54 protein-coding genes and 1 pseudogene (2 of these 55 only partly in view) are annotated in these 55,934 nt (G+C 73.5%); 32 read left to right on the forward strand and 23 right to left on the reverse strand.

Going from position 1 to position 55,934, the window contains the following annotated elements:
* The 4 genes from ACFC8N_RS13000 to ACFC8N_RS13015 form a co-directional block, all read right to left on the reverse strand.
* Positions 1-1,364: the 5' portion of an AAA family ATPase gene (locus ACFC8N_RS13000; RefSeq protein WP_376288131.1), read on the reverse strand. It extends 718 nt beyond the left edge of the window; the window shows 1,364 of its 2,082 coding nt (coding positions 1-1,364); it begins with the start codon at positions 1,362-1,364; its stop codon lies beyond the left edge, outside the window.
* The gene (locus tag ACFC8N_RS13005) at positions 1,361-2,068 is read right to left on the reverse strand and encodes a DUF4255 domain-containing protein (protein WP_362822873.1); all 708 of its coding nucleotides are present in this window, start codon (positions 2,066-2,068) and stop codon (positions 1,361-1,363) included. Before ACFC8N_RS13005 ends, ACFC8N_RS13000 begins: the two co-directional genes overlap by 4 nt.
* Positions 2,065-5,226 (reverse strand): TolB family protein, encoded by a 3,162-nt coding sequence (locus tag ACFC8N_RS13010; protein ID WP_376288132.1) that lies wholly within the window; start codon positions 5,224-5,226, stop codon positions 2,065-2,067. Before ACFC8N_RS13010 ends, ACFC8N_RS13005 begins: the two co-directional genes overlap by 4 nt.
* Positions 5,227-5,477: 251 nt before the next feature.
* Positions 5,478-6,170 (reverse strand): LuxR C-terminal-related transcriptional regulator, encoded by a 693-nt coding sequence (locus tag ACFC8N_RS13015; protein ID WP_362822875.1) that lies wholly within the window; start codon positions 6,168-6,170, stop codon positions 5,478-5,480.
* A gap of 269 nt (positions 6,171-6,439) precedes the next feature.
* Between ACFC8N_RS13015 and ACFC8N_RS13020 the strand changes: the two genes are divergently transcribed.
* Positions 6,440-7,765 (forward strand): hydrolytic protein, encoded by a 1,326-nt coding sequence (locus ACFC8N_RS13020; RefSeq protein ID WP_376288133.1) that lies wholly within the window; start codon positions 6,440-6,442, stop codon positions 7,763-7,765.
* A 194-nt stretch (positions 7,766-7,959) separates the two neighbouring features.
* Here ACFC8N_RS13020 and ACFC8N_RS13025 read toward each other — a convergent pair whose 3' ends face one another.
* Both ACFC8N_RS13025 and ACFC8N_RS13030 read right to left on the reverse strand, forming a co-directional pair.
* Positions 7,960-8,658, reverse strand: coding sequence for a TetR family transcriptional regulator (locus tag ACFC8N_RS13025; RefSeq protein ID WP_376288134.1), 699 nt, complete (start codon positions 8,656-8,658; stop codon positions 7,960-7,962).
* 142 nt (positions 8,659-8,800) lie between these two features.
* Positions 8,801-9,481: a hypothetical protein gene (locus ACFC8N_RS13030; protein ID WP_376288135.1), complete on the reverse strand. Its 681-nt coding sequence runs from the start codon at positions 9,479-9,481 to the stop codon at positions 8,801-8,803.
* A 173-nt stretch (positions 9,482-9,654) separates the two neighbouring features.
* On the opposite strand from ACFC8N_RS13030, the gene ACFC8N_RS13035 reads away from it, so the two are divergent.
* The 3 genes from ACFC8N_RS13035 (at position 9,655) to ACFC8N_RS13045 (ending at position 13,140) form a co-directional block, all read left to right on the forward strand.
* Positions 9,655-10,017 (forward strand): 5-carboxymethyl-2-hydroxymuconate delta isomerase, encoded by a 363-nt coding sequence (locus ACFC8N_RS13035; protein ID WP_356024095.1) that lies wholly within the window; start codon positions 9,655-9,657, stop codon positions 10,015-10,017.
* Between the two features lie 119 nt (positions 10,018-10,136).
* On the forward strand, positions 10,137-10,793 hold the full coding sequence (locus ACFC8N_RS13040) for a maleylpyruvate isomerase N-terminal domain-containing protein (protein WP_356024097.1): 657 nt from the start codon (positions 10,137-10,139) through the stop codon (positions 10,791-10,793).
* A gap of 166 nt (positions 10,794-10,959) precedes the next feature.
* Positions 10,960-13,140 (forward strand): MMPL family transporter, encoded by a 2,181-nt coding sequence (locus ACFC8N_RS13045; protein ID WP_362822879.1) that lies wholly within the window; start codon positions 10,960-10,962, stop codon positions 13,138-13,140.
* Between the two features lie 69 nt (positions 13,141-13,209).
* Here ACFC8N_RS13045 and ACFC8N_RS13050 read toward each other — a convergent pair whose 3' ends face one another.
* Positions 13,210-14,097: an MBL fold metallo-hydrolase gene (locus tag ACFC8N_RS13050; protein WP_376288136.1), complete on the reverse strand. Its 888-nt coding sequence runs from the start codon at positions 14,095-14,097 to the stop codon at positions 13,210-13,212.
* A 364-nt stretch (positions 14,098-14,461) separates the two neighbouring features.
* On the opposite strand from ACFC8N_RS13050, the gene ACFC8N_RS13055 reads away from it, so the two are divergent.
* Genes ACFC8N_RS13055 through ACFC8N_RS13070 form a run of 4 tightly spaced genes read left to right on the forward strand, consistent with a single transcriptional unit; the run spans position 14,462 to position 18,238 of the window.
* Positions 14,462-15,409 carry an ABC transporter ATP-binding protein gene (locus ACFC8N_RS13055; RefSeq protein ID WP_356024104.1) on the forward strand — a complete coding sequence of 316 codons (948 nt, stop codon included), beginning with the start codon at positions 14,462-14,464 and terminating at the stop codon, positions 15,407-15,409.
* Positions 15,406-16,251, forward strand: coding sequence for an ABC transporter permease (locus ACFC8N_RS13060; protein ID WP_356024106.1), 846 nt, complete (start codon positions 15,406-15,408; stop codon positions 16,249-16,251). Before ACFC8N_RS13055 ends, ACFC8N_RS13060 begins: the two co-directional genes overlap by 4 nt.
* 59 nt (positions 16,252-16,310) lie before the next feature.
* Complete coding sequence (locus tag ACFC8N_RS13065; RefSeq protein WP_356024283.1) at positions 16,311-17,573, forward strand: histidine kinase; 1,263 nt, start codon at positions 16,311-16,313, stop codon at positions 17,571-17,573.
* Positions 17,570-18,238 carry a response regulator transcription factor gene (locus ACFC8N_RS13070; RefSeq protein WP_356024109.1) on the forward strand — a complete coding sequence of 223 codons (669 nt, stop codon included), beginning with the start codon at positions 17,570-17,572 and terminating at the stop codon, positions 18,236-18,238. Before ACFC8N_RS13065 ends, ACFC8N_RS13070 begins: the two co-directional genes overlap by 4 nt.
* Positions 18,239-18,344: 106 nt before the next feature.
* Here ACFC8N_RS13070 and ACFC8N_RS13075 read toward each other — a convergent pair whose 3' ends face one another.
* A complete protein-coding gene (locus ACFC8N_RS13075) occupies positions 18,345-18,674 on the reverse strand; it encodes a hypothetical protein (protein ID WP_376288137.1) in 330 nt (109 codons plus the stop codon).
* Positions 18,675-18,757: 83 nt separating this feature from the next.
* Here ACFC8N_RS13075 and ACFC8N_RS13080 point away from each other — a divergent pair, with 83 nt between their 5' ends.
* On the forward strand, positions 18,758-18,964 hold the full coding sequence (locus ACFC8N_RS13080; protein WP_376288138.1) for a hypothetical protein: 207 nt from the start codon (positions 18,758-18,760) through the stop codon (positions 18,962-18,964).
* Positions 18,961-19,749, forward strand: a pseudogene (locus tag ACFC8N_RS13085) (LysR family transcriptional regulator); the annotation flags it as partial. The gene ACFC8N_RS13080 and the pseudogene ACFC8N_RS13085, both read left to right, overlap by 4 nt.
* Positions 19,750-19,871: 122 nt before the next feature.
* Here the strand turns inward: ACFC8N_RS13085 and ACFC8N_RS13090 are convergent.
* The gene (locus ACFC8N_RS13090) at positions 19,872-20,615 is read right to left on the reverse strand and encodes a TetR/AcrR family transcriptional regulator (protein ID WP_376288139.1); all 744 of its coding nucleotides are present in this window, start codon (positions 20,613-20,615) and stop codon (positions 19,872-19,874) included.
* A gap of 92 nt (positions 20,616-20,707) precedes the next feature.
* Between ACFC8N_RS13090 and ACFC8N_RS13095 the strand changes: the two genes are divergently transcribed.
* The 5 genes from ACFC8N_RS13095 (at position 20,708) to ACFC8N_RS13115 (ending at position 24,853) form a co-directional block, all read left to right on the forward strand.
* On the forward strand, positions 20,708-21,577 hold the full coding sequence (locus tag ACFC8N_RS13095; RefSeq protein ID WP_376288140.1) for an NAD(P)H-binding protein: 870 nt from the start codon (positions 20,708-20,710) through the stop codon (positions 21,575-21,577).
* An 80-nt stretch (positions 21,578-21,657) separates the two neighbouring features.
* Entirely contained in the window at positions 21,658-22,350 is a 693-nt protein-coding gene (locus tag ACFC8N_RS13100) for a lytic transglycosylase domain-containing protein (RefSeq protein WP_376288141.1), read from the forward strand.
* Positions 22,351-22,444: 94 nt separating this feature from the next.
* Positions 22,445-22,738, forward strand: coding sequence for a Sec-independent protein translocase subunit TatA (gene tatA / locus ACFC8N_RS13105; RefSeq protein ID WP_356024123.1), 294 nt, complete (start codon positions 22,445-22,447; stop codon positions 22,736-22,738).
* 135 nt (positions 22,739-22,873) lie between these two features.
* On the forward strand, positions 22,874-23,449 hold the full coding sequence (locus tag ACFC8N_RS13110; protein WP_071371142.1) for a TerD family protein: 576 nt from the start codon (positions 22,874-22,876) through the stop codon (positions 23,447-23,449).
* Between the two features lie 135 nt (positions 23,450-23,584).
* Complete coding sequence (locus ACFC8N_RS13115) at positions 23,585-24,853, forward strand: P-loop NTPase fold protein (RefSeq protein WP_376288142.1); 1,269 nt, start codon at positions 23,585-23,587, stop codon at positions 24,851-24,853.
* 48 nt (positions 24,854-24,901) lie between these two features.
* On the opposite strand, the gene ACFC8N_RS13120 is transcribed toward ACFC8N_RS13115, so the two are convergent.
* The 4 genes from ACFC8N_RS13120 to ACFC8N_RS13135 all read right to left on the reverse strand — a co-directional run bounded on the left by ACFC8N_RS13120 (position 24,902) and on the right by ACFC8N_RS13135 (position 28,749).
* Complete coding sequence (locus ACFC8N_RS13120; RefSeq protein ID WP_376288143.1) at positions 24,902-25,633, reverse strand: polysaccharide deacetylase family protein; 732 nt, start codon at positions 25,631-25,633, stop codon at positions 24,902-24,904.
* A 172-nt stretch (positions 25,634-25,805) separates the two neighbouring features.
* The gene (locus ACFC8N_RS13125; RefSeq protein ID WP_376288144.1) at positions 25,806-26,471 is read right to left on the reverse strand and encodes a DedA family protein; all 666 of its coding nucleotides are present in this window, start codon (positions 26,469-26,471) and stop codon (positions 25,806-25,808) included.
* Between the two features lie 101 nt (positions 26,472-26,572).
* Positions 26,573-27,370, reverse strand: coding sequence for a polysaccharide deacetylase family protein (locus tag ACFC8N_RS13130; RefSeq protein ID WP_376288145.1), 798 nt, complete (start codon positions 27,368-27,370; stop codon positions 26,573-26,575).
* Positions 27,367-28,749, reverse strand: coding sequence for a glycosyltransferase (locus ACFC8N_RS13135; protein ID WP_376288146.1), 1,383 nt, complete (start codon positions 28,747-28,749; stop codon positions 27,367-27,369). The genes ACFC8N_RS13130 and ACFC8N_RS13135 overlap by 4 nt, the downstream gene beginning before the upstream one ends.
* Positions 28,750-28,892: 143 nt before the next feature.
* On the opposite strand from ACFC8N_RS13135, the gene ACFC8N_RS13140 reads away from it, so the two are divergent.
* Both ACFC8N_RS13140 and ACFC8N_RS13145 read left to right on the forward strand, forming a co-directional pair.
* Positions 28,893-29,303 carry a BlaI/MecI/CopY family transcriptional regulator gene (locus ACFC8N_RS13140; protein ID WP_362820103.1) on the forward strand — a complete coding sequence of 137 codons (411 nt, stop codon included), beginning with the start codon at positions 28,893-28,895 and terminating at the stop codon, positions 29,301-29,303.
* Between the two features lie 20 nt (positions 29,304-29,323).
* On the forward strand, positions 29,324-30,331 hold the full coding sequence (locus tag ACFC8N_RS13145; RefSeq protein WP_362820102.1) for a M48 family metalloprotease: 1,008 nt from the start codon (positions 29,324-29,326) through the stop codon (positions 30,329-30,331).
* Positions 30,332-30,356: 25 nt separating this feature from the next.
* Here ACFC8N_RS13145 and ACFC8N_RS13150 read toward each other — a convergent pair whose 3' ends face one another.
* Positions 30,357-31,643, reverse strand: coding sequence for an FAD-dependent oxidoreductase (locus ACFC8N_RS13150; RefSeq protein ID WP_376288147.1), 1,287 nt, complete (start codon positions 31,641-31,643; stop codon positions 30,357-30,359).
* A 196-nt stretch (positions 31,644-31,839) separates the two neighbouring features.
* Positions 31,840-32,427 (reverse strand): rhodanese-like domain-containing protein, encoded by a 588-nt coding sequence (locus ACFC8N_RS13155; protein ID WP_376288148.1) that lies wholly within the window; start codon positions 32,425-32,427, stop codon positions 31,840-31,842.
* 96 nt (positions 32,428-32,523) lie between these two features.
* On the opposite strand from ACFC8N_RS13155, the gene ACFC8N_RS13160 reads away from it, so the two are divergent.
* Positions 32,524-32,811 carry a metal-sensitive transcriptional regulator gene (locus ACFC8N_RS13160; RefSeq protein WP_356024145.1) on the forward strand — a complete coding sequence of 96 codons (288 nt, stop codon included), beginning with the start codon at positions 32,524-32,526 and terminating at the stop codon, positions 32,809-32,811.
* A 39-nt stretch (positions 32,812-32,850) separates the two neighbouring features.
* Here ACFC8N_RS13160 and ACFC8N_RS13165 read toward each other — a convergent pair whose 3' ends face one another.
* Complete coding sequence (locus ACFC8N_RS13165) at positions 32,851-33,600, reverse strand: sulfite exporter TauE/SafE family protein (RefSeq protein WP_376288149.1); 750 nt, start codon at positions 33,598-33,600, stop codon at positions 32,851-32,853.
* A gap of 112 nt (positions 33,601-33,712) precedes the next feature.
* Entirely contained in the window at positions 33,713-35,086 is a 1,374-nt protein-coding gene (locus ACFC8N_RS13170; protein WP_356024150.1) for an MBL fold metallo-hydrolase, read from the reverse strand.
* Between the two features lie 222 nt (positions 35,087-35,308).
* On the opposite strand from ACFC8N_RS13170, the gene ACFC8N_RS13175 reads away from it, so the two are divergent.
* The 6 genes from ACFC8N_RS13175 to ACFC8N_RS13200 all read left to right on the forward strand — a co-directional run bounded on the left by ACFC8N_RS13175 (position 35,309) and on the right by ACFC8N_RS13200 (position 41,002).
* Entirely contained in the window at positions 35,309-36,502 is a 1,194-nt protein-coding gene (locus ACFC8N_RS13175) for an acyl-CoA dehydrogenase family protein (RefSeq protein WP_356024152.1), read from the forward strand.
* A gap of 93 nt (positions 36,503-36,595) precedes the next feature.
* Complete coding sequence (locus tag ACFC8N_RS13180) at positions 36,596-37,375, forward strand: GntR family transcriptional regulator (protein WP_376288150.1); 780 nt, start codon at positions 36,596-36,598, stop codon at positions 37,373-37,375.
* A 6-nt stretch (positions 37,376-37,381) separates the two neighbouring features.
* The gene (locus ACFC8N_RS13185; protein ID WP_356024157.1) at positions 37,382-38,614 is read left to right on the forward strand and encodes an MFS transporter; all 1,233 of its coding nucleotides are present in this window, start codon (positions 37,382-37,384) and stop codon (positions 38,612-38,614) included.
* 4 nt (positions 38,615-38,618) lie between these two features.
* The gene (locus ACFC8N_RS13190; protein ID WP_376288151.1) at positions 38,619-39,602 is read left to right on the forward strand and encodes an NADPH:quinone reductase; all 984 of its coding nucleotides are present in this window, start codon (positions 38,619-38,621) and stop codon (positions 39,600-39,602) included.
* Between the two features lie 166 nt (positions 39,603-39,768).
* On the forward strand, positions 39,769-40,389 hold the full coding sequence (locus ACFC8N_RS13195; RefSeq protein WP_356024161.1) for a phosphatase PAP2 family protein: 621 nt from the start codon (positions 39,769-39,771) through the stop codon (positions 40,387-40,389).
* A gap of 103 nt (positions 40,390-40,492) precedes the next feature.
* A complete protein-coding gene (locus tag ACFC8N_RS13200; RefSeq protein ID WP_376288152.1) occupies positions 40,493-41,002 on the forward strand; it encodes a GNAT family N-acetyltransferase in 510 nt (169 codons plus the stop codon).
* A gap of 453 nt (positions 41,003-41,455) precedes the next feature.
* On the opposite strand, the gene pcp is transcribed toward ACFC8N_RS13200, so the two are convergent.
* The 3 genes from pcp to ACFC8N_RS13215 form a co-directional block, all read right to left on the reverse strand.
* A complete protein-coding gene (gene pcp, locus ACFC8N_RS13205; RefSeq protein ID WP_376288153.1) occupies positions 41,456-42,106 on the reverse strand; it encodes a pyroglutamyl-peptidase I in 651 nt (216 codons plus the stop codon).
* Positions 42,107-42,187: 81 nt separating this feature from the next.
* The gene (locus tag ACFC8N_RS13210; RefSeq protein ID WP_376288154.1) at positions 42,188-43,162 is read right to left on the reverse strand and encodes a DUF979 domain-containing protein; all 975 of its coding nucleotides are present in this window, start codon (positions 43,160-43,162) and stop codon (positions 42,188-42,190) included.
* Positions 43,159-43,878 (reverse strand): DUF969 domain-containing protein, encoded by a 720-nt coding sequence (locus tag ACFC8N_RS13215; protein WP_356024173.1) that lies wholly within the window; start codon positions 43,876-43,878, stop codon positions 43,159-43,161. Before ACFC8N_RS13215 ends, ACFC8N_RS13210 begins: the two co-directional genes overlap by 4 nt.
* 177 nt (positions 43,879-44,055) lie before the next feature.
* Between ACFC8N_RS13215 and ACFC8N_RS13220 the strand changes: the two genes are divergently transcribed.
* The 5 genes from ACFC8N_RS13220 to ACFC8N_RS13240 all read left to right on the forward strand — a co-directional run bounded on the left by ACFC8N_RS13220 (position 44,056) and on the right by ACFC8N_RS13240 (position 49,163).
* Positions 44,056-44,808 carry a 5-oxoprolinase subunit PxpA gene (locus tag ACFC8N_RS13220; protein ID WP_356024176.1) on the forward strand — a complete coding sequence of 251 codons (753 nt, stop codon included), beginning with the start codon at positions 44,056-44,058 and terminating at the stop codon, positions 44,806-44,808.
* Complete coding sequence (locus tag ACFC8N_RS13225; protein ID WP_376288155.1) at positions 44,805-45,455, forward strand: allophanate hydrolase subunit 1; 651 nt, start codon at positions 44,805-44,807, stop codon at positions 45,453-45,455. The genes ACFC8N_RS13220 and ACFC8N_RS13225 overlap by 4 nt, the downstream gene beginning before the upstream one ends.
* Positions 45,452-46,309 (forward strand): biotin-dependent carboxyltransferase family protein, encoded by an 858-nt coding sequence (locus ACFC8N_RS13230; RefSeq protein ID WP_356024180.1) that lies wholly within the window; start codon positions 45,452-45,454, stop codon positions 46,307-46,309. Before ACFC8N_RS13225 ends, ACFC8N_RS13230 begins: the two co-directional genes overlap by 4 nt.
* 139 nt (positions 46,310-46,448) lie before the next feature.
* On the forward strand, positions 46,449-48,521 hold the full coding sequence (locus ACFC8N_RS13235; RefSeq protein WP_376288156.1) for an FUSC family protein: 2,073 nt from the start codon (positions 46,449-46,451) through the stop codon (positions 48,519-48,521).
* A gap of 126 nt (positions 48,522-48,647) precedes the next feature.
* Complete coding sequence (locus ACFC8N_RS13240) at positions 48,648-49,163, forward strand: hypothetical protein (protein WP_362820087.1); 516 nt, start codon at positions 48,648-48,650, stop codon at positions 49,161-49,163.
* Between the two features lie 54 nt (positions 49,164-49,217).
* Here ACFC8N_RS13240 and ACFC8N_RS13245 read toward each other — a convergent pair whose 3' ends face one another.
* Positions 49,218-50,126, reverse strand: coding sequence for a hypothetical protein (locus ACFC8N_RS13245; RefSeq protein ID WP_356024186.1), 909 nt, complete (start codon positions 50,124-50,126; stop codon positions 49,218-49,220).
* A 122-nt stretch (positions 50,127-50,248) separates the two neighbouring features.
* Between ACFC8N_RS13245 and ACFC8N_RS13250 the strand changes: the two genes are divergently transcribed.
* From ACFC8N_RS13250 to ACFC8N_RS13260, 3 genes are all read left to right on the forward strand, one after another.
* Complete coding sequence (locus ACFC8N_RS13250; RefSeq protein ID WP_376288157.1) at positions 50,249-51,274, forward strand: alpha/beta hydrolase; 1,026 nt, start codon at positions 50,249-50,251, stop codon at positions 51,272-51,274.
* A 4-nt stretch (positions 51,275-51,278) separates the two neighbouring features.
* Positions 51,279-52,109: a M55 family metallopeptidase gene (locus ACFC8N_RS13255; protein WP_376288158.1), complete on the forward strand. Its 831-nt coding sequence runs from the start codon at positions 51,279-51,281 to the stop codon at positions 52,107-52,109.
* A gap of 67 nt (positions 52,110-52,176) precedes the next feature.
* The gene (locus ACFC8N_RS13260; RefSeq protein ID WP_376288159.1) at positions 52,177-53,892 is read left to right on the forward strand and encodes a DUF885 domain-containing protein; all 1,716 of its coding nucleotides are present in this window, start codon (positions 52,177-52,179) and stop codon (positions 53,890-53,892) included.
* Between the two features lie 68 nt (positions 53,893-53,960).
* On the opposite strand, the gene ACFC8N_RS13265 is transcribed toward ACFC8N_RS13260, so the two are convergent.
* A complete protein-coding gene (locus ACFC8N_RS13265) occupies positions 53,961-54,440 on the reverse strand; it encodes a diadenosine tetraphosphate hydrolase (protein ID WP_356024197.1) in 480 nt (159 codons plus the stop codon).
* A 43-nt stretch (positions 54,441-54,483) separates the two neighbouring features.
* Positions 54,484-55,934 carry the 3' portion of a tryptophan 7-halogenase gene (locus tag ACFC8N_RS13270; RefSeq protein ID WP_376288160.1) on the reverse strand. Its footprint extends 1 nt past the window's final position, so only the last 1,451 of its 1,452 coding nucleotides appear in the window; only part of the start codon is in view: it crosses the right edge, with 2 bases visible at positions 55,933-55,934; its stop codon occupies positions 54,484-54,486.

The following is a 55,934-nucleotide window of genomic DNA, read 5'->3' on the forward strand; positions in this document are numbered from 1 at the left end:
TGCTCGCGATGCCGGGCGCGTACGGCCAGTTCGCGCAGTCTGCGCAGGGTCGGCGGGGGCAGTACCAGGTCGTCCCAGCCGACAGCGGGCTGGACCCTGCGGGCCAGCCGGGCGAGCCCCGCGCCGTTCTGCGCCCGTACGGCCGCCCGCAGATCGTCGGGGGAGACCGGGCGGTCCGCGAGGCCCGCGGCCCGCACGGCGGCGTGCGCGGCGCGGCGCAGTTGTCCGCCGTCGAGGCGGTGTGCGGCGACGGCCCGGGCGAGCGTGTCGGCGTCGCCGTCCACGGACGCGTCGGCGCCGGCCAGGGCGAGGGCGTGCCGCCAGCGTGAGGCCTGCCGTGCGGGGGAAGGCGCCGTCACCGGCAGGACGACCGGGGTGTCGGCCGCCCAGGCCGGGTCCCAGCCGTCCGCGCCATGGGCGAACACGGGAACGCCGCGCAGCGCCGCGCACAACTCGGCAGTGCTGCGGGCCCGTTCGGCGGGTGCCGGGGGCAGCTCCTCCAGCGGGCCGAGGACGACGCCCGAGCCGGTGAGGCGGGCCTCCAGCGCCGCGATCCGGGCGAGCGCGGGCAGGTCGGCGGAGCGCCGGGCGAGGGCCGCCGCGTCGACCACCAGGGTGCCCAGCCCGGCGGCGCTCAGGGCCGCGGCGGCAAGGCCCGGCGCGTCACCGCCCCGGGCGTGCAGATGCACGAGACCGGACCCGGACCGCGCCGCGCGGGCCGCCCGCTGGACCTCCTGCGTTGGTGCCGTCGGATCCTCCGCGACCGTGCCGAGGACACCGGCGAGCCGGCCGTCGGGGGCCGTGTCGCCCAGCAGGAACGCGGTGACCCGGTCCGGCACCGCCAACACCCGTGACAGGGGCGGGCGTTCGGGCTCGGTGATCTCCAGCAGTCCGCCCGCGACCAGGGGCGAGGACGCGGAGAGCCGGAACCGGGCGGGCGACGCCTGCGCGAGCCCGCACAGCTCCAGGGCCAGCCCGACCGTGGGCCGGCGGCGGGTCAGGTCGTCGTTGAGATAGCCGTAGAGCCGCTCGAAACGGGCGTCCAGATCGGGTGCCAGCGCGATCAGCAGCAGATCGGTGTCGAGCGGCGACAGGGCGAAGCGCGCGGCGAGCGTGCCGAGCACGGAGTCGGGCGGCGGGGGCTGCGGGTCGTACACCGGTACGTCGAGCCCGCCCGGCTCGTCCAGGACCCGCCGCACGGCCTCCGGGGTGAGGTACTGCCCCCGGTAGGGGTCGTCGGGGTCGGGATCGACGGCGCGGCGGGCCGCCACCGCGTACCGGATCCGCTCTTCGACCAGCCGCAGCCGGTCCCACAGGGGGTCCGCGCCGAGGCCCGTGACCGTCTCCTCCTCCACGTACGTCACGGTTGGCGACCTCCCCGGCGGCGGCGCGCGGGAGCCGGACGCCGCTCGCGCGGGCCGGCGAAGCCCTCGTCCGGCCCCGGTTCGCTCACCCCGTCGTAGCGCAGCCGACGGCCCGGCTGCGGATCCTCGTCCTCCTCCCGGCGCGCGGAACGCACCAGGAGCCCCTCGGTGACCGGCGGCGCGGCGGCCCTGTTCACCCCGGCGAGGGGTGCGCGCACGCGGACGCCGAGGGACGCCTTCAGCTCGCCGCCGAGTGCCGACCACACGTCGGAGGCGGCGGGCGCGTCCAGTCCGGCGCCGCCGGCGTCCAGGGAGACCGTCAGGCCCAGTTCGGCGAGCGAGCCCGTGAGATGCCGCTCCGGCAGCGCGTCGACGGACACCAGTGTCGCCAACACCTGCGACAGCAGCCGGTGTTCGTCCTGCGGGCGGCTCGCCCACGCGGTGACCAGGTACGTCAGCTCGAACCAGCGCGGCGGGGTGCGCCGCGCGACCACGAACCCGTCCGCGTCGTACACCTCCCCGGCGCCGCTGCCGCGCCGGGTCGCGTCCTCCCGGATGTCGTACAGGAACACGCAGACGGTGGGCGCGGTGCGGCGGGCCGCCCAGTCGCGCGTCGGCGCGTCGAAGACGGTCTCGACCCCGGACGCCTCCAGCCCGGACTCGCCGAGCAGCCCGCGCAGCGCCTCGTCGACCTCGTGGATCACCGGCGGGTCACCTCGTCGGGCGGCTGCACGCTGCCGTTCACCACCAGGAAGTCGGTCGTCACCGGGGAGAATCCGGGTCCGCTCGCGGTGATGACGCGCGGACCCGTCTGGTCCTTGGTGAGGATCAGCAGCTGGCCGATGAAGGTGCCGTCCGGCTTCGGCACGGTCGGCGCGGCGGCCGCGGTGATCCCGGGCTTCCAGGTGAACCGGACCGGCACGCCCGGCGGGAAGTCCTTGCCGCGCACCGAGGTGACGAAGCCGGGCTTGCCGATCGGCGGCACGGCGACGATCTTCGGCTGGAGGATCCGGATCGTGGTCCGCGTCCTGTTGTCGTCAGGGTTGGCATCCGTACCGGTGGTGGTCAGGACGCCGGTGGCGCGGCCCGTCGTGGCGTGGTCGGGGGAGAGGACCACCCGTACGACCGTGCTGTCGCCCGGTGCCAGGTCCGGCAGCGCGCACACCCAGCCGCTGTCGCAGCCCGCGGGCGGCCCGCTGTCGGGGATACCGCCGGGCAGCCCGATGTGCAGCCGCAGTCCGGTGGCGAGCGCGTTACGGCCGTTGCGCACGGTGTACGTCACCACGACCCGGCCGCCGACGTAGCCCGGGTCGGGCTGGGCGGTGACCCGGACCCCGGGTCCGGCCTTCGGCGCGGGCGGCGTCGGGGGCGGCGTGGGCGCCGGAGGCGTCGGGGTGGGGCTCGGCGGGGCGGCCGGGTGGACCGGCACGAGCGTCCGCGCGGTGTTGTCGCCGGGCTGGGGATCGATGACGCTTCCCGTGACGGACCAGTCGACGGGCTGGTCGCCGACGGCCCGCCCGGTGACCGTCACGGTCACGGGCACCGTCGTGCCGGGCGGCACCACCCCGATGTCGCACTGCAGGGAGGCGGCGTCGCAGGTGCCGCCGGGGAAGCGGATCCGGGTGACGGTGAGGCCGGCCGGCGGGGCGATGGTCAGCCGGGTGCCGGGAGAGGCGGCCGGACCGTTGTCGACGACGTCGACGCGGATGTCCGTGGTGTGGTCGACGGTGACCGCGGGCACCGTGCCCGGCGCGCGCACCGCCAGGTCCACCGACTGCTGGACGCCGGGCTCCTTCTGACGGCCCGGCAGCTCCAGGGTGAGGGGGCTCTGGTGACCGGTCGTGACGTTCAACAGGTGCAGCTTTTCAGGGCAGTTGACCGGGGTGTCCGTACGTGAGCTGTAGACGATGCCGTTTCCGTCCGCCGTCCAGGCCGCGTCGCGCGGCTGGTGCGGGCCGGTCGTGGTGGTGTCGGGCAGCTCCTGGTGGCAGCCGTCCGCGGTGGAGCGGGCCGCCTCGGGCAGCAGCACCCGGCAGCTGTCGCCGGACACCGAGGTGAGCAGCAGGCCGTTGTTCTCGTTGACCCGGCCGCCACCGTCCTTCCGGTTGAAGGCGATCTGCCGTCCGTCCGGGGAGAACGCGGGACTGTCGTCGATGACAGTGCAGTTGCCGGGGCAGATCCGCGCGCTCAGATCCTGCTGCTGGTTCAGGTCGTCGACCGGCACGGTCCAGATGTGCTTGTTGCCGCCGCCCCCGTCGATGGTCATGTTCCGGGTGAAGGCGAGCCGGGTGCCGTCGGAGGACCAGGTGGGCTGGGCGTCGCCGCCCGTCTGCTGCCCGGCCGGCGGCACGATCTCGTGCACGATCGCGCCCGTCGTCGCGTCGGCGACGAGGACCCGGCTCGGACCCGCGGCGGAGCCGACCCCGCCCGGCGAGGTCCGGGTGAACGCGAGGTACTTGCCGTCCGGCGACAACGTCGGGTCGGTGTCCCAGTCCCGCGGCCCGCGGCCGGCCAGTGGCATCGGAGCGGCGTTGGAGCCGTCGGCGTCCACCGTCCAGATCCGCTCGATCCGCCTGTCCGCAGTGCCCTCGAACACGGTCACCACGATGCGGCGGCCGTCCGGCGTGTAGTTCTGCCGTTCGGTCCACGGGTCGTACCCGGCCGCCGGGTTGAAGAGGGGATCCTTGGTCGGGTCGGTGTTGGAGTCGGCCGCCGGGTCCTCGTTCAGGATGGTCAGCCCGAGGTCGCGCGGGTCGGAGCCGTCCGTCCGGACGTCCTGAAGGGTCACCACGTGCGGACCGTGCACGCCGTTCGCCGTGTTGGTTCCCTTCGCCGTGGTGCGGTCCACCACGACGTAACCGCCGTTCTGCGGACCGAACCAGGTCGGCCTGCCGACCGCGCGGTCCTCCTGGAGCACCAGGTTCGGGGCCGTCGTGCGGTTCTGCACCTGGTACACGTGGTCCCAGTCGCCCTCGCAGCCACAGGTGCGGTCCGGGCTGAGGAACAGCACGCCCTCCCCATCGGGCATCCAGGCTGCCCCGTGGGTCCGCCAGTTGACGGGTGTGCCGGTGAGCATCTGCTGGTCCCCGCCCGCGCCGCCGGTGAGGTGCAACCGGGGGCCGGTGGAGGAGTCGGAGGTGTAGGTGTACGCGATGAGGTCGCGGTGCGCCGCGTCGTCGACCGGGTTCCACACGGGTTCCGTCGCCGTGCCGACCACGCTGGTGACCCGGGTCTCGGCGCCGCCGGCCAGCGGGCGCTCATAGATCTGGAACCCGAGTACCGAGTTGCTGTTGGCGGAGTACGCGATCCGCTGCCCGTCCGGCGACACGGTCGGGTCTTCCTCGTCGTACGGCGTGTCGGTCAGCCGGGTCAGTCCGGTGCCGTCGGTGTGCACCAGCCACAGGTCGCGCTGCTTCCTGCCGTTCGCGCCGCCGGGTTCCGCCGAGTCGAAGACCACGGACGCGCCGTCCGGCGTCAGCCGGGGGTGCGCCGCGTCCCGGCCGCTGGTCAGCTTGCGCACCGAACCGTCGGCGGCGCGCAGATAGATCTGCGGGTTCTTCTCGTCGCGGCGACTCGCGAACACCATGGTGTCCCCGAGTGCCGACGGCTCGACGTCGTCATGCTGCAGAACCGTCCCGAACAGCGGGTCGCTCTGCTTGGGGTTGATCACCTTGCCGAGACTGCGGTGCCCGGTCCCGGCGTAGACGATCCGGGTGGCGGCGGCGGTGGCCGCCTGCGGCCGGGCCTCGGCGCTGTCGGGCCCGGAGGCCGCCGTCACCGCGAGCAGCGGGACCAACAGGAGCAACGACGCGCCGAATCTCCCCAGCCGACGCTGCTCGCCGGGGACAGCGGTGCCGTTCACGGTTCCACCTCGCAGTCTTGGAACACCAGGGTGTGCCCGGCCACTGTGCCCCCGCGCGTGTGCCGCGCGGCAGGGCGGCGGGGCCGTGCCCGGGGGAAGCGCGGGCTGCGCTTTCGGGCAGCCGCCGGGTGCCGGGCGCGCTGCGGGCGGGGGGATTCCCGCAGCGCGCCCGGTTGCCCGACCGGCTCGTCAGATCAGCCCGCCGCGGACGAAGAACGGTCCGGAGTCTGCCCCGGCACGCAACTGACGCTTCATATCAGCCCGTTGCGCAGCGCATAGCCCACCGCGTGGGCCCGGTTGCGCAGTTGCAGCCGGGTGGTGATCTCGTGCAGGACGTTCTTGACGGTCCGCTCGGAGTACGCCGTCTTCTGCGCGATCTCCGACGTGTCGAACCCCTCCGCCACCAGGCGCAGCATGTCCGCCTCCCGCGCGGTCAGCGTGGACAGGGCGAGGCCGTGCGGATCGAGCGCCGAGCGCTGGAGGCCGCCCACATGAGTCAGCAGCTTGCCGAGCAGGTCACCGGGGAGCACCCCCTCGCCGTTGGCCATCGCGAGCACCAGGTGCAGCAGCCGGTCCTGGTCGGCCTCGGCCCGCCGCAGCACCGCCGCGACACCGCACTCGATGACACGCTGCAACGCCGCGGTCTCGAACGTACCTACCACGAGCCCGGTGCGGGTGCCGGCATTGCGCTGCAGCCGTTGCAGCAGGGCGATGACATCGTCGTCCACGGAGTCGACGATCACGAGCGAGGTCCGTGCCCCGTCCGCCTCGGCCTCGTCGACCAGCTCCACCTCGGGACGCTGGCGCAACTGGTGGACGACACCGATGCGCAGCACCAGATCCTGTGCGTACACCGCCACGGTGACCCGGCGCGTCCGGTCCTCGGGAGCTGTTCGCTGGGTCGTGGCGGGAGGATGGATGGTGAGCGTCGTGCGGGCTGGCATCAGGAGGTTCTCCTTCACGGAGCCGGACATACTGAGCACCTGTTTCAACGGGACGAGAAGACAGGACGAGAAGAACGGAGAGGGGCGCACCGGGCCAAGGAGGCGCGCGGAACGGGCGCCGCCGGAGGGCGGCGCACGCGCCGCGCGTGATGGGTTCAACTGACCTGTCATTCCGTGGAGTTGGCCTTGACCGCTGGGGGCATGCCGACTGCCCGGGAATTGCCCTCGCATCTCTCGCGATGCTCCGGATCCGGTTCTACGGTCGTGGCGTGACGCCATCTGCTGCCTCTTCCGGCCCCGGAGCGCCCGGTCTCGACATCCCTGCCGTGACCGTGACACCGGGCGGTACCGCCTCCACCAGCCTGACCGTTCGCAACGACAGCGACATCGTCGAGGCGTACACCCTGGAGGTCGTGGGCGACTGCGCGGCCTGGACCACCGTGGAACCCGCGCGGGTCTCGCTCTACCCCGGCACGTCCGAGACGGTGACCATCCGGCTGGCCCCGCCGCGCTCCCCCGACGTGTGTGCGGGCGATGTCCCGCTGGCCGTACGGGTGTTGCCGGCCGAGCACCCCGAATCGGTCACGGTCCCCGAGACCACGGTGCACATCGAGGCGTTCCACGAGCTGCGCACCGAGGTGCTCCCGCGCCGCCGGCGCGGCTGGCTCCGCGGCCGCTACCGGCTCGCGGTGCGCAACGAGGGCAACACCCCGGCCCGGGTCTCCTTCGCGCCGCAGCAGCCGGGAGAGGAGCTGAAGTTCGGGTTCACACCCCCCGAACTGACCCTGGAACCCGGTGAGTCGGCGGAGACCCGGCTGCGGTCGCGCATCGGCAAACCGGTCTGGTTCGGCAAACCGGTGGTCTGGCCATTCGCCGTGCACGCGACGGACACCGAGGCGGCGGCCGAGGGCGAGCGGCCCGGAGCCGTCGTACGCCCGCCGCTGGAGGCGGAGTTCGTCCAGATCCCGATCTTCCCGAAGTGGCTGCTGGCGGTGCTCGCGGCGCTGATCGCGCTCATCCTGGCCTGGTTCGCGCTGGTCCGCCCGGCGGTGCGCAGCGCCGCCAAGCAGGCGGCCAACGAGGTGGTCCAGCCCCGGCCGACCCCCGGCAACAGCCAGAACGGGCAGTCCCCGGGCACCGGCGCGGACAAGGGCACCGGCAAACAGCAGGGCGGCGGTCAGGGCGACGGCGGTTCCGGTGGCACCGGTGGTACCGGCGGCACGGAGTCCGGGAGCGGGCAGCAGAGTTCGACCACGATCGACGTGCAGACGGCGGGCGGCGGGAACAAGACCGGTACCTATGTGGTCCCCAAGGGCAAGATCTTCGGCATCACGGACATCGTGGTCGCCAACTTCCAGGGCGACGAGGGTCTTTTGACGATCACCTTCGGCGACCGGAAGATCACCACGATCGCGCTGGAGACCTTCCGCAACCAGGACTACCACTGGGTCACCCCCATCAAGATCCCCGCGGACGCCACCGTCACCATGAACGTGAACTGCGCGAAGCCGGGCACGCCGGCGACCGGGCAGCAGGCGGCGCAGTGTCATGAGGTCCTGAACGTGAGTGGTGTGCTCAGTGATGTCACACGGTGAAGTGGTTCCTGCGCATATCGTTCGCCTCGTGCGGCGGGAGGGGAAGAGGTGACTCCCACTCCGACCGAAAACCGACACGGGCGTACATGTAAACAGCATGTTTCCCGTATCGCCGCGCGTCCCGGAATCAGGGCGTCCGCGCTGATCAGGCCGGTCGGGACGGAGTGGTCGAGGCCGTAGGAGGATTGGCCGGTTTACGCGCTGTGCTCCGGGGACCGCAGGACCGCGAACGCGTCCTGGAGCAGCGTGCCGAAGTCGTCGACCTCGGCTGAACCGGCCTCGGCGGCGCCGCGCGAACCATCCGCCGCCTCATCCTGTGCACCGGTTCCGGCCGCGCCCCCCGCGTGGATGAGCAGCGCGCTGCGCACCGCGGCCACGGCGGACCGGGCCAGGACCGAGGCGCGCAACGCGCGTCGGCGGGGCGGCTCTTCGGGGCCGAGGCCGGCGAAGCGCTCGGCGAGGGCGGCGGTGATGCCGTCCTCGAAATCGGTCAGGACATGGGTGCGCCGGGCCGCCCGGCCGGTCAGCGCGCGGGGCGGCGCGCCGACGACGAGGATGGCGAGACCGCCGTCGAGTCCGGACGCGGCCGCGAGCAGGCTGTTGAGCACGGCGGTCAGGGGCGGCTCGTCGGCGGGCCGCCGCAGGATCTCGCGTTGTACGAGAGGGACGAAGTCGAGGATCTCGGCGAAGACGAGGTCCTCCTTCGAGGGGAAGTAGCGGAAGAAGGTGCGCTCGGTGACACCGGCGGCGGCCGCGATGTCCTTGACCGTCGTGTCCTGGTAGCCGCGCTCGGCGAACATCCGTGTCGCCGTCTGGAGCAGGGTGCTGCGTGTGGCGGCCTTCTTCCGGTCCCGCCGTCCCGGCTCGGTCTCCCGTGTCACCTGCTCGTTCACCCGCTCATCCTGCCACGGTGCGGTGATCGCGCGGAGATGGCAGGGGCATGAGACGGGTCGCCGCCCGTGCCCACCGGGGCGCCCTGGGCGCGCGCCGTCGGCCGGGGCCGCCGCCATCCGGTGGGCGGCCCCGGCCGAGGCGCTATCCCTCGGTGGCGGCCGAGGAGGGTACGGCCGTCGCCGCCGTCCCCGGGGCGAACCGGATCGGCAGGCGTCGGCCGATGAGCAGCACGGCGCCGCCGAGGGCGAAGCCGCAGCAGGTGACCAGGCCGTGCCCGTTCTCCTGGGCCAGCCACATCGCGAGCCCGGCCGCGGGCGCGCACACGGCCGGCACCCGCCGCTTCGGGGTGGACGCGGTCAGCGCCAGCCCGGCCGCAAGCGTCGCGGCGAGGAAGTACGTCGCGCCCGAACTCCCGGCGAAACCACGGGGATCGGCGCTGCGGGCCGGCTCGCCGAACAGCGCGTCGACGTGCTCGGGGAGCAGGATGCCGGCGGCGAGCAGTACCAGCATCAGGGGCGCGCCCCAGAACCACTGGGCGAGCGCGGCGATCACGGCGAGCGTGACGATGTTCCAGACGGCGCCGAACACCCCGCCGTTCTGCATGAACACCGAGGTCACCCCCCGCCACCAGCCGGACTCGCGCGGATCGCCGTCCAGCGCGTCCATCGCGCCGGACCAGCACAGCTGGAGGACCACCGCGCCGACGGCCACGGCCGTGACCGCGACGGCCGCGTACGGTACCGGCCGACGGCGGATCGTGTCCTCGCCGATCAGCAGCACCCCGGCCCTGAGCATCAGCACCATCAGTAATGCCGTCGTCACATTGAAAAGAATCGCGCTCACGCAGTTCGTCCCCCGGTGCAAGCCCCTGGTCGCGGGCCGGCGATCACCTTAGCCGAGCGCGCCGCTGCACGGAGGGTGCGGTGCGGTCCCCGCATCGCATGAGGGAAAATAGTTGCCTAGCGAAACCACCGGGATCATGTGAAAGGTCCTCCATGCCACACCTCACCGTCGACTACTCCTCCCATCTGGCCGGATCCTTCGACCCGGCGGCCCTGGTGAAGGAGCTGCACCCGCTCGTGGCCGAGGAGTCCGGCACGACGGGGGTGTGCAAGACGATGCTGCGCCCGGTGGTGACATTCGTGGGGGACCGGCCGAGCGAGGAGGCGGTCTTCGTACACGTGGAGATCGGGCTCATGCCGGGCCGCCCCGAGACGCAGAAGACGCGGCTGTCCGAGGCGGTGCTGGCACTGCTGGGCAAGCATCTGCGGGTCGAGGGTGTGCCGCCGGAGGCGGTCCTCTCGGTGGAGGTGCGGGACCTCGCCGCCTCCTACCGGCTGTCGCCGTCCGCCCGCTGAGCCCACGGCCCGGTCCTGGCCCGGTCCCGCCGCGCCACCTGACCCGCCCGAACGACCTGCCCCGGCGATCCGCTCGAATTCGCTTGAGTGCCCTTCCGCCCCCGCACTACGTTGCCCCGGTGGATCTCTTCTCACGTTCCTGGGCGGCGCTGCGCTCAGCGGTCGCCGCACTCCCGGACGAGGACTTCGAACGGCCCTCGGGCTGTGCCGGCTGGCTGGTGCGGGACCTGGTGTGCCACCTGGTCATCGACGCCCAGGACGTGCTGATCACCCTGGTCACGCCCGCCACGGGCGAGCCGACCGTCGACGCGGTCGGCTACTGGAAGCTGGTCGAGCCCCCGACCGGTGAGGACCCGCTCGACGCGCTGATCCCCCGGCTGGCCGCCGCCTACGGCGAACCCCGGTTGCTCACGTTCCACCTGGACGACGTCGGCTCCGCCGCGGGCCGGGCCGCCGAACTCGCCGATCCGGCCGCGCGCGTGAGCACCCGGGGCGAGGTGCTGACCGCGGGCGACTACCTGTCCGCGTACGTCGTCGAGTGGACCCTGCACCACCTCGACCTGATAGCGCACCTGCCGTCCGCACCCCAGCCGCCCGCCGAGACCCTCGCGGCGGCGCGCACCGCACTGGAGAAGATCGCGGGAACCACGTTCCCCGCCTCGTTCCCCGACGCGGACGCCCTGCTGGTCGGCACCGGCCGGCGTGGGCCGACCGCCGCCGAGCGGGACGAGCTGGGTGAAGAACTCGCCGCGGAACTCCCCTTCGTTCTCGGCTGAGCAACACTCTCGTCAATTGATGAGATGACTGTCATATCGGGTCACTACCATGTGGCCTCAAGACAACCAATCGACCGGTACGCGCAGTGCGTTCCGGTCGGGGTCGCCGATGCCAGGGACCGCTCCCCGGGCTGCGGTGATCTTCCTGCCCAGGAGGACCTTCCGCATGTTCCGACGTATTGGCAGCACAGTCGTCCGACATCCCGTGTGGACGATCGTGGCATGGCTCATCGCCGCGGTGGCGATCATCGCCACCGCCCCCGGTCTGCCCTCGAACAGTGACGAGAGCAGCTTCCTGCCCAAGAGTTACGAGTCCATCAAGGCCGCGGTCACCCAGGAGAAGGCGTTCCCCAGCGCCTTCACCCCGTCCGCGATCGCGCTCTACCAGCGCACCGACGGCGGCAAGCTGACCGCCGCCGACCAGAAGGACATCGCCCGGATCACCACCGAGCTGGGCGCCAAGCACATCGACCAGGTGCAGAAGGTCGTCCCCGGCCCGCCGTCCAAGGACGGCAAGTACTCCATGACCCTGGTCCAGATGGACAGCAAGAACGCCGGCCAGCCCAAACAGGCCGACGCCGCCAAGGTGTTGCGCGACGACGTCAAGCAACTGACCAAGGGCACACATCTCGACGTCAAGCTCGGCGGCTCCGCCGCACAGGCCCTCGACCAGCAGGACTCGTCCAAGCGAGGCCAGGCGCTGATCGGCTTCGGCACCTTCGCGATCATCCTGGTGACCCTGCTGATCATCTTCCGGGCGCCGATCCTGGCCGTACTGCCGCTGGTGCTCATCGGTCTGGTCGCGGGCATCGCCAACGGGCTGATCGCGTACGCCACCAAGCTGTTCGACCTCCAGGCCAACAGCTCGATCTCGTCGATCCTGATCGTCGTGCTCTTCGGTGTGGGTACGGACTACTTCCTGTTCCTGATGTTCCGCTACCGCGAACGCCTGCGCGCCGGTGACGAGCCCAAACTGGCCATGGTCAACGCCGTGGGCCGGGTCGGCGAGGCCATCGCCTCGGCCGCCGGTGCGGTCATCATCGCCTTCCTGGCGCTGGTGCTGTCCACGCTGGGCTTCCTCAAGCAGATGGGCCCGGCCCTCGCCATCGCGGTCGGCGTCACCCTGGTCGCCGGTCTGACCCTGATCCCGGCCGTGGTCTCGCTCATCGGACCGAAGGTCTTCTGGCCGTCGAAGTCCTGGCAGCGGGAGCCGGAGAACGCCCGGTTCGCCGCCCTCGGCCGCGGAGTCCAGCGCCGCCCGGCGCTGACGGCCGTGATCTCCGGTCTCGTCCTGGTCGCCCTGTCGCTCGGCACGCTCGGCTTCAAGGCCACGTTCGACCTGGCGTCCGGCTCCATGCCGAAGACCAAGGAGTCCATGGTCGTCCAGGACCAGATGCAGAAGGCGTACTCGGCGGGCGCCGCCGCGCCCACCGACGTCTATCTGTCCAGCACCGACGGCAAACCGCTGGACAAGGCCGGGTTCACCGCGTACGCGCAGAAGCTCGGGGCCGTGGACGGCGTCGCGAACGTCCGGATGAGCCAGGTGAGCAAGGACGGCACCACCGCGGACTTCACCGTCACGCTCAAGTACGAGGCGTCGACGGACAAGGCGATAGACGCGGTGGGCAGGGTGCGCGACGTCGCCCACTCCGACGCGCCCGAGGGCACCAAGGCGGTCGTCGGCGGCTTGTCCTCGATCTACAAGGACATCGACACCGCGGTCAACCACGACTACAAGACGGTCTTCCCGGTGGCCGCGCTCCTCATCATGGTCATCCTGGGCCTGCTGCTGCGCAGCGTGGTCGCCCCCTTGTACCTGATGGCCTCGGTGGGCCTCGGCTTCGGCGCCACCCTCGGCGCCACCGTGTGGATCTTCCAGAACGGGGAGGGGCACTCGGGGCTGATGTTCATGCTCCCGGTGATCATGTATCTGTTCGTGGTCGCCATCGGTACCGACTACAACATCCTCATGATCGCCCGGCTGCGCGAGGAGGCCCGCGAGGGCCGCGAGCCGCGCGAGGCGGCCGGCATGGCGCTGAGGCAAGCCGGACCGACCGTGGCCGCGGCCGGGTTCATCCTGGCGGCGACCTTCGCCACGATGATGCTGGCAGGCAACTCGCTGCTCACGGAGATGGGTTTCGCGGTCTCCTTCGGCATCATCGTCGCCGCGTTCGTCATGGCGATGTTCTTCACGCCGAGCCTCACCGCCCTGATCGGCCACGCCGCATGGTGGCCGGGCCACGGCGACCAGGCCGAGGAGCCGACGGCCATGGCGGGCACCGCCGGCTACGGTTCCGTCCCGGCTCCCGGCACCGACCGGGACTCCGTCGGCGGACACCTCAACTAGCGGCAGCCTGACCACAGGGGAGTCCTGCCGGACCGCACCGGCCCGGCAGGACTCCCCTTCGCGTCGCTGTCACCAGCGCACCGCCGTGAAGTCGATGGGCTGGGGCCGCAGTTCGCGGGTGCGTGCCGCCAGGCGGCGCAGCCGTGCCGTCATGTCGTCGGCCGGGAGGTGGCATCGGTCGCCGTGGCCCGGCAGCAGCCACTCGAAGCGCAGCCGGTCGACGGTGCGGGCCAGCGAGGACGCCAACTCGCCGATGGAGTACCAGGTGACGGTCTCGGCCACCTCGATGTCCCCGGTACCGCGCGACCAGTAGAAGCTGTCGCCGCTGAAGCAGTACCGCTCGTCCGCGACGAACAGCACGCTGCCCCTGGTGTGTCCGGGCAGCGGGAAGGCGGTCACGCCGTCGGCGATCTGCGTCGGGTCGGTGCCGCGCAGCACGCGGTCGGCGTCCGGCGCCGCGTCGAGGTCGCCCTCGTGGATCCACAGCCGCGCGCCGAGCCGGTCGGCGTACCGGCGGCCGTGCGCCACGTGGTCGCGGTGGGTGAGCAGGACGTCGGTGACAGGGCCCAGTCCCTCGTAGCGATCGGCCAGCGTCGTGCTCCAGCGCGGGGTGTCCACCAGCATCGCGGTGCCGTCGGGGCGGCGCAGCAGGTAGGAGTTGGCGCCCGCGGTGCGCGGGGAGTTGTGCCCGCACAGGAACACGGCGTCGTCGAGGGCCAGCGGGAAGGGGTCCTGGGCCGCGTCCAGCCGTCCGGTCGGAGGGCGCACGGACCGGGTGTGGCACGCGTTCGCGGCCAGGTGCATCCGCCGCACCTCGTCCCGGTCGCGCGGCTGGCGCAGGACCACCGAGCGGCCGTCGACCTCGCCGATCAGGCCGGGGGCCAGCTGCCGGGCGACGTCGCAGTTCGTGCAGCGGTCGTCCACGTACCAGCCGTCCCGTAACTGTTCGTCGCCCATGGCCCGTTCCTCTCCTCGCGGCGCTCGCCGCCCCTGTTGCCGACCCTTCAGAGGTATCCCGCGCCGGACGCGTATCGGAAGGGGGTCCGGGCCTTGTACTTGCGCGGGCGCGCTGCTCTCGGACGGCCTTGACGGGCGTCGAGTGCGTCGCTCCGGGCCGCGGAGCCGGCCGTGTCGAACCAGGCCGGCACCGGCATCGGGGCACCCCCGAGCCCGGTGCGGGCGGCGGTCGTAGTACCCGGGTACCACGCCCCGGGCCGGGTTCAGTCCCCGGTACCACGGGATCCGGGGGGTGTGGATCTTAGCGTGGTCGGTGGGCCCCGGCGGTTGTCGGCGGGCGCCGCGTCCGACAGAGAGAACGCGCATGATCGAGGCACAGCAGCTGACCAAGAGGTACGGCGAGAAGACGGCCGTAGACGGGCTGGACTTCACCGTCAAACCCGGTACCGTGACCGGCTTCCTCGGCCCCAACGGCGCCGGGAAGTCCACGACCATGCGCATGATCGTCGGGCTCGACGCCCCGACCAGCGGCTCGGTCACGGTCAACGGCCGGCCCTACGCCCGGCACCAGGCGCCCCTTCAGGAGGTCGGCGCGCTGCTGGAGGCGAAGTCGATCCACCCGGGCCGCTCGGCCTACCACCATCTGCGCGCGCTCGCGCTGACCCACGGGATCCCCCGCAGCCGGGTCGACGAGGTCATCGACCTCGCCGGTCTCGGCAGCGTGGCGAAGAAGCGCGCCGGAGCCTTCTCCCTCGGCATGGGCCAGCGGCTCGGCATCGCGGCCGCGCTCCTCGGCGACCCGCAGACGGTGATGCTGGACGAGCCGGTCAACGGACTGGACCCGGAAGGCGTGCTCTGGATCCGCAACCTCCTCAAGGCGCTCGCCGACGAGGGCCGGACCGTGTTCGTGTCCTCCCACCTGATGAGCGAGATGGCCCTGGTGGCCGACCACCTCATCATCGTGGGGCGCGGCCGGCTGCTGGCCGACACCACCGTGCCGGACCTGATCGCGGAGGCGGGCGGCGACGCGGTGAAGGTCGTCACGGGCGACCCGGCGCGGCTGCGGGACGTCCTGGCCGGGCCCGGCGTCGACATCACCGGCCGGATCGGCTCGGAGGAACTCCAGGTCACCGGCCTGAGCGCCCGTGAGATCGGGTCGACGGCGGCCGAGCACGGCATCGCGCTGTTCGAGCTGACCCCGCGGACGGTCTCGCTGGAGGAGGCCTTCATGAACCTGACCAGGGACGCCGTCGAGTACCACGGCTCCACCACCGCCACCGAGACGCTGGAAGCCGCCGGGAGGCCCGCATGAGCACCCTGACCACCACGGAGGCCGAGGCGCCCGCCGCCGCTCCCGCCCGCCCCGCCTACCGGGTCACCGGCCGGCGGGTGCTCTCCTCGGAGTGGGCCAAGCTCTGGACGCTGCGGTCGACCTGGATCACCCTCGGCCTGGCCCTGCTGTTCATGGTCGCGTTCGGGCTGATCGCCTCCGCCCGCTACAAGTCCAACATCGACTCGGGCCACCACATGGACGGGGACTTCGCCCGCTCCACCGCCGTCAGCCTGTCCCTCTTCGGTACGCACTTCGCCCAGCTCGCCCTCGGCGTCCTCGGCGTCCTCGTCACCGCGGGCGAGTACTCGACCGGCATGATCCGCTCCACGCTCGCCGCCGTACCCCGCCGGCTGCCCGTGCTGTGGTCGAAGGCGGCCGTGTACGGGCTCGTCGCGCTCGTGGTGGCGACCCTCGGCGCGTTCGTCACCTTCGGGATCGGCAGCGGGATGATCTCCGGCACGCCCGCCGCGATGGGCTTCTCGCACGCCGGCGTCGCCCGCAGCCTGCTCGGCGCCGGGCTGTACCTCGGCCTGGTCGGTGTCATCGGCGCCGCCCTGGGCGCGCTGCTGCGCTCCGTCGCCGGCGGCATCTCGGTCCTGGTGGCGACGCTCATGCTGATCCCCGGCCTGATCTCGCTGCTGCCCAGCTCCTGGCAGGACAACATCAACCCGTACCTGCCGAGCAACGCCGGCGAGTCGCTGTTCGCCCTCACCCACGACAGCACCACCCTGTCGCCCACCGCCGGACTGCTGGTCTTCCTCGGCTGGACGGCACTCGCGCTGGCCGGTGCGGCGTACCGGCTGGTGCGCAGCGACGTCTGACCGCCCTGCACCATGGGCAGGTGACACCTTTGACGACCACCACCGACGACATCGGCGGCATGGGGCCGCTGCTGGCCCGGATCTCCCGGGCCGGGCAGCGGCTGCGGCAGGCCGACCGCGCCCACCCCTGGGTGCTGGACACCGCGGTGGTGGTCGTCGTCTTCCTGCTGTTCTGCCTGCCGGACCTGCTGCACGGGCACACCGGGGACGGCGACGCCCCCCGCCACCTGCGGCTCGCCTTCACCCAGCTTCCCCGGGCCGCCATGCTGGCCGTTCAGACGGGGCTCGTGCTGCCGCTGCTGTGGCGGCGCCGCCGCCCCATGGCCGCCTTCGGTGCCGTCGCGGCCGTCTTCGTCGTCCAGTGGTCCCTCGGTGCCGTACTGCACGCGGACGTCGCCCTGTTCATCGCGCTGTACAGCCTGACCCTGCACGGAAGACCGCGGCAGTGGCCGTGGGCCGGCGGGGTCATGGCCGCCGCGATCATCCTGGTCGCGCTCCGCGCGTCGGCGGCGGTGTCCGTATGGGACGCGCTGTTCGTCCTGCTCAGCATGACGATCGCGGCCCTGGCGCTCGGGCTGATGGTCCGGATCCGCCGGGCCCAGCTCGCCGGGCTGCGCGACCGCGCGGCCCGCCTGGAGATCGAGCGCGACCAGCGCAGCAGGCTCGCGGCCGCCGCCGAACGCGCCCGGGTGGCCCGTGAGATGCACGACATCGTCGGGCACAACCTCTCCGTCATGATCACTCTCGCCGACGCCGGCGCGTACGCCACGGACGCGGCCCCCGAGCGCGGCAAGCAGGCGCTCGAACTCATCGGTGACACCGGCCGCATGGCCCTCGGCGAGCTGCGGCGCGTCCTCGGCGTGCTCCGCGAGGACCCGGACGACGACACTCCCCGGCCGCCCGAGCTCAGTCCCCAGCCCGGCATCGCGGACCTCCCGACGCTGTGCGACGGTGTCCGCACGGCCGGCCTGGACGTCGTCTACCGGACCGTCGGCGACGTGGACGCCCTGGACAGCGGGGTGCAGCTGGCGGTCTACCGCATCGTCCAGGAGGCCCTCACGAACACCCTGAAGCACGCCGGAGCCGACACCCGGGTGACACTGTCCGTGGTCGTCGAGGACACCCGCCTGCTCGTCCGGGTCCGGGACGACGGACCGGCGGCCGGGCACCCGGCACCGCCGAACGAGGAAGGACACGGCCTGGTGGGCATGCGAGAGAGAGCCGCGCTCTACGGCGGACACGTCAGCGCCGGCCCCGCGCCCGGCGGGGGCTGGGCCGTGGCGGCCACCCTCGACCTGACCCCCGAGAGGGGTGACCGGTGACGACCGTGCTCGTCGTGGACGACCAGCCGCTGCAGCGCTTCGGGTTCCGCATGCTCCTCGACGCCGTCGCCGAGACGGAGGTCGTCGGCGAGGCGGCGCACGGCGGCGAGGCCGTCCGCAAGGCCGCCGAGCTGCGCCCCGACGTCGTCCTGATGGACGTCCGCATGCCGGGCATGGACGGCATCGAGGCCACCCGGCGCATCACCGCCGCAGGCGACCGTTCCCGGGTCCTCGTGCTGACCACCTTCGACCTGGACGAGTACGTCCACGCCGCGCTCCGGGCCGGGGCCAGCGGCTTTCTGCTGAAGGACGCGCGTCCCGAGGAACTCCTCGCCGGAATCCGCGCCGTCGCCGCCGGTGACGCCGTCATCGCCCCGTCCCTGACCCGCCGCCTCCTGGACGAGTTCGCCCGCTACGGTCCCGTGCCCGGCGGCGACGGCACCGACGACGCCCGGCTGCGGTCCCTCACCGACCGCGAGCGCGAGATCCTGGTCGCCGTCGGCAAGGGCTGGACCAACGGTGAGATCGCCACCCGTTTCGTCCTGTCCGAGTCCACGGTCAAGACCCATGTCGGCCGCGTCCTGGCCAAGATCGGCGCCCGCGACCGCATCCAGGCCGTGATCTTCGCCTACGACCACGGGCTCGCCCGCCCGAACGCCCGCTAGGCGCTGTCGTCACCTCCCCCGTCGTCGCCCGGATGGTGTGCCAGGCATCGCGAGCGGACGGGAACGCAACGACAGGGCCCGGGGCCCCGGTCACCCCGGCGCCGCGTCACACTCCGGCGGTGACCGCCACCCCCCCAGGGCGAGCAGCACGGGCCGCTCGCCGTGACGGACCGAGGCAGCACCGAGACCGCGAACACCCCGCCTTGGGGTTGCCCAGACTGGTGCCGAGCCCTGTGGCGAAGCCGCCGCGGAAGCCGGTTCCGCCGGTCGCGGCGGCCGGGGAGCCGCCGATCCCGGAGCCCGTGGCGGACCGGCGTACGGACCACAGCGTCCGTATCCCGGGCGCGACCAGGACGACCCCGCCGACGATGCGGATCGCGGCGCAGGCACGGGGGCCGGCGAGCAGGACGGCGGACAGACCGGCCGCGGCGGCCACGGACCACAGGAGCAGGCCCGTCGCGTTCGGCGAGCCTGGAGACGTCCCGCACCGACCGACGATCCCGAAGGGAAGGCCGACCCGTGCCCAGCCGTCTGCCCGCGTTCCTGGTCACCACCTGGCTGCCGGCCATGCTGCCCGGCGCCGGTCAGGCCGTCATGATCCGTCAGGTGCTGTCGAGCGGACTGCGTACGGCCCGGGGCACGATCGCGGGCCTGCTCGCCCTGATCGAGGAGCAGGCTCGCTCACCTCGGCCGCCCATGCCCTGCGGCTCACGCCGGCCGCCGTGACCCAGCAGGTGGCCAGGGCCGAACGCCAATGGCAGGTGCCGCTCGTGCTGCGCGGGCCCCGCGGCGCGACCCTCACCGAGGCCGGCGCCCTGCTCGCCGTGCACGGACGGACCGTCGACGCGGCGGCGGAGCAGGCGGCCACGGACATGGGGGCGCTCCTCGGCCATCTGTCCCTGCGCCTGCGGGTCGGCGCCTTCCAGGCCGCCGCGCTGCACCTGGTGCCACCGGCGCCGACCGCCCTGCGCCACCGCCATCCGGAGGCCGATGTCTCCGTGGTCGGCCTCGCGTCGGACCGCGGGCTGGGCGAGATCACCGCAGGCCGCCTGGGCCTGGCGGTCGTCGCCTTCTTCGGCGCCGCCCCCGAACTGCCGCAGCGCGTGCGCGCGCACCGGCTGCTGCACGACCCCATGGTCGTCGTCCTGCCCGACGGCCGTCCGCCGCCCGCCCGCACACCGCCGGGCAGCCCGCTGCGTCCGGAGCGGCTGCGCGATGCGTCCTGGGTGGCGATCCCGGCCGGTCACTCGGCCCGGGAGCAGTTCGACCGGGCCGCGGGCGCAGCCGGCTTCAGGCCCAGGGTGCGCTTCGAGGCGGAGTCCTACGACGTGGCCCGGGCACTGGTCGGCGCGGGCAGCGGCGTGGCCCTGGTCTCGCGCCTGGCCCTGACCGACACGCCGGGCACCACGCACCGCGAACTCGTCCGGCCGCGGCCGGACCGCGAGATCCACGCGGTCACCCAGGCCAACACGACGCTCACCCCGCTCGCCGAGGTCTTCCTCGGCCTGCTGCGCGATGTCGCCCGCGGACGGGCCGCCACCTGGCGGAAGTCCGCTCGGTCGCCGGGCAAGCGGGTGCGGGTGCGGGTGCGGTACGGCCGTCCGGCGTCGCTCCGTCGCGGTGTCGCGACTCCTCAGTCCTCGGTGGCGAGGCGGCCGAGCCACTCGCGCAGGAGGTGCTGTTCCGCGCCGCTGAGGGCCGTCTGGTCGGGGAGCGCGGCGCGCAGGGCCCGGGCCGCGCCGGCCGGGCCCGGCTTCCGTACGGCCGGCTCCGCGTGGGTGACGGCGGTGACCATGGCCTCCCGCAGGGCCGTCAACAGGGCGGACCTGCGGGAGCCTTCGGGCAGGGACAGCCAGGTGAGCACCGCGCCGCGTGCCGTGGCATGGATGATCGCGGCCGCCAGTTCCTCGTCCACGCGCAACCAGCCGCCGGCGGCCAGGCGCCGGATGCGGCCCCGCAGGATCTCGATGCCGGTCCGGTAGGCGGCGGACGCGGTCGCCGAGGGCTCGCTGTACATCAGCGTGTAGAGCGCGGGATGGGTCAGTCCGAACTCGACCGCGAGGTCCCATCCGGCCCGCAGGTCCTCGATGAGGTCCGGGGGATGCGGGTCGACGCGCTTGGACGCGAGGAACGTGGCGAAGCCGTGTTCGGCCACCGCCTCCAGCAGCCCGTCCTTGTCGCCGAACAGGCGGTAGATGGCGGGCGGCTGGACGCCCGCCGCGTCGGCGACCGCACGGGTGGTGACCGCGTCGCGGCCCCCGGATTCCAGCAGGCCGATCGCGGCCTCGACGATCCGCTGCCGGGGCTGCTCGTGACCGGGAGAGGCGGGAGCGGGATCGGCGGCGGCACCGCTTCTGCTGTGTGAGGAGGACGGCATGTATCAACGATATCGAATTTCCGTTTCCTTCGTTAGTATCGATGGTATCGTCAATGTGATTCCACTGGAACTCCTACCTTCCGGAGTGCATCGTGATCATCGTGACCGGAGCCAACGGACACCTCGGACGCCGTGTCGTCGACCGACTGCTGACGCGGATCCCCGCGGAGCATGTCGGCGTGAGTGTCCGCGACCCGAGCAAGGCGCAGGTCCTCGCCGACCGCGGAGTTCGGGTGCGGCAGGGCAGTTTCACCGATCCCGCGAGCCTCGCCCACGCCTTCGAGGGCGCCACCCAGGTGCTCCTGGTCTCCGTCGACAAAATGGGCGAGGAGACCGTGCGGGAGCATCGCGGCGCCATCGGGGCGGCCGTCGCGGCAGGCGCCCGCCGCATCCTCTACACCAGCCAGATGGGCGCCTCGGCCACCTCGCACTTCCAGGCCTGCCGCGACCACGCCGCCACCGAGTCCGCGCTGCGCGACTGCGGCGTGCCGTTCACCTCGCTGCGCAACGGCTTCCATGCCGCCAGCGCGCTGCTGTTCCTCGGCTCCGCCCTGGAGACCGGCGAGATCGCCCTCCCGGAGGACGGGCCCGTGTGCTGGACCACGCACGACGACCTCGCCGAGGCCGCCGCCGTCGTCCTGGCCGACGAGGGCCGCTTCGACGGCCCCACGCCATCGCTCACCGCCGGTCAGGCCCTGACCTTCGCCGACATCGCCGCCCTCGCCACCGAACTGACGGGCCGTGCCGTCAAGAGGACGGTCGTGTCCGACGAGCTGTTCCGGGAGCGGATGGTGGGTCAGGGCGCCCCCGCCGAGGTCGCCGACCAGCTGCTGGGCATATTCGCCGCGAGCCGGGCCGGCGAGTTCGGCGCCGCCGACCCGGCTCTGCCGGACCTCCTCGGCCGCGAACCGGTGACGATGGACACGGTGCTGCGCGACCGGCTGTCAGGGGGCGGTGCCTAAACTGATCCGGCGCGTGTGCGCCGGGCGATCCGCCAGGTGGTCGCATCGGCGTGCGCGGCCGACTCCCGGAGGGGACGGGCATGCCGGATTCCGTGCGACCGAGGCGCCACCGCTGGCTCGCCGTGGCGGTCCTCGCCCTGGCGCTGTACGTCGTCCTGCGCGCCGCGGGACTCTTCGGCGACGACGACGGCGACGACACCCCGCCACCGGCGAAGGCGTCGGCCGCCGCGCCGACCCCCTCGTCCGGCGCCTCGCCTCCCGCCTCCACTCCCTCGGCCGCCTCGTCGTACGACCCCGCCCAGTACGCCGCGCAGGTCCGCACCCGGGCCCGGCAGACCGGCGTCAGCGCCCAGCTGCTGATGGCGATCCTCTACAACGAGGCCTACAAACCGCACGACCCGGCCTTCGAGCGGGCCTGGCAGAAGTACAAGCCGGACGCGGCCTTCGGCATCGCGAACATGCACCGTGCCACCTTCGACGGGGTCAAACAGGGCCGGGACTTCGCACGCCGAAGCTGGGACGAGCTGCCGGACGACCGCAGCCTCGCGATCGAGGCCGAGGCCTGGTACCTGCACGACCTGGCGGACCAGCTGCCCGCCGGCCGGACCACCGCCTACTCGAAGGACGACCTGCTGGCGCTCGGCTACAACGCGGGCGCGGGCAACATGCTCGCCTTCGCCCGCGGCGCGAGCCCCGGCAGCCAGGCCCGCTCGTACCTGGACCGTCTGCACGCGAACTGGGCCAAGGCGGGCAAGGCGGTCGGCGCGGACTGAAAGCGATTGCCGATCTCCGGCGCCCGCCCGGGGACGCGGCACGGACACGGTTGTACAGTTGCGCAAAAAGGCAATCTAGAGAGGGGTGGGCGCGATGCTCCGCAACGGACTGGAACCCTGGCACCTGCTGGTCGTGGCGATCATCATCATCCTGCTGTTCGGGTCGAAGAAGCTGCCGGATGCGGCCCGAGGCCTGGGCAAGTCCATGCGCATCCTCAAGAGCGAGGCCAAGGCCATGAAGGAGGACGACGCCCCCGCGCCGGCCACCGCTCCCGCCGAGGGCACGGACACGGCCGCGACCCCTGCGGCGGCCCCCCGCCTCGCCAAGGGCGCGTCCGAGGCGACGGAGACCACCGCACCGGCGACGGAGAACCACGCGGCGCACTGACGCGGCCCCCCGCGCTCCCCGACCGTTGCCTGACCCCGCGACGGTTCAACCTTTGCGCAAATTATGGAACCGCGACGGTGAGCAGGACGTTCAACCCAGTGAACGGACACAGGACCGCAGTCGGAAGGACGAGTCGTGGGAGTTTCCCTGGGCAAGGGCGGCAACGTGTCGCTGAGCAAGCAGGCACCGGGCCTGAGCGCCGTGGTGGTCGGACTGGGCTGGGACGTCCGGACCACCACGGGCGCGGACTACGACCTGGACGCCTCCGCCCTGCTCTGCGACGCCTCCGGGAAAGTGGTCTCCGACCAGCACTTCGTCTTCTACAACAACCTCAAGAGCCCCGACGGATCCGTCGAGCACACGGGGGACAACCTCACCGGTGAGGGCGAGGGTGACGACGAGTCGATCAAGGTGAACCTGGCCGCCGTGCCGGGCGAGATCGCCAAGATCGTCTTTCCCGTCTCCATCCATGATGCCGACGTCCGGGGCCAGAGTTTCGGCCAGGTGCGCAATGCGTTCATCCGCGTCGTGAACCAGGCGAACGACCAGGAGATCGCCCGCTACGACCTCTCCGAGGACGCCTCGACCGAGACCGCGATGGTCTTCGGCGAGCTGTACCGGCACGCCGCCGAGTGGAAGTTCCGCGCGGTGGGCCAGGGCTACGCCTCCGGCCTGCGCGGCATCGCCCAGGACTTCGGCGTCAACGTCTGACGGAACCGGCCGCCCGGCCCCTTCTCCCCGCCGGTGCCGTGGGAAGGGGGGCGCCGGATCTCCAGCTCTCCTGACAGACTGGGCAGCCGAACCCGCCCTCGGGGCAGGTGACTTCCGCAGACAGGAGCAGCCTCGTTGCGTCCCCTCACCGACAACCCGGTCACCGGCCCGCAGGACGACTCGTTCCATTTCGGCCCGTACGTCGACGTCCTGCACGCGGCGGTGGAGCAGGCCGCACCGCTGCCGCTGACCGTTGGCGTGTTCGGCTCCTGGGGTGCGGGCAAGTCGAGCTTCCTGCGGCTGTGGGAGCGGCGGTTCGAGGCCGGCGCCACCCGGACGATCTGGTTCAACCCCTGGAAGTACGACCGCAAGGTCGAGGTCTGGGCCGCGCTGCTGCACACCATCCTCGCCGAGATGGAACAGGTGCCGACCCTCCGGGACAAGGCCGTCCGGCTGGCCAAGGCCGCGACCTGGCTCTCGGTCCGTGCCGGTCTGGGCGCCGCGGTGGCGCTCGGCACCGGCGGCGTCATCAAGCGCGAGGACGTCGACGATCTGCTGAAGGGCCTGTCCGAGGGGGACGCGGAGCAGTACCGGCAGGTGAACCACTTCGAGACCGACTTCGCCGATGCCGTACGGGAGTTCGTCGGCGAGGACGGGCGGCTGGTGGTCTTCGTGGACGACCTCGACCGCTGCACCCCCGAGTCGGCGATGACGGTGCTGGAGTCGCTGAAGCTCTTCCTGGCCCAGTCGCAGTGTGTCTTCGTCCTCGCCATGGACGTCGACGTACTGGCGGCGATCGCCACCAACAAGTTCGGCGAATCCCTCAAAGGGGCCCCGGCCGAGGTCGCCTCCGGCATGGCCTACCTCGAAAAGATCGTCCAACTGCCGTTCTTCCTCCCGGACGTGGGCTTCGGCACCCTCCGCGAGGCCTTCACGCCCTACGTCTCGGAGCTGGCGGACGACCCCCTCTTCTGGGAACTGCTCCAGCGCGGCCTGGGAGCCAATCCGCGCCGGCTCAAGCGCTACGTCAACGTCTTCAACATGGCACTGGCCGTCTCCCGCGCCCAGTTGCCGGCCGGCCGGATCGACCGGGAGTACCGCCTCCAGCTGGCGGCGCTGCTCATCATCCGCACGCTGCACCGCGGCTTCTTCCACGTGCTGAGCGTCGATCCGGAGTCCTGGCAGACGCTGGTCAGGTGGTTCGAGCAGGTCCAGATCAATCCGATGGGCCGGCAGAACACCCTGCAACTCCCCGAGCACCTGCGTGACTTCGCCGGTGACGCGGTCCTGGAGCGCCTCTTCACCCACAGCGGCGGGGAGCGCCTGCGACCGCCGGCCGGCCCGGTCGTCCAGGAGATGATCAGCACCCTGCGCAGCACCGCCGGCCCGGTCGATCCGCAGTAGCCCCGGGTCCGCCCGCCGCGCACCGCTGAACCTGGCTGCGGGCGGCGCTCAGGGGCCGTGGTGATAGACCTGGCCGGGGATCAAGTCCCCTGCGGAGCCGAACAGTTGGGGGACGGTGACCAGATGGTAGCCGCGGGCCCGGAGCGCGCGGACGATCGTGGGGACGGCCGGCGGGGTGGTGGCGTACCGGTCGTGCAGGACGACGATCGCGCCCGGCCGTACCCGGCTCAGCACCCGGTGCTCGATGGCGGGCGGATCGTGGAACTTCCAGTCCCGGGCGGTGACGCTCCACATGATCACCGACATGCCCTCCGCGGCGGCTGCCGCCCGCACCCGCGCGTCCCACGCCCCGAACGGCGGCCGGAACAGCGTCGGCCGCCGCCCGGTGACGGAGGCGATCTGCCGTGCGGCGATGCCGATCTCGTACTCGATCCGGGCGAGCGGGAGACGGGTGAGATGCGGGTGGGTCACGGTGTGGTCGCCGATCGCGTCGCCGGCGTGGTACTCCCTGAGCACGTCCGCCCGGTAGCGCAGCGCGTGCGGCCCGATGAGGAAGAACGTGGCCGGGACGTGCGCTCGTTGCAGCGTGTCCAGGATCGGGGCCGTGTACGGGGTCGGTCCGTCGTCGAAGGTCAGGGCGACACATCGGGTGACCCGGCAGTCCACCCGGTGGGCCGGCCCGGCCGCGGCGACGGGTGCGGCCATGCCCACGGACAGCAGCCCGACGGCCGCCAGGGGAACGAGCGCGCGGGGAAGAAGCCCGTGCCGGAAGCCGGACATGCCCTTCTCCTTCCGTCTCCTTCCGTCCCGGAGGCCGGGGACCGGCCCCGGCACGTCACCAGCTTCGTCCCAGCGGGTAAGAGCAGGCTGAGAACAGCCGCCCCCCCGGCAGGGGGGGCGACGAGGCACGACGGACTCGCGGACGGCGCCTCGCGCCGCTCCCGCGCAGCGGTCAGCGCTCCTCCTGTGCGCGCGTCGCCCGGCGGGCGCGCAGGACCTCGGCGAGCAGCGGGATGAGCGAGAGGACCACGATCAGGGCGACCAGCGGCAGCAGATAGCGGTCGACGTTCGGGATCGAGGACCCCAGCGCGTATCCGCCGAGCGTGAGGCCGAGGCTCCACACCAGCCCGCCGACGACCTGCCAGAGCGTGAACGTCCGCACCGGTACGCCCAGGGCGCCCGCCATCGGGTTGAGCACCGTCCGCACCACCGGTACGAAACGGGCCAGGACGACGGCCTTCGCGTGCCCGTACCGCTCCAGCAGTTCCTCGGCCCGCTGCGCTCCCTCGCGCAGCTTCTTCGAGCGGCTGCGGGCGAGCAGGGCCCCGCCCGCCTTGCGGCCGAGGAGATACCCGACCTGGGCGCCGGCCAGCGCGCCGACCGCGGCCGAGACCAGCAGGGGCCCGAGCGAGAGGTGCAGGCCCTGCTCGGACGAGCCCGTGCAGAGCAGGCCCGCGGTGAACAGCAGTGTGTCCCCGGGCAGGAAGAAGCCGATGAGGAGCCCCGTCTCGGCGAACATCACCACGCCGACGCCGAGGACGCCGAACGCGGCCAGCAGCGAATGGGCGTCCAGCACGTTGACGGCCAGCTGCGCGGCGAGATGCGTGGGTGTGGTCATAGACCCCGAGCCTCCATGAGGGTGACGACAGGCATGCAAAGCATGAGGACGATCCGTGAACTGATCAGGACGAGTGGGGACGCGTGCGGCGCTCCCGGTGTCTAACGGCCGGAGCTGCCCGGGGCACCGGCACCGGCAGGGTGAACGTCGGGAGCCGTGGCGAGGCCCGGCCACCCGTGGTCGCGGATCGGGCCGACCTCGTAGCCCCGCTCCGCGCAGGTGTCGAGGATACGGGGCAGCGCGCCGAGGGCCGAGCGCCAGGCGCCGGGGGCGGAGGTGCAGTCCGAGTCGTGCAGCAGGATCGTGCCGCCGCCGTCGAGGTCCGCCGTCACCGTCCGGTGGACGGACTCGGGCGTGGCCCGTGCCGTCCAGTCCTCCCCCCAGCAGGTCCACAGCACGGGGGTGAGCCCGAGGCGCCGGGCCGACACATGGGCTGCGGTGGACATGACCCCGTACGGCGGTCGGAAGAGCGTCGGCGGCGTCCCGGTGATGTCGGCGACCGTGGCGCGGGCGCGGGCGAAGTCGTCGTACGTCGCGCGCGGGCCCCGCAGCAGCAGCGGCCGGTGCAGCCAGCCGTGGATGCCGATCTCGTGGCCGGCCGCCGCGATCTCGCGCACCACGCCGGGGGAGCGATGTGCCTCGCTGCCCAGCAGGAAGAAGGTGGCGCGCACTCCGCGCCGGTCGAGCGACCGCAGGAAGAACGGCGTGGACAGCGGGTCGGGTCCGTCGTCGAAGGTGAGGGCGACGTGGTCCGCGCGGCCCCGGCCGGACAGGCGCGGCATGGTGCGGTTGCGCAGGGGCCCGAAGGTGGAGACGACGGGAGCGCAGTGCACCGCGGCAAGGGCGGCGGCGGGCACGGCGGCCAGTGCGGCCGTGCGCAGGGGGCGGGAGGTCGTCACGAGTGGTGCCCTTCTTCGGTGAACGCCGGCGCGAGCCGGTCCAGGTCGAGGCCGTGGCCCAGGGTGCGCATCAGCGCCGGTCCGTCGTAGGTCGTCACGACCCCGGTGCCGACGGCGCCTGCCCACACCGCGCAGGCCGCGGCGCCGGTGACCGCGAGCCGCCGGGTACGCAACCTCCGCCGTCGGCCCGGTCCCGGCGGCGGGGGCGGCGGGCCAGGGCGGTGGAGGCGGGCGATCTCGGCCGCGGGGCCGTCGGCCGGGACGGGCGCGAACAGGGCGAGCCCTGCCTCGCGCTGCCGCTGCCCCAGCGGGCCGCCGACCAGCTCGCCCAGCACACCCTTCAGGTCGGCCGGGTCCCGGATCCACACGGCCACGCCCGCCTCGTCCAGGGCGGCGGCGTTGGCCGGTCCGTGGCCCGGTATGCAGCGGTAGCTGGCCACGGGCAGGCCCGCGGCGAACGCCTCCAGGGAGGTCAGCCCGCCGGCGTTCTGCACCAGGACGTCCGCCGCGTGCATCAGGCCGGGCATGTCGTCGACCCAGCCGTAGGAGTACGTGATCCCGTCCGCCCGCAGCTGCCGGGCCAGGGCCTCGTTGCGACCGCAGACCACGACCGGGACGGCGGCCCCGCAGTCGCGCAGCTCTCCGGCGACCTGCCGGACCGGTCCCACCCCCCAGGACCCGGCGACCAGCAGGGCCAGCGGGGCGTGCTCCGGCAGCCCGAACCGAGCCCTCGCACGGGCGCGTTCGAGCGGGTCGCCGGGGCGGAAGCGGGGGTCGGTGACCGGTCCGCGCACCCGCACGTCGCGGGCTCCGGCCGCGCGCGCCTGCGTCGCGGGCACCGCGTGGGCGGCGAGGTGGACGTCCACGCCGTCCGCGACCCACAGCGGGTGCACCGAGAAGTCGGTCAGGTAGGTGACCACCGGGACGGCCAGGCGGCCGGCCAGGCGCAGGTTGCCGAGCACGCGGCTGGCGCCCGGGTACGTGGACACGACCGCGCCGGCGTCCGGGTGCAGCGCGCGCAGCACGCGCTCCTCGGCGGCGCGCAGCAGGGCCCGCGCCGCGGGACCGCTGCCGCCGGCGCGCTCGGTCCCGGCGTAGAGCCGCTGGTAGGCCCAGGGGGCGGCGACGAGCATGCGGTGGTAGCCGTCCCGGACGGCGCGGCCGAGACCGGCGGGCAGCAGGTCCAGCAGGTCGTGCCGGTCGACGACGAAGCCGTCCGCGACGAGGCGGCGCTCCAGTTCGGCGGCGGCACCGTCGTGGCCGGCGCCGACGCTCGCCGAGACGATCGCGACGCGGCGCGAGGCCGTGGTCGCGTCGCGGGGCACCGGCGGGACGCCCGCGGGCGCGGGCCTCGGCAGCGTACGTCCGGGATTGGCCATGGGCTGTCCTCTGCGCGCAGGTGAAGGAGTACGAAACTACAAGTTGTAGTAGTTCCTGTTTCAAAGCCCGGAGCATACCTCCTACAACTAGTAGGAGACCGCCGGGTAGCCTGGACTGCGGCAAGGCAACGAAAGGGCGAACGGTGAACGGCTTCAGGGATGGCGGCACACCCGGCAGGCGGGCGCGCGGCGAACTGGAGAGCAATGTGCTCGCCGCCCTCTGGTCCGCGGACGGACCGCTGACGGCACGCCAGGTCCTGGCGGGACTGCCGGACGATCTCGCCTACACGACCGTCCTGACGATCCTGTCCCGGCTGTACGACAAGGGCATGCTCGTCCGGCACCGCGCCGGCCGGGGCTACGCCTACGAGCCTGCCCGTGACGAGGCCTCTCACACCGCCCACCGCATGAAATCGCTCCTGGAGGGCGGTTCCGACCGCGAGGCGGTGCTGACCCGCTTCGTCTCCGAACTGTCCGCGCGGGACGAGCGGTTGCTCCAGTATCTGCTGTCCGGGCCCGAGGACCACCCCGGCCGCGACGGCGCCGGACACTGAGACGGCGGGGGAGTGAGCCGGTGCTGATCAGCGTCTACGTCCCGCTCGTCGTGACGGTCGTGCTGAGCGTCCTCGCGCCCCGGCCGGCCCGTCGGCTCGCCCCGCGCCCCGCCGCCTGGGCCCTGGCCTGCACCGCGCTCGTGACGACCGTCGGCTGGACGGGCTCGCTGGCGCTGCTGGCCTTCGCCGGGATCGCCCAGATACCCGAGGTGGCGGCGGAGGGCCGCTGGTCGGTACCGGTCCTGCGGGCCGAGAACCCGGTCCACCTCACCGTCGCGGTCGCCGGTTCCCTCGTCCTGGTCGCGGGGTGCGTCTCCCTGGTGCTCGCCGCCGTACGGCAGGTCCGTCATCTCCTGTGGGCCCGGCGCGAGTGCGCCCGCGTGCCCGGCGACGGGGAGCTGGCCGTCGTCGACACCGACGTGCCCCAGGCGTTCGCGCTGCCCGGCGCGCCCGGCCGCATCGTCGTCTCCCGGGGCATGCTGCGCTGTCTGGACGACGAGGAGCGCGAGGCGCTGCTGGCGCACGAACGCGCCCATCTGCGCGGCCGGCACCACCTGTTCCAGGCCCTCTGGCGCCTTGCCGCGGCCGTCAATCCGCTGCTGCGGCCCCTGGCCGACGCGGGCGGGTACGTCCTGGAGCGCTGGGCCGACGAGGAGGCGGCGACGCACGTCGGCAGCCGCAGGGTCGTCGCCCGCGCCGTGGGCCGAGCCGCCCTCGCCGCCTCCTCCCGCAGATCGACCCCGCCCGCGCTCGCCGTCACGGGCGGCGCCGTGCCGCAGCGGGTCCGCGCCCTGCTCGGCCCGCCCCCGCCCCGCCGGACCCTCCCCATCGCCGGCGGAGCCCTGCTGCTGACCCTGTGCTGCGCGGGCCTCGCCAACGCCGCCTCCGACAGCGACAAGATGGTCGACGACGCACAGCGGGCCCAGTGCGCGGCGACGGTCGCGCACGTGGAAGCGGGCGTGCGCCCCGCGCACGCCCGCTTCCGCCTCTGCTGCCGCCATCACGGGCCGGGCGAGCGGCGAGGGTAGCGTCCGGCCCGCGCGGCTGCCGCGGTCAGCGGGCGGCCCGGATCCGCCGCAGGGTGTCCCGGGCGATGCGGGAGGCAGCGAACTCCGTTCCGGCGACGAACCGCATCATGGGCCCGAACACCGGCGCCGCGAGCGACCCGGTGAAGTACAGCCCGGGTACGGACGACTCCAGCGTGCCCGCCAACTCGGGGGCCCTGGACCCCGGTACGCACACCAGCTCCCGGCGCAGCGCCGGGGACAGGAACGGCAGCGCGTCCAGGTCGAGCCGGTAGCCCGTAGCCGCGAGGACGTGGTCGACGGTGAGATCGGACGTACCGTGGGACCCGGTGAGCCGGAGCCGGACCGTGGCCTGTGGTGTCACCTCGGCGAGCGTGACGCGGCTCGCGGTGTGCACCGGTACGACGCCCTCGACCCGGTCCCGCAGCCACCAGCCGCCCGACGGGCCGAGCGCGCGCCGGAACAGCAGGAGCCGCGCGGAGGCGGGCAACTGCCGTACGGCGTGCGGGGCTTTGCACACCGCGGCCAGCACATAGCCGGTGCCCAGGGGCGAGGCCGGCTGGGCGAGGCGCCGGGGCCAGGGGCGGGACAGCACGGGCGTCGTCCCCCACCGCACCCGGCCCTCCCGGACCAGCACCCGCACCTCGGCGCCCGCCTCGTGCAGCAGCGCGGCGCTCTCCAGCGCCGACTGGCCGCCGCCGATCACGGCGACCCGCTGCCCGGCGTAGCAGGACAGGTCGGTGTGGTGGCTGGTGTGTGACACAAGAGCCCCGGGCCCGGCACCCTCGGGGGCCAGCCGGCTCAACTGGTCGGGTATGTGGGCGAGTCCGTTCAGTCCGGTGGCCACGACGACGGCCCTGGCGGCCACGTCCCGCCCGTCCGCCGGCCGGACCGTCCAGCCCGCGCCCGTGCCGTCCCGGTCGAGGGACACGACCCGGGTGGGGTCGACGTCACCGACGTACTGCTTCTGGAACCACTGCCCGTACCGCACGAACACGTCGCACGGGATCGGCGTCAGCTCGGTCAGTTCCGGCTCGCCCTGGAGCCGGCGGAAGTCGGCGAGCCGGGCGCCCGGCCCGGGTGCGGACAGATCGGTGGCCGCCGGTGTCGACTTCAGGAACATCCCGGTGGCCATGGCATGGCGCCAACTGCCCATCACCTCCCCGAAGATGTGCACCGGCACCCCGGCCGCCCGCAGATGCGCGGCCACGGACAGCCCGTACGGCCCCGCCCCGACCACGACGACCGGAAGCTCCCCGCGCCCGGCCTGCGCCCGCTCGGCGGCGGGGTGTCGGCCTGGAAGCGACTGCGTCATGCATCCCCCTGCTGGTCCGCTCGCCGCCTTCCCCCGGGCGGCGCGACACGTCGGGATGGTGCGACCGCCGCCGCACTCGTCCCCCCTCCGCCACCGAGTGTGACCCCTCACCCGTCGGCGATGTGTGAAAACGGCGCACGTTGCCTGAAACATGGTCGAACCGTGTGAGGTGCATTGCCCGGCCGCGCGCCCCGGTTCAGCGGGTGCGCAGGGCGGCGAGCGTGGCGGCGAGGTCGGCGGGGCGCGGCCGGTTGTGCGGCAGCTTGCCGAGGACGACCGCCATGCCGCAGGTGTCCGTCAGGGCGGAGAAGACCAGGCCGCCTGCGACGCCCGCCGACAGCAGCGCGAAGGCCGGGTGGACCAGCACGCCGAGCAGCAGGCCCAGCAGGACCAGCGTGCCCGCGGTGAGGCGCACCTGCCGCTCCATGGCCCAGCCGGACCGCGCGTCGCAGGCCACGGGCCGCTCCAGGTCGTGTCCGGCGGCGGCGAAGGCGGTGGTGCCGCCGGCGAGCGTGGCCGCGGGGATGCCCTGCTCGGCGAGGAGCGCGCAGGCGTTGCCGGAACGGGCGCCCGAGGCGCACACCATGAGGAGGACGCCGCGCCCGGCCGCGTGCCGCAGTTCGGGCAGCGCGTGCCGGAGCTGGTCCACGGGGATGTTCAGGGCCCGGGGCAGATGGCCGGCGGCGTACTCGCCGGGGGTGCGGACGTCGATGACGGTGAACTCGTGCAACCGGGCAGCGGCCTGGTCGGTGCCGAGGGTGGCGGGGGAGAGGGGGCTGGTCATGGCGGAGCCGGTCCTTTGCTGTTCGTCTGCTGTGCGTCGTCGTCCCGCGAGGGGACGTACAGTTACCCCTAGGGGTATTCGGTTGAGGAGTTGATCGTGGAGCTGGAGCTTGAGGGTGAGTCCCTGAAGGCCGTGCTGAACCGGCTGCGGCGGGCGCAGGGCCAGATCTCCGGGGTGATCCGGATGATCGAGGAGGGCCGGGACTGCGAGGACGTCGTCATGCAGCTGGCCGCCGCCTCGCGGGCGCTCGACCGGGCCGGGTTCGCGATCATCGCCACCGGCCTCCAGCAGTGCGTGGCCGACATCGAGTCCGGCCGGAAGAACGGCGAGGACGCCGAGGCGATGCGCGCCCGGATGGAGAAGCTGTTCCTGTCCCTGGCGTGAGCTCTCGGCGGTCCCCGCACCAGCGTGCGCGGCGGGCCGTCACAGCACCGCGTCGGCCAGCATGAAGCCGGCCACCGCGAGCAGGATCACGGCGAAGGCCCGCTGCAGCGTGCGCGCGGGGAGCTTCGCCGACAGTCGCCTGCCGTCCCACGCGCCGAGGACGGCCGCCCCGGCGAAGGGCCCGATGAGGCCCCAGTCCAGGCCGCTCGCCGTACCGGCGCGCGTCACCAGCGCGGCCAGCGAGTTGACCGTGATGACGAGCAGGCTGGTGCCCACGGCCGCCCGCATCCGCATCCCGAGCACGCTCACCAGCGCCGGGACCGCGAGAAAGCCGCCGCCCACGCCGAGCACGCCGGTGACCGCGCCGAGTCCGGCCCCCGCGGCCGCCGCCCGGCCCGGCCGTACCGGTGCGGCGGCCTCCTCGGCGGGCGCGCGCCGGCGCACCATCCGCAGCGCCGCGACGCCCGCCACGACGGCGAAGCCCACGGTCAGCACGGTCGCCGGCAGGCGGGAGGCGAGCGCCCCGCCCAGCATGGCCGGGCCGATGCCCGCCGCCGCGAACAGCAGCCCCGTACGCCAGCGCACATGACCGTCGCGGGCATGCGCCGACAGAGCCGTCGCCGAGGTGACGGAGACGATGACCAGCGCGGCCGTGGTGGCCGCGACCGGAGTGAACCCGAGCAGGTAGATCAGCGCGGGGACGGCCAGCACACTGCCACCGCCGCCGAGCGCCCCGAGCGTCAGACCGATGGCGGCTCCGGCGGCCAGGGCGAGGAGCACGGCGCTCACGCGACGATCCCGCCCTCGCCGGCCCCGCTGTGGCCGGTGCGCTCGGCGGCCTCCGGCACGGTCGGCCGGTCCGGGGCGCCGGGGTGTCGTGTGAAGGAACTCATCGTGGTTCTCACTTCTGTTGCTCGGTGAGCCCGGCTTCCACGGCCGAGGCGAAGGAGTCGTCGACGGCCACGACGTCGCGGCCCCCGGCGTCCAGCAGCGACGCGGCGATGGCGGCGCGCATGCCGCCCGCGCAGTGCACCCAGACCTGCCCCGCGGGCACCTCGTGGAGGCGCTCGCGCAGCGTGTGGACCGGGATGTGCACCGAGCCCGCGACGAAGCCGCCGGCGCGCTCGGAGTCCCGGCGGACGTCCAGCACGACGACGCCGTCCCGGGGGCGTCCGGCGAGATCCGCGAACGTGGCCCGCGGGAAGGACGCCGGTGCCGTGCCCTCGGACACCCAGTGCGCCGGGTCACCGGTCGCCGCGGCGGCCGGGCGCTCGATGCCGACCTGTGCCAACTGCCGCTGCGCGGCCGCGAGTTGTTCGGCGGACTCGGCCAGCAGGGTCACCGGCCTGCCCCAGGGGATCAGCCAGGCCAGGTAGATGCCGAGCTGCCCGTCGGCCTCGAAGTTGAACGAGCCCGCGACGTGCCCCGCGGCGAAGGCGACACGGTGGCGCAGGTCCACGACCCACTCCCCGGCTGCGAGCCGCGCGGCGATCTCGCCGGCGTCGGCCACGGCGGGCGGCGTCAGGTCGACCGGGGCGGGGCCGTCGGCATTGGCCGGGCCCATGTGCGTGTAGTACGCGGGGACGTCGTCCAGGCCGGCCAGCAGCTCGGCGACGAAGGTGTCGACGTCACGGACGAGCGCCGCGTTGTTCGTCTTCTCCTTGCCGATCGTCGTGGCGTCGCCGCCCGCCCGGCCCGCCCGGTTCGACGCGCAGAAGCTGCCGAAGCCGTGTGTGGGCAGCACCGCCGTCTCCTCCGGCAGTTCTGCGGCCAGCCGGTGCGCGGAGGCGTACTGGGCCCGGGCGAGGTCCCGCGTCAGGCGCGGCTCGACCAGGTCGGGGCGGCCGACGGTGCCGATCAGCAGGGAGCCGCCGGTGAACACCGCGACCGCCGAGCCGTCCTGTTCCAGGGCGTACGACATGTGGTGCGGGGTGTGGCCGGGCGTCGCCAGCGCGCGCAGGACGAGTCCCGCGGCGGCGTCGATGTCGTGGCGGTCGCCGTCGTGCACCGGCACGCGCGCGTAGGCGACCCGGGCGCCGGCGGGGACGAGGTAGGCGGCGCCCGTGAGCCGGGCCAGTTCGAGGCCGCCGGTGACGTAGTCGTTGTGGAGGTGCGTCTCGACCACGTGGGATATGCGCACACCGCGCCGGGCCGCCGCCGCGATCACGTGGTCGATGTCGCGCGGCGGATCGACCGCCACCGCCGTGTGCGCGCCGCCCGCCAGGTACGTGCGGTTGCCCAGCCCCGGCACCTCGATCGTGTCGACGAAGAACATCGGGCACTCCTTTCCCGTGCGTGAATTACCCCCGGGGGTATGTGTTCGACAGTAGCACGGGTACCCCGGGGGGTATTTTTCGCGAAGGGTGCGGAGCTCGGATCAGCGGTGTGTTTTGAAGCCAGTCGGGTGATCGACGGGCCGGTCCCGGGCTTGGGTGCGGCCTGTCTCGGGCTCCGCCGGAGAGACTGCGGCCATCCCCCAGTGGAGGTGGCGAACAGCATGCTCAGCGACAGCACAACGACGATCGTGGCCGAGCGGCCGCTGGTGGCGGACGTCGTCGCCGGCGCGCCGCGCGTGGCGGAGATCGCGGCGCGGTGCGCCGAGGAGACGGAGGCCGCCCGGCGGCTTGCGCCCGAGGCGGTCGAGGCGGTGCGGGAGGCCGGGTTCGCCCGGCACTTCGTCCCCGCGGCCTACGGCGGCGCGGACGGCCGCTTCACGGACATGACCGCGGCGGTCACCCTGGTCGGCCAGGGCTGCGCCTCGGCGGCCTGGGCCGCCTCGCTGTCCGCGTACGCGGCCCGCTACGGGGCCTTCCTGCCCCTGGAGGGACAGGCCGAGATCTGGGCCGACGGCCCGAACGCCCTGATGGCGGGCGCGCTCATGCCGGCCGGCAAGGCCGAGCCCGCCTCCGGCGGCTGGCGGCTGAGCGGCGAGTGGCGGTACATCAGCGGGGTGCGCTTCGCGGACTGGGTCTTCGCCTGCTCCGCCGTACCCGACGGCCAGGTGGGTCCCGACGGACGTCCCGAGGTCCGGTTCTTCGCGGTGCCCCGGGCGGACATCATGGTGCGGGACACCTGGTTCACGATGGGCATGCGCGGGACCGGCAGCGACACCATGGCCCTGGACGACGTGTTCGTGCCCGAGCACCGGACCCTGTCGAGGTTCGACATCAACGCGGGCCGGGCGACCGCCTCCGAGGCCCGCTGCCACACCGTCCCCGTGGACGCCCTGAACGCCCTGCCCCTCGCCGTTCCCGTGCTGGGTGCCGCCCGCGGGGCACTGCGCGTCGGCGCCGAGCAGACCATGCGGCGGGTCGACCGGCGCGGCGCCCCGGTGCGGGAGAAGCCGCCGGTCCAGATCGAGCTGGCCCGCTCGGCCGGCGAGGTGGACGCGGCCGAGCTCCTCATGCAGCGGGCCGCCCGTGTCGCCGACGGTGTCGAGCAGGCCCGGGAGGGCGAGGCGGCGGTACGCGGGCCGCGGGACCTCGCGCTGGCGGTCGGACTGCTGGTGTCGGCCGTCGACCGGATCTTCAAGGCCGGCGGCACCACGTCCCACTTCGAGACCGACCCCCTCCAGCGGTTCTGGCGGGACGTCAACACCGCGGCCTCCCATGTGATCTTCGAATTCGAGACCGCAGGAGCCGCCTTCGGCGCCTGGGCACTCGGCGCCGAGGGCGCGGAGCGCAGACGCTGAGGCGCGAGCGCCGAGCGTGTTTCTGCTCCAGTAGCTTTCACGCGGTGAAGTAGCTTCTCAACTCCGCCTGGAATCACCGCTGGAGAGTCACCCATGCCCCGAGAAGCGCCGTACCGTGCACTGGCCGACGTGTTGCGAGCCCGTGTTCTCTCGGGGGAGTGGGACGTCGGTGAGCGCCTGCCGTCCCGGGCGCGGCTCGCCGAGGAGTACGGGGTCGGGCGCAATGTCGTGCAGCGGGCCATGGACCGCCTCATCGACGAAGGACTCCTCGAAGGGCGCGCGGGATCGGGCACCTATGTGCGCACACCGCGCGAGCGCCTGCGGCTCGTCCGCTCGCGCCACCACGAACGCCGGGACGGCTCACCCCGCCGCGCCGGTACGTCCGCCGGCGCACGTCCCGATCTGCGGGAGCGGGGCCGGGCCGACTCCTGGGACGCGCACAGCCAGGTGCGCGTGCCCGCCCCCGAGGCCATCGCCGAGCGGCTCGCCATCCGCCCCGGCGACCTCTGTGTCACCACGCACTACGAGTTCCTCGCCGAGGGGCACCCCGTCCAGTTCTCCGCGTCCTGGGAACCGATGACCCTCACGGGCGGAACGCCGATCGTGCTGCCCGAGACGGGCCCGCTGGCGGGAAAGGGGGTGCCCGAGCGCATGCGCTCCATCGGAGTCGTCGTCGACACCGTGGTCGAGATCCCCCGCCCGGCCCGCGCCACCCCGGTACACGCGAATCTGCTGGGAATCAGCGCCGGAGACCTCGTACTCCGGATAGAGCGGACCATTTACGCCACTGACGGCCGCCCGGTGGAAACCGCGGACATCGTCATCCCGGACGCGCGCCGGGCCGTGGTGTACGAATTCGGCGTCGAGCGGTGACACCAGGTGATACCCAAGGGAATTCCCTCGCGGCTCGGTCTTCTGCGTGATCCGGATTTCGGGCGGCTCTTCGCCGCCACCGCCCTCGGACAACTGGGCGACCGCATCATTTTCCTGGCACTGCCCCTGGTCGCGATCACGGCGCTGAACGCCGACGAACTCCAGGTCGGACTGCTGACCGCGACGACCACGGCGGGCTCGCTGCTCATCGGACTGCCGGCCGGCGCGTGGGTGGACCGGATGCGAAAGCGGCCCGTGATGATCGCCGCCGATCTGGTGCGCGCGCTGATCCTGCTGTCGGTCCCGGCGGCGTGGTGGGCCCGTCTGCTCACGATCGAGTGGCTCTGCGCGGCCGCCCTGCTGCACGGACTGCTGACCGTCTTCTTCGACGTCGCCTACGTCAGCTATCTCCCGCACCTGGTGGGACGGGACAACCTGGTCGAGGGGAACGCGAGACTCTCGGCGGTCCGGTCGGTGACCAGCATCGGCGGACCCGCGGTGGCGGGGCCGCTGGTCGGCTGGGCGGGAGCCCCCGCCGCGCTGCTGGCGAGTTCGGCGGGGATGGTGGCGTCGGGGCTCCTCGCGACCCGCATCCGCAGGCGCGAGGAGAGACCGGGGGCGGGCGGGAGACGGCATCTGGCCCGGGACATCAGGGAAGGGCTGGCCTTCGTCCTCGGGCAGCCCGTCCTGCGCGCGACGATCGCGGGGGACGCGATGTTCAACCTCTTCCTGGTCCTGTACCAGACGATGCTTCTGGTCTTCCTGGAGCGGAAGATCGGTCTCGGCACCCTCGGTATCGGGCTCGTCCTCTCGGGCATGGGCTGTGGCGCGCTGCTGGGTGCCCTGCTGGCCACCGGCATCGCGCGGCGGCTCGGGCAGGGGCGGGTGATCTGGCTCGCGCCGCTGGTCACGTGTCCGCCGACCGCCCTGATGCCGCACGCGCGGCCGGGCTGGAGCCTGTACGCGGCGGCGGTCGGGCTCGCGGCGCTCTCCCTGGGCGGTGTCGTCCGCGTGGTGTCCCAGTCGAGCCTCCAGCAGGCCCTCACCCCGGACCGGCTCCTCGGCCGTATGAACGCCACGGCCCGGTTCGTGTCCTGGGGAGGCGTTCCGCTGGGCGGAGTACTGGGCGGGGTCTCGGGTGCGCTGTGGGGAGCCGGGGCGACCCTGTGGACCGGCGCCATCGGCATGACACTGAGCTCGCTCGTCCTTCGCCGGGCGGGCCGGGGTGGAACCATGTGATGTCATGCGTGCCGCGTACATCCAGGAACTGGGTTCCGCCGACGTCATCCGGTACGGGGAGATTCCCGCGCCGGTGCCCGGTCCCACCGACGTACTGGTGGCGGTGCGGGCCACGGCGGTCGACCCCGTCGACACCTTCGTCCGCTCGGGGCTCTTCCCGACGCACCTGACCTTCCCGTTCGTCGTCGGACGCGACCTGGTCGGGACGGTGGCCGAGGTGGGGCCCGGCGTCACCGGATTCCGGGTCGGGGACCGGGTGTGGTGCAACAGCCTCGGGCACGAGGGGCGCCAGGGCGCTGCGGCGGAGCGGGCGGTGGTGGCGGCCGACCGGCTGTACCACCTGCCCGACGGCGTCGATCCGGACAACGCGGTCGCGGTCGTCCATCCGGCGGCGACCGCGTACCTCGCCCTCTTCGTGCACGGGCGCCTGCGCGCGGGCGAGACCGTGCTGGTCGCCGGGGCCGCGGGCAACGTGGGCGGTGCCCTGGTGACGATGGCGGCGCGGGCCGGCGCCCGGGTCCTCGCGACGGCCGGCGCGCGGGACGCGGCGTACTGCGCACGGTCGGGCGCGGCCGAGGTCTTCGACTACCGCGATCCGGACCTGGCCGGGACGATCCGGGCCGCCGCGCCCTCGGGCGTCGACCTCTACCTGGACACGGCGGGCGTCAACGACCTGGAGACCTCCGTCGGTCTGCTCGCCCGGCGGGGCCGCGTCGTGCTGCTGGCCGGTGCCGGCACGCGGCCCGTGCTGCCCGCCGGAGCCCTGTACATGAACGACCGCTCCGTCGTGGGATTCGTCATCTCCCACGCGACCACCGACGAACTCGCCGAGGCCGCCGGGTACATCAACGACCTGCTCGGCCGGGGTGCCCTGCGGGCGCGCCGGACCGAGATCCTCCCGCTCAGCGCGGCCGGCGCGGCGCACGCCCGGCTGGAGCGCGGCGAGCTGCACGGGCGGCGCGTGGTCCTGCGCACGGACGCCTCCTAGCGCGTATCGATCTCCAGGTGAGTGAACCGATCTCCGCCTGATAACGTCTACTCACTTGTAGACGTTCATGTTCCGGACGTCTACAGGTCATCTTCATGTCCACTCAGTGTCGCGGCGCGTTCCCCGGAGCGCGCCGCACGCGCACCACGGCCCGGAGATCCGCTCGATGACGACTTCCTCCCCGACCGTTCAGGCACTCGACGGCGCGGCCATAGACGGCGGCCTGTACACCGACGTCACCGACTTCGCCCGCCATACGCACTGGCTGAACGGAACCGCGGCCGCGTACAGCGCGTACGGCACTGGCATCTTCGCGCTGCTCCTGCTGGTCGCCTGGTGGCGGGCCCGCGGGCAGGGGAGCACCGCGATGGCCGCCGTGCTGGGCGCTCCGTTCGCCGTCGTCCTCGCCTATGTGGTGAACAGCGGGATCAAGATGGTCTTCCAGGAGCCCCGGCCGTGCCGGGCGCTGCCCCACGACTTCCTCATCGAGGCGTGCCCGGCCCCCGACGACTACGCCTTCCCCAGCAATCACACCACCGTCGCCTTCGCCTTCGCGGTGGCGCTCCTCCTCGTCAGCAGGCGGCTCGGATCCGTCGCCCTGCTCGCGGCCGTCGTGATGGGGGCCTCGCGTGTCTACGTCGGCGCCCACTACCCGCACGACGTCGCCGTGGGCGCCCTGGTCGGCAGCGTCGTCGCCCTGGCCACGGTGCTCGCGGCACGCCGGTTCGCGCCGCCCCTGGTGGACCGGCTCCGCGACGGCGCGCTGCGCCCGCTGCTCATGGCCTAGCCGGCGCGGCGAGTCGGCGGCAAAGGTCGCAAAAGGGTTGGTCCGGCCCGGTCGGCATGTGCTTCGATGCAGGCCGTCAAGCGAATCGGAGCGCACGCCCCCCATGCCGCACAGGTGGACCACCCGCGCCGAGACCGGTGCCGACATCCCCGCAGTCCGCGAGATCAACCTCTCCGCGTTTCCCACCGCCGGGGAGGCCGACCTCGTGGACGCCCTGCGGGGCGATCCCGCGTGGCTCGACGGGCTGTCCGTGGTCGCCGTCGACGACAGCGGCACGCCGGCCGGGTACGCCCTGCTGACCCGCTGCCACATCGGCGACGTCCCGGCGCTGTGCCTGGCACCCGTCGCCGTACGTCCCGACCGGCAGCGCACCGGCGCCGGATCCGCCGCGGTCCGGGCCGGGCTGCGGGCAGCCCGGGAGCGGGGCGAGCGCCATGTGGTCGTCCTCGGTCACCCGGACTACTACCCGCGCTTCGGATTCACCCGGGCCTCGGCCCACGGGATCGGCCTGAGCATCGACGTCCCGGACGACGCCCTGATGGCCCTCACCCTCGACGCACGCCACCCCCTGCCCGCCGGCATCGTCCGCTACGCCGCCCCGTTCGGCATCTGAACGCGCGGACCGGCCCTACCCAGGGGATCGAGGGCCTGCGCCGCGAAGGTGGCCGGCCAGTGCCCGGTCGCGAAGTCGCCGCGTTCCACGGCGGGCGGGCCGGCCACCAGACGGGCTCCGGGCGCCTCGGTCAGCCGACTGCGCACCGGCCCGTCCGGGCGGAGCCCCCGTGGCCGAGCGGAGCGCGGCGGCCCTGCTCAGGGTGAGCCCGGCAGATGGCCGATCCGCGGGTCGCTGCGGTCGGAGACGACGGGCACCTCCAACGGCGGTCAGGAATCCGTCGAGCCACCACGCGAACCGCTCCCGGCCCAGCGTCCTGCGCATCGCGTACGGCCTCTGGGGTCGCGGGAGCCCCGGGGCGAAGGCGCTGTTGGGGTGGTGGCCGTCGCGCACGGGATACGTGGCCCAGTAGTACTGCCGCTCGAAGGAAGGGCGGTGTACAGGTGGGCGGCATCAGTGGGTGGTTCCCTCGGAGATCTTCAGGTCCTGGCCCGTGGGGGTGGCGGCCGCTGTGACCAGCAGGGCGCGCAGGCCGCGGGCGACCGTGGCGGGTTCCAGGGCCGGGGCGGTGCCGTCGGGGACCTGCTCCGGCGCCCAGGGTACATGGACGAAACCGCCCCGGACGTGCGGGAGTTCGGTGGCGATGAGGTGGGCCAGGCCGTACGCGACGTGGTTGCAGACGAACGTACCGGCGGTGTGCGAGACGGCGGCGGGCACACCGGCCGTGCGCAGGGCGGCGACGCAGGCCTTCACCGGGAGGGACGAGAAGTACGCGGCGGGGCCGCCCGGGACCACGGGTTCGTCGACGGGGCGGCGGCCGGCGTTGTCGGGGATGCGGGCGTCGTCGAGATTGATGGCGACGCGTTCGACCGTCACGCCGGGGCGGCCGCCCGCCTGGCCCAGGCAGAGGACCAGCTCGGGGCCGGCCGCGCGGACGGCGTCGCGCAGGACTGTGACGGACTCGCCGAAGACGCACGGCAGTTCGGCGGCGGTGACGGTCAGCCCGGCGGGCGGCTCGGCGGCCACGAGGGAGGCCGCCTGCCACGACGGGTTCACGCGCCGGCCGTCGAAAGGGGCGAAGCCGGTGATGAGCACGCGGGTCATGGCACTTCCTTCATCGGGCCCTCTTCTTCGTCTTCATCGGGTGTTTCCTCCACGGGGAGCGGAGGGCGGCGGGCGCGGCGGTCAGAAGGCGAAGAGCGCCATGATCACCGTGGCGCAGACCAGCAGCGGCAGCGCCGTCGGGATCTGCGCCTTGATCGGGCCGTACTGGTCCTTCAGTTCGAGCAGGGTGGCCGGGACGATGTTGTAGTTGGCGGCCATCGGTGTGCACAGCGTCCCCGCGAAACCGGCCAGCATGCCGATCGCGAGGACGGCCGCTTCGTTGCCGTGCATCTGCTCGATGAGGACGGGCCAGCCGATCGCCGCGGTCATCACCGGGAACGCGGCGAACGCGTTGCCCATGATCATCGTGAACAGGAACATGCCGACGCAGTACGCCGCCACGGCGAGGTACTTGGAGTCGCCGGGCAGGATGTCGTGCACGATCCTGCCGACCTGGGTGCCGACTCCGGCCAGCGCGAAGATCGAGCCGAGCACGGCGAGGAGCTGGGGCAGCAGCAGGGCGGAGCCCATCGCCTCCAGCATGGAGCGGCCGGAGTGCAGCGGGACCGACAGCCTGCGCTCGCCGGTGACCAGCATGCCGACGACGAGGGCGACCAGACAGCCGATCCCGAGTCCGATCAGGGTGGCCTTGCCCGTCTCGAACAGGCCGGAGGTGTCGAGCACGGAGGCGCACACGATCGCGACGAGCGGAATGGTCAGCGCGGGGACGAAGATCCTGCCGCCGAGCCGGGTCGCGGAGGCCTCGCGCTCCTCCGCGCTGCTGGTGACGGGCTCGCCCTTGCCGAGGAAGTTGAACCCGGCGAGCACGATCAGGGCGAGGACGGCGACACCGAGCGGTTCGGCGGGCAGGGTCCAACCACCCTTGTGCGCCGTGTCGTTGGCGACTCCGGTGCCGTAGGGGAAGGTGAGCCCGAGCAGGCCCCAGAAGGCGGCTGAGGTCCACCGCCTGGGGTTGGTGCGGTCGGCCGCCATCTGCACGGCCATGACGACGAAGACGAGGCCCACCAGCCAGTAGAGCCATTCGGCCTTGATCACTTGTCGGTTCCCTTCGGCAGCGGCAGGTCGTGCTCGGCGCGGGCGAGGGCCATCTGGCGCTCCAACTGCCGGTCCAGGAGCAGGAGTCGGGCGCCGTGGACGAGGAAGGCGCAGACGGCGAGCGGGACGGCCCACACGGCCAGCTGGGTCGGTTCGAGGTTCTGGTGGTACGTCGAGTTCACGAACCCGGTGATCAGCAGGATCGAGCCGATGGCGATGAAGCAGTCCTCGCCGAAGAAGAGGCCCACGGTGTCGGCGGACGCGGCGTAGGAGCGCACCTTCTCGCGCAGGCGGTCCGGCAGTTCGGTGCCCGTCGTGCGCTCGGCGGCGGCCTCGGCCATGGGCGCGACCAGCGGCCGTACGGTCTGCGCGGGGCCGCAGATGCTGGTGAGGCCGAGGGCGGCGGTGACCTGACGGACCAGCAGGTAGACGGTGAGGAACCGGCCGGTGCTGAGCCCGGTGAGCCGGCCGATGAGACGGCGGGCCTGTTCGCGCAGGCCGTAACGCTCCAGCAGGCCGATCACGGGCAGGGCGACGGCGAAGACGGTGACCGACCGGCTGTCGGCGAAGGACCGGCCGAAGGCCGCGAGGACCTCCAGTGGATCCATCCCGCCGACCAGCCCGGTGAAGACACCGGCGACGCCCACCACGAGGACGGGATTGCGGCGCGTGACGAAGCCGAGGATCACCACGACCACGCCGAGGAGAACGATCATGCGGCGGCCTTCTTCGCGGGGGACGGGGCAGGACGCCCGGGTGGTGCGGATCCGGGAGGTCCGGATCCGTGAGGGATGCACGGACCCTAGGGGATCGTTCAACGATCGAACAAGAGGTGCTGCAGAAATCGATCGATGCCTTGTCGGATCGTTCAACGATCGATTACGTTCTGGGGCGTGATCGACCTCAACGCGGACCTCGGCGAGGGCTTCGGCCGCTGGACCCTCACCGACGACGACGCCCTGCTCACCGTCGTGACCAGCGCCAACGTCGCCTGTGGCTTCCACGCCGGCGACCCCTCCGTGATGCGCCGCGTGTGCGACCTCGCCGCCGAGCGCGGCGTACGGATTGGCGCCCAGGTGTCCTACCGCGACCTGGCCGGTTTCGGCCGGCGCACCATGGACGTCCCCGCGGACGAACTCGCGGCCGAGGTGGCCTACCAGATCGGGGCGCTGCGCGTCTTCGCCCGGGCCGCCGGGGCCGAGGTGGCGTACGTCAAGCCGCACGGCGCCCTCTACAACCGCACCGTGCACGACGCCGAACAGGCCGCCGCCGTGGTGACGGGCGTCGAACTGGCCGGCGGGGCGCTGCCCGTGCTCGGCCTGCCCGGGTCACGGCTGCTCGCCGCCGCCGCGGACGCGGGCCTGGCCGCCGTACCGGAGGCCTTCGCGGACCGCGCCTACGCCCCCGAGGGCACCCTCGTGCCACGCCGCGAGCCGCACGCCGTGGTCACCGACGAGGACGAGGTGGTCCGGCGTGCGCTCGCGTTCGCCGTGGACGGCGCGGTCCGGGCCGTGGACGGGACGAGCGTCGCCGTGGCCGCCCGTTCCCTGTGCGTGCACGGCGACACCGCGGGCGCCGCCCGGATCGCGGCCCGCGTGCGCGCGGCCCTCGACGCGGCCGGGGTCGAGGTCGGGGCCTTCGCATGACCGGGAACCGGCTCCTCACCGTGCGCCCCGCCGGACGGCACGCCCTGCTCGTCGAACTCCCGGACGCCGAGCGCACCGGCGCCTTCCACGCCGAACTGCTGCGACGCCGCGCGGCCGGCACCCTGCCACCGGTCGAGGAGATCGTGCCCGGCGCCCGGACCGTCCTCCTCGACGGCGTCCCGCGCCCCGCGGAACTGGCCCGCCGCATCGCCGACTGGGAGGTGCCCGCCCGCGCGGCCGACGAAGGGGAGGCCGTCGAGATCCCCGTGCGCTACGACGGCCCCGACATCGCCCGGGTGGCCGACCTCTGGCAGGTCGGCGTCGACGAGGTCGGCGCACGGCACCGCGCGTACACCTACCGCGTCGCCTTCTGCGGATTCGCCCCCGGCTTCGGCTACCTCACCGGCCTGCCGGCCGAACTGCACGTCCCGCGCCACGACACGCCCCGCACCCGCGTCCCGGCCGGCGCCGTCGCGCTCGCCGGTCCCTACAGCGCGGTGTATCCGCGCGCCACCCCCGGCGGCTGGCAGCTGATCGGCACCATGCCCGACCCGACCCCGCTGTGGGACCTCACCCGCGACGAACCCGCCCTGCTCACCGCGGGCACGCGCGTACGGTTCGTGGCCGAGAGCGGCGGTGCGCCGTGACCGGCACCCTCACCGTCGTACGCCCCGGCGCCCTCACCACGGTCCAGGACGCCGGCCGGCGCGGCCACGCCCACCTCGGCGTCCCCCGCTCCGGTGCCCTCGACGCCGCCGCCCTGGCCCTGGCCAACCGCCTCCTCGGCAACGCCCCCGACGCCGCCGCCCTGGAGACCACCCTCACCGGCTGCGCCCTGCGCCCCGAGCACACCGTGACCGTCGTGGTCGGCGGCGCGCCCTGCCCGGTGACCCTCGACGGACGGCCGGCGGCCTGGGGGACACCCGTGCGGGTGCCCGCGGGCGCCGTCCTCGACGTGGGCGCCGTGACGGCCGGGGTGCGCTCCTACGTGGCCGTCCGCGGCGGCATCGCCGTCGCGCCCGTGCTCGGCAGCCGCTCGGCCGACCTGCTCTCCGGACTGGGCCCGGAGCCGCTGCGTGCCGGGGACGTCCTCCCGCTCGGCGCAGCCGCCCCGCAGCCGCCCCGCACCGACCTCGCCCCCTGGCCCGCGCCGCCCGCCGAACTGACGCTGCCACTCCGGCTCGGCCCGCGCGCCGACTGGTTCACCGCCGCGGCGCTGCGCACCCTCACCTCGGCGACGTACCGCGTCTCGCCGCACAGCAACCGCATCGGCCTGCGCACCGAGGGGCCGCCGCTGGAACGCGTGTCGGGCGGCGAACTGCCCAGCGAGGGCATGGTGCTCGGCGCCGTACAGGTGCCCCCCGACGGCCGCCCGGTGGTGTTCCTGCGCGACCACCCGACCACCGGCGGCTACCCGGTCGTCGGCGTCGTCGCCGAACCCGCCCTCGCGGCGGCCGCCCAGGCCGCGCCGGGCACGCCGGTCCGCTTCACCCTGGGCTGACTCCCGGCCCGCCGGTGCGCCGAAGCGGTCGCGACATGCCGGGGGACCGGCGCGGGGCGATTCTGTAGACGTGGGCCGTCGAGTCGCTTCCCGCCACACCCTGGCGGACTACGCAGCCTCGGGCCGACGGGCGGTCCGCGTGACGCTGGTCGCTGCGGCCGGGTTCTACCTCTTCCGCTACGGCCTCGACCGCCCCGTCGGGGCCACCTACGCCCTGTTCGCCGCCGTGGCCCTCGGCGGACTGGCCAGGATCCCCGGCACCGGGCGGCAGCGGGCCGCGCTGGTGCTGCGGCTGCTCCCGGTGTGCTGGCTGCTGGTCGTCGTCGGCACCTGGCTGTCGGTACGGACCTGGAGCGCCGTCGTCGGCATGCTGGCGGTCGGCTTCGCGCTGGCCTTCGCCGCCGTCGGCGGACCACGCCTCGCGGGAGCCGCGCCGGGCCTGCAACTCCTGTACATCCTGCCGTCGTTCCCGCCCTACGCGCCCGGCACGCTCGCCGAGCGCCTGGCCGGTACGACCACCGGGCTCGTCCTGCTCGTCGCCGCCGAGGCGCTGCTCTTCCCCGAGCCCGCCCCGCCGCCGTACCGCGAGCGGGCCGCCCACGCCGCACGCGTGGCCGCGCGCTGCGCCACACTCCTCGCCACCGCGCCCCACACCCTGACCGGCACCGACGTCCGCCTGGCCCACGAGACCGGCCGGACGCTGCGGTCCCTGTCCCTGCCGGAGGCGGAACGCCCGGCCGGACCGGGGGTGCGCGACCGCGCCCTCGCCCACACCGGCCTCGCCGCGCGCACCCTCCTCAGCCGCCTCGCCGACCTGCCTGCCGCACCGGACGGGCGGCCCGGCCCCGAGGAGACCGCCGCCCTGCGCGCGGTGGCGGTGGTGGCCACGGCGGCCGCGACCTGTCTGCACACCGGGCAGCCGCCGGTGACGCCGTACGCGGAACTGGCCGCCGCTCGCGCCCGCGTGGCGGCGGCCTCCGCGGCAGGTGCCGCCGGCGCGGCACCGCCGGACCTCCCGCCCGGCGTGCTGCGCCGGCACGCGGCCGTGCTGGAGATCGCCGACGCCGCGCTCGCCCTCGGCACGGCCGCCGATCTGGCCGTGCACGGCCGGCACGCGTCGGTGGACACCGGGCAGAGCCGCTTCTGGTACGCCAGGAGCCGGGCACCCGTGCTGTGGTGGCACCGGGTCTGCCACCACGCCGGTCGCAGGTCGGTGTTCTTCCAGAACGCGGTCCGTATCGCCCTGGCCCTGACCGCCGCCCGGCTCGTGGCCGGGCTGGACACGCTGCCCCACGGATTCTGGGCCATGCTGGCGACCCTCAGCCTCACCCGGACCACCCTGGGCGACACCTGGAGCACCATCCGCGCGGCCCTCGTGGGCACGCTGGCCGGAGCCCTGGTCACCGCCGGGGCGCTGACCCTGGCCGGCACCGACACCGCGGTCTACGCCGTCGTCCTGCCGGCCTGGATGCTGTTCGCCTTCACCGTGGGGCCGGTCAAGGGCGTCGGCTGGGCGCAGGGACTGTTCACCGTGCTCGTGGCCCTGGTCTTCGCCCAACTGACCACATCCACCTGGCAGTTGGCGGAAGAGCGGGTGCTGGACGTGCTGATCGGCAGTGCGATCGGCGCCGTGTTCGGCGTGCTCGCCTGGCCCCGCGGCGCCCATGACGAGATGCACCGTGCCGCGGCCGAACTCCTGCGCCGGGCGGCCGAGATCGTCGTCGCTACCGGCGCCTCCGTGGCGGGCACCGGCGCCGGAAGCGCACCGACCGGGGCGCCGGGACACCGCTCGCTGCAACGCGCGATCGTCCTCGCCGAGTCCGCCTACGCCCAGTTCCAGTGCGAACAGGCACCCTTCGGCGGGCCGCCGGGCGAGGCCGTACCGCGCCACGTGGACTGGCAGGCCACACTGATGGCCGGCCACCACACGCTGTGGGGCTCCGAACGCCTGCTGGAGCCCCCGCTCACCGCGCTCGGCCCCGCGCCGGCCGAGTCCGTCAGCGGGCTCGGAGACCGGGTGGCCGCGCGGATGCTGCTCGTCTCGGCGGCCCTGGACCCCGGCGGTGACACCCCGACCGGACCGGTGCCCCGGATCGATCCGGCACCCGCCGCACTCGCCGCCGAACCGCCAGGCGCGCCGCGCCTGTACTACGCCACCGTGTCCTGGCTGGCGTCGCTGACGACCGACCTGACCCGCATCGCACGCGAATGACCCGCCGCGGACAGCCCCTTGGTGGTGCCGCCCGGCGGAGCCTGATAGGCATGGCAGGTGCGATTCGAGAGGGTTCCCATGCCGGCGGGCGTCGCGGCGCGCCCCCGGGACGCGCGCGGATATCCCGTGCCCGCGATCACTCCGTGGGAGAACGACGAGCCGCAGTTCGCCCTGACCGACCACGACCGCAGCGCCGCGTGCGCCCGGGGGCGGCTGTGCTCGGTGTGCGACCGCCCCATGCCGCGGGGGCCGGTGTGGCGCGTGGTGGGGAGCGGGGAGAGCGCGGCGATCGGCGAGGCGCTGGCCGCCGGGCGGCCGTACCGCAATCTCGCCCCGACCCTCGAAGGGCCCGGGCACCGCGCGTGCATGCTGTACGCCTCGATGGTGTGCCCGTATCTGGCCCGGCCGAACGCCCGGCGCGGGCTGTCGGCGGCCGAGCCGGACGAGATGACCGAGCACGTGGTGCGCGGCGCCGTCCGGGGCACGACGGGCGCGGTGGTGGGCTTCGCCGAGTACGAGTACGCCGTCACGAGCAGCCAGGTGCTGTTCCGGTTCCTCGACGTCGTGGAGTTCCTGCCGCACGACCATGCCGACACGCACCTGGAAGAGCTGCGGGCCGAGCTGGCCGGGTCGGCGAAGTGACCCGCACTCCGCGCCCCGGACCCGCCCGGCCTGTCCCGTCGGCCGCCGCCGTCGTCAGGGGCGGTACGCCGCCAGACCCGTCGTCGACGTGACCTTGGCCGGGTGGCCCGTGCCGTCGGCCGGCAGGGTCACCGTGCCGGACGGGGTGCGCACCGCGAGGGTCCTGCCGTCGGGGGACCAGGCCGGCTCGGTGTAGTCGGTGGTCGCGTGCGGGGTGAGGTCCTTGACGCGGTCGCCGTGCATGAGGTCCTCCACGAGGACGTGGTCGTGGCCGGCGACCGAGCGCACGAACACGACCTCTTCCTCGTTCGGGGACAGCGCGGGCTGCGAGCCCTTGGTGAGCTTGCCGCCCTGCTGGCGCAGGTAGTCGTCACGGATGTAGACCGCGCCGGTGTCGACGTTGGCGTAGACCGACGTGCCGTAGTGCCCGCCCGCGTTGGGCCAGACGTTGCCGGTCTGCGGGAGCGCCCCGCCCGGGCCCGGGTCGCCGTTCAGGGACAGCGTCTTCGGCGTGCCGTGGACGGCCTTGGCGGAGATGTACTTCAGGCGCGAGACGCCCTTGTCGCGGGCCGCGAAGATGAGGTTGTCCTTGGCGGGAATGCCGTTGCGGGTGTCCTTCGCGGTCACCTGCCACGTCGGGTGGGACCAGTTCTGGTTGCCGGGGTTCTTGGCCACGACCACGCGGCCGCTGCCGTCCGGACGGGCGGTGTCGAGATTCCCGGAGCCGTCGATGAACGCGGCCCGGGCGCCGTCCGGGGACCAGGCGAGATCCCGGACGGGCACGCCGAAGTTCACCCGGTGTCCGCCGATCAGCACGTACGCGGTGCCGTTGCTGACGGTCAGGGTCCCGTGCGCGGAACCGGTGGCGGCCGATGCGGCTCCGGAGGCACCCAGCAGCGCCGTGCCGGTGACGGAGGCGGCCACGGCGATGGCGGCGGTGATGAGGCGGGTTCGGTTGGTCATGGCTGAATCCCCCAGAAATGTGGATAGGCAAGACAGAGGGTGACAGGCTTCGATCTTCGGATGGTCCGCTCGGTGTCACAGGCGCGTAACAGTGCTCCGGGGCGGGTGATTGACTGGGCCGCATGGACTTCACTTCGGCATCGAGGCCAGGGAAGGCACCGCCGCTCGACCCCGAACTGGCCGAGACGATCGCTGCGTTGGGGGAGGCGGCGAAGGAGCCGTTCACCCCGGAGAACCTGGCCGCACGGCAGGCGCACGACGCCGCGAGCCGGCCCCGGCCGACGGTCCGGGACCTTGAGGACGGCGGCCGCTTCGAGGTGACGGAGCTGCGCGTGCCGGGAGCGCCCGGCGCACCGGACGTCACGCTCGTCAGCGCACGCCCCGCCGGACTCGCGGGCCCGCTGCCGCTGCTGTACTACCTGCACGGCGGCGGCATGATCATGGGCAACGCCTGGTCCGTGCTTCCGCAGGTGCTGCGCGCCTGGGCGCTCCCGCTGCGCCTGGCCGTCCTCTCGGCCGAGTACCGGCTGGCACCGCACACGCGCTACCCGGGACCGCTGGAGGACTGCTACGCCGGATACGTCTGGGCGGTCGAGCACGCGGCCGCACTCGGCGTCGACGCCGACCGTGTCGTCATCGGCGGAAAGAGCGCCGGCGGCGGACTGGCCGCGGCACTCGCCCTGCTCACCCGGGACCGCGGCGGCCCCGCCCCGATCGGGCAACTCCTCGTCTGCCCCATGCTGGACGACCGCAACGACACGTTCTCCAGCCACCAGATGGCCGGCGTCGACCTCTGGGACCGGACCTCCAACGCGACCGCCTGGCAGGCCCTGTTGGGCGACCGGTACGGCGCCGCGGACCTGCCGCCCTACGCGGCCCCGGCCCGCGCCACGGACCTGTCGCGACTGCCCCCGGCCTATATCGAGGTCGGGGCCGCCGAGACGTTCCGGGACGAGGGCGTGGCCTACGCGCAGGCCCTCTGGCGGGCCGGGGGCCAGGCCGAACTGCACGTATGGCCCGGCGCGTGCCACGGCTTCGACACCTTCGCACCCCAGGCGGCCCTCAGCCGCGACGCCCGCGACGCCCGCACCCGCTGGCTACGGCGGGTCCTCGCACGGCCCACGGCCAAGGACGCAGGCGATAGTTGAGGGCATGCGGATCTACATCAGTGTGGACATGGAAGGCGTCACCGGCCTCGTGGACGCCCATGACGTCCAGCCCGGCGGCCGGGACTACGAGCGCGGTCGGCGCATGATGGCCGAGGACGTCAACGCCGCCGTACGGGGCGCCGTCGCGGCCTGCGCCACCGACATCCTCGTCAACGACGCCCACGGCCCCATGCGCAACATCCTCCCCGAGGACCTGGACCCGGCGGCCCGCCTGATCCGAGGAAAGCCCAAGCAGATGAGCATGCTCGAAGGCCTCACGCCCGAGCACGACGCCATGGTCTGCGTCGGCTACCACGCCCGGGCCGGCGCGCTCGGCGTGCTGAGCCACAGCTTCATGGGCCATGAGATCGAGGACATCTGGCTGGACGGCAGGCCGGTGGGCGAGATCGGACTCGCCCATGCCACCGCGGCGGCCCTCGGTGTGCCGACGGTGGTCCTCACCGGCGACGACCGCGCCTGCGCGGAGACGGTCGAGTGGGACCCCGAGGTCACCACCGTGCCGGTGAAGTACGCCCGGGACCGCTTCGCCGCCGAGCTGCGCCCCGCGGAGGAGGCACGCGCGGCCATCCAGGAGGCGGTCACCGCGAGACTCTCCGCGCCGCTGCCCACGCCGGCGGTGCCGGCCGGCCCGGCGACGCTCAGGGTCCGTTGGCAGTCGGCCTCCGTGGCCGCCACCCTGCCGGGAATTCCGGGAGTCGTCTCGACGGACGACCGTACCGTCGAGGCGCGCGGCCCGCTGCCCGGCCTCTACCGGCAGTTCGTCGTGTGGATGCGGGTGGCGGCATCCCTGACCAACCAGCCGCCGTACTGCTGAGCCACCGCGGCCGAAAGACAACACGCCCTGCTGACAGTCCCCGTGGCGGGACGTCAGCATGACCCGCATGGCCGACGAACCGAGCACGCCGAGCACTTCGAGCACACCGCGCCGTATCGCCGACGACCACGTCGCGCAGGTCGCCGCCCTCGACCCCGTGACCTCGACCCGGCTCGGCCTCGACCCGGAGGACGACCGGCAGCCGGATCTGTCGCCGGAGGGCTTCGAGGCACTGGCCGACGTGGCCCGGCGCACGCTCGCCGCGCTCGACACGGCCGAGCGGTACGGCGAGAAGCACGGCACGGTGTGGGCGGACGCCGAGCGGAACTGCGCCCGCCTCCTGCGGGAACGGCTGACCGCCGAACTCGCCCTGCACGAGGCGGGCGACCAGTTCCGCCAACTGCGCAACGTCAACTCCCCCCTGCACCAGTTGCGCGGCATCTTCACCCTGATGCCCACCGGGACCGACGAGAACTGGGCAGCCGTCGCGGGCCGGTTGCGGCACGTGCCCGGGGCCCTGGACGGGTACCGGGCCACCCTGTCCGAGGGCATCGCCCGCGGGCTGCTGTGCGCGCCCCGCCAGGTGCGGGCCGTGCTCGGCCAACTCGCCGCCTGGACCGGCCAGGACGCCGGCGGCACCGGCTGGTTCGCCGCGTTCGTGGCCGCCGCGCCCGACCGGCTCAGGCCCGGACTCGACGCCGCCGCCGAGCGGGCGACCGGCGCGGTCGCCGACTTCCGCGGCTGGCTGCGCAGCGCCTACCTGCCCGCCGCCGAGGGCACCCCGGACCCCGTCGGCCGCGAGCGCTACCTGCGCGCGGCGCGCTGGGCCGTCGGCGCCGTCCCGGACCCGGCCGAGGCCTACGCCTGGGCCTGGGAGGAGTTCCACCGCACGCGCGCCGAGATGCGGACCGAGGCCGCACGCATCCTCCCGGGCGCCGACGTCCGCGCGACCATGGACCACCTGAACCGGCACGGCCACAGCATCACGGGCGAGGAGAACATCCGCGCCTGGCTCCAGCAGATCACGGACGAGGCGATCGACGCCCTCGACGGCACCCACTTCGACCTCTCCGGCCCGATCCGCGGGGTCGAGACGCGCATCGCGCCCGCGGGCAGCTCGGGCGCCCCCTACTACACCGGCCCCAGCCTGGACTTCAGCCGCCCGGGATACACCTACCTCCCCACCCTCGGCCAACAGACCTTCCCCACCTGGGAGATGGTCAGCACCTGGTACCACGAGGCCGTCCCGGGGCATCACTTGCAGACCGCCCGCTGGACCGCCGAGGCCGGCCGGCTCAGCACCTACCAGATCACCCTCGGCGCGGTCAGCGCGGACAAGGAGGGCTGGGCGCTGTACGCCGAGCGCCTGATGGACGAACTGGGCTTCCTCACCGATCCCGCCCGCCGACTCGGTTACCTGGACAAGCAGATGCTCCGGATCATCCGCGTGATCATCGACATCGGCATGCACCTGGAACTGACCGTCCCGGCCGGCTCCGGCTTCCATCCGGGCGAACGCTGGACCCCCGACCTCGCCACCGCGTTCATGGCCGCACACCACGGCAGCGGCGCCGCCCGCCGCACCAGCGAGATCGACCGCTACCTCGGCTGGCCCGGCCAGGCCATCGGGTACAAGCTCGGCGAACGCGCCTGGCTCCAGGGCCGCGAAGCCTCCCGGCGCCGCCTCGGCACCGCCTTCGACCTGCGGGCCTGGCACACGAAGGCACTCACGCTGGGGTCACTCGGCCTCGCCGACCTCTCCGAGACGCTCGCGTCGCTGTGAGGGACGGCAGGCCGGGCGGAGGGGGGAGCTCGTCCGGAGTGAGCCGCTCGCCCGGTGCCGGACGGCCGTCAGTCCGTCGACCGCAGCCCGTCCAGTTCGGCACCGATCGCGGCCCGCAGCGCGTCGTGGCGCGGGCCGAGCCGGAACCGTTCGTCCCGCCACCGGTCGGGCGGGTAGAGCCATACGGGCTTGCCCACCAGCTCGGCCGGCTCCCACTCGAACCGGGGCCAGACGTGGGCGTGCAGGAACGGATCCGTGTTGCCGAGGATCTCCAGATTGACCCGGCGGAAGCCGGGGTCGAGGCCGCGGCAGGCCCGCTCGACCGCCTCGCCGAGCAGGTCCATGTCGGACAGGAACGCCAGCCGCTTCCCCTTCGGCAGGTCGGACAGCCGCCGAACAGCGGGGTCGTCCGAGAGGAGAACCGAGTAGCCGGGCAGGAACTGCACATCGCCGATCACCGCGAAGCCCGCCGCGAGCCTGCGCAGCACCGTGGGATTCCCGCCCCGCAGCGCCGCCCCGATCCGATCCGTCCGCCAGTCGTCCGCCATGGCCTCAACCTACCGCCCGCGACCGCCGGCTCCTCACCGGCTTTCAGGGCCGGAGCCAGGACAGTCCGTCCGCCGCCACCGTCAGGGAATCCGCTGCGGCCGGGGCGTCGGGGGAGCCGCCGTACAGAGCCTGTTCCTGGAGGTCGTTGCCGGTGCGGAAGGTGTCCGCGACGATCCGGGTGGACAGCAGTGGGTTCACGCGCTCCGCGCCGTCCGCCAACCGGCGCACCGCGTCGTCCAGTTCGGCCGCACCGGCACTGCGCTCCGCCGCGAGCACCGACGTGTCGCCGGAGACCAGTCCGCCGGCGAGTTCGGCGAAGGCGGCGGCTTCGCCGAGGCCGACCCGGGTGATCTTCTTCGCCGACCAGAAGTACGAGTCCTCGCCCCGTTCCATGTCGTAGAAGGCGATGAGGAATTCGTAGAACACGCCGTACTCGCGGCGGTACCGCGCCTCGAACTCGGCGAAACCGCGCTCCTCGGGGACACTGCCGTCCAGCGCGGAGTTCACCGCGCGGGCGGCCAACAGGGCACCGTACGTCGCCAGATGGACGCCCGACGAGAGCACCGGGTCCACGAAGCAGGCGGAGTCCCCGGCCAGCGCCATGCCCGGAACCCACAGCGACGTCTTCCAGTAGGAGTAGTCCTTGCGGACCCGGATCCGGTCGTACGGCGGCTCGGTCGCGAGCGGTACGTCCGTCAGCAGCCGGTCGACCTCCGGGCAGGCCTTGATCATGTCCTGCCAGGCGCCACGCGGATCGCGCTGGACGGCCGCGAGGTGCTCGGGCGCGATCACGGCGCCCACACTGGTCAGATCGTCGCGCAGCGGGATGTACCAGAGCCAGCCGGCGTCGAAGGCGGCGCAGAAGATGTTCCCGCTGTCCGGTTCGGGGAGCCGGCGGCCGCCCGCGTAGTAGCCGAACACGGCGAGGTTGCGGAAGAAGTCGGAGTACACCCGCGCCCCGCCGACCTGGCTGTGGATCCGGCTGGTGTTGCCGGACGCGTCGATGACGTACCGGGCCTGGGCCGTGCGCGCGGTTCCGTCCCGGTCGGTGTACTCGACGCCGCGCACCCGCCCGCCCACGCTGAGCACGCGGCGCACGGGGCTGCCCTCACGGACCTGGACGCCGACCCGCTCGGCGTTGCGCAGGAGTATCTCGTCGAACCGGGAGCGCTCCACCTGGAAGGCGGTCGCCGTGGGCTCGGGCAGGCGCGGCGTCATGGAGAAGGAGAACTGCCAGGGCAACGGATCGCGGCCCCAGCGCATCGTCCCGCCGCGCTTCGGGGTGAAGCCCGCCCGGGCGACCTCGTCGGCGACGCCGAGGAGGCGGCACAGGCCGTGCACGGTGGCGGGCAGCAGCGACTCGCCGATCTGGTACCTGGGGAAGGTGTCCCGCTCCAGCAGGAGCACGCGGTGCCCCCGCAGGGCCACGGCCGTCGCGGCGGTCGCGCCGGCCGGCCCGCCGCCCACCACGACGAGGTCGTACTCGGAGGTCA

This window comes from Streptomyces sp. NPDC055966 (assembly GCF_042269865.1).
GTDB lineage: Bacteria > Actinomycetota > Actinomycetes > Streptomycetales > Streptomycetaceae > Streptomyces.

Excerpts from the sequence above, each read along its gene's own strand:
- ACFC8N_RS13015 (WP_362822875.1), bottom strand. The coding sequence starts at position 6,170 with ATGCCAGCCCGCACGACGCTCACCATCCATCCTCCCGCCACGACCCAG.
- ACFC8N_RS13035 (WP_356024095.1), top strand. The coding sequence starts at position 9,655 with ATGCCACACCTCACCGTCGACTACTCCTCCCATCTGGCCGGATCCTTC.
- ACFC8N_RS13045 (WP_362822879.1), top strand. The coding sequence starts at position 10,960 with ATGTTCCGACGTATTGGCAGCACAGTCGTCCGACATCCCGTGTGGACG.
- ACFC8N_RS13050 (WP_376288136.1), bottom strand. The coding sequence starts at position 14,097 with ATGGGCGACGAACAGTTACGGGACGGCTGGTACGTGGACGACCGCTGC.
- ACFC8N_RS13055 (WP_356024104.1), top strand. The coding sequence starts at position 14,462 with ATGATCGAGGCACAGCAGCTGACCAAGAGGTACGGCGAGAAGACGGCC.
- ACFC8N_RS13060 (WP_356024106.1), top strand. The coding sequence starts at position 15,406 with ATGAGCACCCTGACCACCACGGAGGCCGAGGCGCCCGCCGCCGCTCCC.
- ACFC8N_RS13065 (WP_356024283.1), top strand. The coding sequence starts at position 16,311 with ATGGGGCCGCTGCTGGCCCGGATCTCCCGGGCCGGGCAGCGGCTGCGG.
- ACFC8N_RS13090 (WP_376288139.1), bottom strand. The coding sequence starts at position 20,615 with ATGCCGTCCTCCTCACACAGCAGAAGCGGTGCCGCCGCCGATCCCGCT.
- ACFC8N_RS13100 (WP_376288141.1), top strand. The coding sequence starts at position 21,658 with ATGCCGGATTCCGTGCGACCGAGGCGCCACCGCTGGCTCGCCGTGGCG.
- tatA (WP_356024123.1), top strand. The coding sequence starts at position 22,445 with ATGCTCCGCAACGGACTGGAACCCTGGCACCTGCTGGTCGTGGCGATC.
- ACFC8N_RS13120 (WP_376288143.1), bottom strand. The coding sequence starts at position 25,633 with ATGTCCGGCTTCCGGCACGGGCTTCTTCCCCGCGCGCTCGTTCCCCTG.
- ACFC8N_RS13125 (WP_376288144.1), bottom strand. The coding sequence starts at position 26,471 with ATGACCACACCCACGCATCTCGCCGCGCAGCTGGCCGTCAACGTGCTG.
- ACFC8N_RS13135 (WP_376288146.1), bottom strand. The coding sequence starts at position 28,749 with ATGGCCAATCCCGGACGTACGCTGCCGAGGCCCGCGCCCGCGGGCGTC.
- ACFC8N_RS13150 (WP_376288147.1), bottom strand. The coding sequence starts at position 31,643 with ATGACGCAGTCGCTTCCAGGCCGACACCCCGCCGCCGAGCGGGCGCAG.
- ACFC8N_RS13155 (WP_376288148.1), bottom strand. The coding sequence starts at position 32,427 with ATGACCAGCCCCCTCTCCCCCGCCACCCTCGGCACCGACCAGGCCGCT.
- ACFC8N_RS13170 (WP_356024150.1), bottom strand. The coding sequence starts at position 35,086 with ATGTTCTTCGTCGACACGATCGAGGTGCCGGGGCTGGGCAACCGCACG.
- ACFC8N_RS13175 (WP_356024152.1), top strand. The coding sequence starts at position 35,309 with ATGCTCAGCGACAGCACAACGACGATCGTGGCCGAGCGGCCGCTGGTG.
- ACFC8N_RS13180 (WP_376288150.1), top strand. The coding sequence starts at position 36,596 with ATGCCCCGAGAAGCGCCGTACCGTGCACTGGCCGACGTGTTGCGAGCC.
- ACFC8N_RS13190 (WP_376288151.1), top strand. The coding sequence starts at position 38,619 with ATGCGTGCCGCGTACATCCAGGAACTGGGTTCCGCCGACGTCATCCGG.
- ACFC8N_RS13195 (WP_356024161.1), top strand. The coding sequence starts at position 39,769 with ATGACGACTTCCTCCCCGACCGTTCAGGCACTCGACGGCGCGGCCATA.
- ACFC8N_RS13200 (WP_376288152.1), top strand. The coding sequence starts at position 40,493 with ATGCCGCACAGGTGGACCACCCGCGCCGAGACCGGTGCCGACATCCCC.
- pcp (WP_376288153.1), bottom strand. The coding sequence starts at position 42,106 with ATGACCCGCGTGCTCATCACCGGCTTCGCCCCTTTCGACGGCCGGCGC.
- ACFC8N_RS13215 (WP_356024173.1), bottom strand. The coding sequence starts at position 43,878 with ATGATCGTTCTCCTCGGCGTGGTCGTGGTGATCCTCGGCTTCGTCACG.
- ACFC8N_RS13225 (WP_376288155.1), top strand. The coding sequence starts at position 44,805 with ATGACCGGGAACCGGCTCCTCACCGTGCGCCCCGCCGGACGGCACGCC.
- ACFC8N_RS13245 (WP_356024186.1), bottom strand. The coding sequence starts at position 50,126 with ATGACCAACCGAACCCGCCTCATCACCGCCGCCATCGCCGTGGCCGCC.
- ACFC8N_RS13250 (WP_376288157.1), top strand. The coding sequence starts at position 50,249 with ATGGACTTCACTTCGGCATCGAGGCCAGGGAAGGCACCGCCGCTCGAC.
- ACFC8N_RS13255 (WP_376288158.1), top strand. The coding sequence starts at position 51,279 with ATGCGGATCTACATCAGTGTGGACATGGAAGGCGTCACCGGCCTCGTG.
- ACFC8N_RS13260 (WP_376288159.1), top strand. The coding sequence starts at position 52,177 with ATGGCCGACGAACCGAGCACGCCGAGCACTTCGAGCACACCGCGCCGT.
- ACFC8N_RS13265 (WP_356024197.1), bottom strand. The coding sequence starts at position 54,440 with ATGGCGGACGACTGGCGGACGGATCGGATCGGGGCGGCGCTGCGGGGC.